This is a genomic window from Pseudomonas sp. NFR02 (genome assembly GCF_900119375.1).
Lineage (GTDB): Bacteria > Pseudomonadota > Gammaproteobacteria > Pseudomonadales > Pseudomonadaceae > Aquipseudomonas > Aquipseudomonas paracarnis.
Window position 1 is genome coordinate 801,018 of record NZ_FPJJ01000001.1, and the last position, 55,392, is coordinate 856,409.

Here is a 55,392-nt window from a genome sequence, read left to right on the forward strand (position 1 = left end):
AAGTCGCCGTTTGCCAAGGCCGCTCTGGGCTACAACCACCAGTTCGATGACATGACCCTGCGCGTTGAAGCCGGCGCCCGTCACACCATCGACGGCCGCGCCAAGCTCAAGGTGGACGGCGTTGGCAGCGACAGCGTGGACCTCAAGGACCGCACCAACCCTTATGCCGAAGTCAGCCTGCTGATGAACCAGAAGGGCGACCTGCCAGTGATGGCGGGCTTGTACTACACGCGTACCGAGTACAAGCTCGACGACGACTCCTATGTGGCCGATAACACCAAGCTCAAGCGTGATGAGTATGGTTTCAAGGTGGGTATCGCGTTCTGACGCTGTTGCACTGAAAAAACGCCCCGAACTGCCGGGGCGTTTTTTTTCGGCTTGCAGGTCAGCCCAGTGCGGCCAGTTGCGCCACGGTTTCCGGAAAGCGCGCCACCAGGCGGATCAGGGTGACGGCCTGGGCGTTGGGTTTGGCCCGGCCTTGTTCCCAGTTCTCCAGGGTGCGGGTGTTGGTACGCAGATACATGGCGAATACCGACCGGGAGAGGTTGAGTTGCTGGCGCACAGCGATCACCTCGTCTGCGGTAAGCGGCGCCAGCTTGTTGAGGTGCACTTTGTGGTTGCGCAGGGTGATTTTACCCTGGCGTTCATCGGCCAAGGCGTCGAAGCCTTCGACCAGTTCGGAAAAGATGTCACGTTTCATCGTGCATTCTCGCTTTGATTTCCCTGTCCAGCATGTGTTTAAGGGCTTTCTTGTGTTGCGGTGCCAGGTCGTTTTGTTCGTGTTTGCCGTACAAGGTGAATAACCAGAATTGCGTACCGCCTGACCACCAGTAATAAATGACCCGCAGGCCACCGCGCTTGCCTTTGTTTCGTCGTTCATCGATGAAGCGAACCTTCCTCAACCCGCCCGTCCCTTCGATCACGTCTCCTGCTTCGGGGTTTTTCATTAACTCCTGTTGAAAACCCTGGAAAAGCTCGTCACTCAGATAGTCTTTGCGATACCGCTCGAATGCCGGCAGTTCGATAAATAGAGCATCCATGTTCTGTACGTTGCCTGCGTAGAGTTTGGTGGCCCACCCGCGTTGGGTCAAGTGACCTTGCTGTGGGAACTTTCTTAAAACGCAGACACCATACGGCCGGCTTCAGCGGGTAGATGCCAGATGAAGAGGTAGATCGAGAAGGAAAAATCAGCGAGCCGAGGAGGGGAAAAGCAAGTTCTGGGAAATGCAAAACGGCGCCCAAAGGCGCCGTTCTGTTTACTGCATCAATCTAAGCGATCAAACGCCCAGCACCGCGTGCTGCACCAGGGTGAGCAACGGTTGTGGGTACACGCCCAGGAAGAACGCGAGCAGGGCGATAGCCAGCAGCATGACGCCACCCGCCTTCTGTTCCCAATGCAGCTCGGCATCTACACGGCGCAGGTTTGGCTCGATCAGGTACAGGGTGACCATCACGCGCAGGTAGTAGAACACGCCGATGGCGCTACCCAGTACCAGCGAGGCAACCAGCCACCATTCGTGGGCTTCGACACCGGTCGCGACGATGTAGAACTTGCCGATAAAGCCCGCCGTCAGCGGAATACCGGCCAACGACAGCATCATCACGGTGAGCACGGCGGTCAGGTACGGACGGCGCCAGAACAGGCCGCGGTATTCGTACAGGGCGTCGGCGTCACGGCCTTTGTACGGCGACGACATCAAGGTGATGACGCCGAACGCACCCAGGCTGGTGATCACGTAGGTGACCAGGTACACGCCAATGGCTTCCACGGCCAGGCCTTTGCTCGCCACCAGGGCGATCAGCAGGTAGCCGAAGTGGGCGATGGACGAATAACCCAGCAGACGCTTGAGGTTGTTCTGGGTCAGCGCCAGCAGGTTACCGAACAGGATCGACGCAATGGCGATCACCGTCAGCACGTTGCTCAGCACGCCGGTGTTGGCGGCAGGGGAGATCTGGAACAGACGCACCATCACTGCAAACACGGCCACTTTCGACGCGGTCGCCAGGAACGCGGCCACCGGCGCCGGGGCGCCTTCGTACACGTCTGGGGTCCACAGGTGGAATGGCACCAGCGACAGCTTGAACGCCAGGCCGATCAGCATCATCGCCAGGCCCAGCTGGGCAATCGGCGCCGGGCTGTTGGTAGCGGCCAGGGCGTGGCCGATACCGGTGAAGCTCAGGCTGCCGGCTTCGGCGTAGAGCAGGGCCATACCGAACAACAGGAACGCGGAACCGGCTGCCGACAGCACCATGTACTTGATGCCGGCTTCCAGGGAGCGTTTGTTGAAGAAGGCGTAGGCCACCAGGCCGTAGGTCGGGATCGACAGCAGTTCCAGGCCGATGAACAGGCCCGCCAGGTGCTGCGCGCTGACCAGCACGATACCGCCGGCCGCAGCCAGCAGGATCAGCAGGTACAGCTCTTCGCGGTTGCCCGGGTAGCCGGTGCCGCCTTCGCCGAGGTAGGCGTGGGCGAGGGTGACGCAGGCCAGGGTCGCCACCAGGATCAGGGCGATGTACAGCAGCGCGAAGTCATCGACCATCATCAATGGCGTGACTGCCAGTGGCGCGACCTTGAGGGCCGGGATGATCGACAGCAGGGCCAGGTTCAACCCGGCGCAGGACAGCAGGAACGTTTGCGAGTGATTGCGGCGCCAGGCGATTGCCAGCATCACCACCACGATGGTGAGGCTGGTAATCAGCAGCGGCGCAAGCGCGATAAAGTGTTGGATCGTGAATTCCATAGCGCTCTTACCGGGCCGAAGCGAGTTGGGAGAAGGCGGTGCCGAACCACTGCTGCACGCCATGCATCGTTGCGGCAGAAGTGTCCAGGAACGGTTGCGGGTACACGCCGATGAAGATCAGCAGTACCGCAAGGCCGAGCACCATGATCAGTTCGCGCGCGTCCATGCCTTGCAGGACGGTGTCGGACTTGGCCGGGCCGAAGTAGGCGCGGTGGATCATGATCAGCGAGTAGACCGAACCGAACACCAGGCCGGAGGTAGCAATGGCACTGATCCACGGCGTTTGCACAAAGGCACCCATCAGGATCAGGAACTCGCCGATGAAGTTACCGGTACCCGGCAAGCCCAGGGATGCGGCGGCGAAGAACAGGCTGATCGCCGGCAGGTATGCGATGCGCGACCACACGCCACCCATCTCACGCATGTCACGGGTGTGCAGGCGTTCGTACAGCTGGCCACTGAGGATAAAGAGGGCAGCGGCCGAAACACCGTGGGCCAACATCTGGATCACTGCGCCTTGCAACGCCAGCTGGCTGCCGGAGTAGATGCCGATCAGTACGAAACCCATGTGGGAAACGGACGAGAAGGCAATCAGACGCTTGATGTCGGTTTGGGCGAAGGCCAGGAACGCACCGTAGAAGATCCCGATCAGACCCAGGGTCATGGCAATCGGCGCGAACTCGGCCGAGGCATTCGGGAACAGCGGCAGGGCGAAACGCAGCAGGCCGTAGGCAGCGGTCTTCAACAGGATACCGGCCAGGTCCACGGAACCGGCAGTCGGCGCCTGGGCGTGGGCGTCAGGCAACCAGGAGTGGAACGGCACCACCGGCAGCTTCACCGCGAAGGCGATGAAGAAGCCCAGCATCAGCACGTACTCGGTGGTCAGCGACATCTTGGTTTTCAACAGGTCGGCGTAGTTGAAGGTAATCACGCCGGTGTTGTTGAAGTTGACCAGGACCAGACCCAGGATCGCCACCAACATGATCAGGCCGGAAGCCTGGGTGAAGATGAAGAACTTGGTCGCTGCGTAGATCCGGGTTTTCTTGCCGTCCGAAGAACTGTGACCCCAGAGCGCGATGAGGAAGTACATCGGCACCAGCATCATTTCCCAGAAGAAGAAGAACATGAACAGGTCCAGCGCCAGGAACACGCCGACAACGCCGCCCAGGATCCACATCAGGTTCAGGTGGAAGAAGCCCACGTGACGCTGGATCTCTTTCCAGGAGCAGAGTACCGAGAGGATACCCAGCAGGCCGGTCAGCAGGATCATCAACAGCGACAGGCCGTCGAGGGCCAGGTGCACATTGATGCCGAAGCGCTGGATCCACACGTGCTTGAATTCAAGCGCGAAGGTGGGATCGACACCCGGTGCCGGAGCGAATGAATAGTCACCGTGGGCCCACAGCCAGAGGCCGAGCGCGAGTTCCAGGGACATGGTCAGCAACGCAATCCAGCGGGGGAGGGTGGCGCCGAAGCGTTCACCCATCCAGCAGAGCAGGCCGCCGATAAAGGGGATCAGGATTAGCCAGGGCAGAATCATGACGGGCTCGTTTCCTTTCGCAAGTTTGCAAAGTACGCAGTGCACTTAAACATAGTCAGACCGCTACCACGACGATGGCGCCGATCACCAGCACGGCACCGGCCGCCATGGACGCTGCATACCAACGCAATTGGCCGGTCTCGCTGCGGCTCAGGGCGGTGTGACCGGCCTTGGCGGCACGCGGGATCAAACCGATGGTCTGGTCGAGCGGGTCTTTGCGCAGCACGTGGCTGATCGCAAGGTAAGGTTTGACGAACAGTTTGTCGTAGATCCAGTCGAAGCCCCAGGCAGCGAACCACCAGGCCGACAGGAAGCGACCAATGCCACTGTTGGCCACGGCAGTCACGAAGCGACGCTTGCCGAGGAACAGCAGGGCCGCCAGCAGGATACCGGCGATGGCGATGGCGCCCGAGGCGATTTCCAGGCTGTGCTGGGCTTCGCCGCCGGCATGGCCCACGCTTTGTGGCAATACACCGTGCAGTGGCGGGGTGATCATCGCACCGACGAAGGTCGACAGGATGATCAGCACCGACAGTGGCAACCAATGGGAGATGCCGTGGCCTGCGTGCGCTTCGGTCTTGGCTTCACCGTGGAAGGTGATGAAGATCAGGCGGAAGGTGTACAGCGAGGTCATGAACGCACCCACCAGGCCTGCGTACAGCAGGTTCTGGTTACCGCTGGCAAAGGCTTCCCAGAGGATCTCGTCCTTGGAGTAGAAACCGGCGGTCACCAACGGCAGGGCGGCCAGGGCGGCACCACCGACGATGAAGCTGGCGTAGGCCAGTGGCAGTTTCTTCCACAGGCCGCCCATCTTGAAGATGTTCTGCTCGTGGTGGCAGGCGACGATCACCGCACCGGAGGCGAGGAACAGCAACGCCTTGAAGAACGCGTGGGTCATCAGGTGGAAGATCGCCGCGTCCCAGGCGCCAACGCCCAGGGCCAGGAACATGTAGCCGATCTGGCTCATGGTCGAGTAAGCGAGGATACGTTTGATGTCGGTCTGCACCAGCGCGGCGAAGCCGGCCAGTACCAAGGTCACGCCGCCGACGATGCCCACCAGGTGCAGGATGTCCGGCGCCAGGGTGAACAGGCCGTGGGTACGGGCGATCAGGTAGACACCGGCGGTCACCATGGTGGCGGCGTGGATCAGTGCCGACACCGGGGTAGGGCCGGCCATCGCATCCGCCAGCCAGGTTTGCAGTGGCAGTTGCGCAGATTTACCCACGGCGCCGCCCAGCAGCATCAGGGTGGCCAGGGTGATCCAGAAGTCGCCGACCTGGAATTTCTGCGGTGCCAGCACCAGCAGTTCCTGGATGTTCAGCGTGCCCACCTGTTGGAACAGGATGAACAGGCCGATGGCCATGAACACGTCGCCGATGCGGGTGACGATAAACGCCTTGAGTGCTGCGTTACCGTTGTTGCGGTTGCTGTAGTAGAAACCGATCAACAGGTACGAGCACAGGCCCACGCCTTCCCAGCCGAAGTACAGGAACAACAGGTTATCGCCCAGCACCAGGAACAGCATGCTGGCGATAAACAGGTTGGTGTACGAGAAGAAGCGCGAGTAACCCGCTTCACCGCGCATGTACCAGGATGCGAACAGGTGGATCAGGAAGCCCACACCCACCACCACGCCGAGCATGGTGATCGACAGGCCATCGATGTAGAGGGCGAAGTTGGGCTTGAAGCCCTCGACCGCCATCCACTGCCACAGCACCAGGGTGTAGTGACCGCCTTCAGGCGGTGCCACGTTGAATTGCCAGATGACGTAGGCGGCCACGATGGCCGACAGGCCGATGGAGCCCACGCCGATCAGGGCCGAGAGGTTTTCCGACCAGCGCCCGCGAGAGAACGACAGCAGCAGGAAACCGATCAGGGGGAATACGAAAGTCAGAAAGATCATGTTCATCCGCGCATCTCACTGGCAGCGTCGATATCAAGCGTGTGGAAGCGACGATACAGCTGCAGCAGGATCGCCAAGCCAATACTGGCTTCGGCGGCTGCCAGACTGATCACCAGGATGAACATCACTTGCCCATCCGGCTGGCCCCAACGTGCGCCTGCCACAATGAACGCCAGTGCCGCGGCGTTCATCATGATTTCCAGGCTCATCAACACGAACAGAATGTTACGGCGAACCATCAGGCCGACCAGGCCAAGGCAGAACAGGATGCCGGCGACCGCCAGACCATGCTCCAAAGGGATAGCAGGCATCGTCATTGCTCCTTGGCTTCGTTGCGGCCCAAGTGGAAGGCAGTGATGGCTGCGGCGAGCAGCAGCATCGAAGCCAGTTCGACCACCAGCAGGTACGGGCCGAACAGGCTGATGCCCACGGCTTTCGCGTCTACGGTGGTGTGGCCGATGGCCTGGCCGCTCTGGTGAGCGAACAGCACATACAGCAGTTCACCCAGCAGCAGCGCTGCGAGGACAACCGGGCCGAGCCAGATGCCGGGCTTGAGCCAGACGCGCTCCTGGGCGACCGAAGCCGGCCCCAGGTTGAGCATCATCACCACAAACACGAACAGCACCATGATGGCGCCGGCGTAGGCGATCACTTCCAGCACACCGGCGAACGGTGCGCCGAGGCTGAAAAAGGTCATGGCCACGGCGATCAGTGAAATGATCAGGTAGAGCAGGGCGTGCACGGGGTTAGTGTTGGTGATCACGCGAAGCGTGGACACCACTGCAATACCCGATGCGAAATAGAAAGCGAATTCCATCTTTCTTCCTTAAGGCAGCAAGCTCTTCACGTTGATCGGCTCGGCTTCGTTTTGTGCGGCGCCTTTTGGCTTACCGGCAACGGCCATACCTGCAACACGATAGAAGTTGTAATCAGGGTTTTTACCGGTACCTGCGATCAAAAGATCTTCTTTCTCGTACACCAGGTCCTGACGTTTGAACTCGGCCATCTCGAAATCCGGGGTGAGCTGGATCGCGGTGGTCGGGCAAGCTTCCTCGCAGAGGCCGCAGAAAATGCAGCGCGAGAAGTTGATGCGGAAGAAGTCCGGGTACCAGCGACCGTCTTCGGTTTCAGCTTTTTGCAGGGAGATGCAACCCACCGGGCACGCCACGGCGCACAGGTTGCAGGCTACGCAACGCTCTTCGCCGTCGGGGTCGCGGGTCAGTACGATGCGGCCGCGATAGCGCGGCGGCAGGTACACCGCTTCTTCGGGGTATTGCAGGGTGTCGCGTTTGCGAAAGCCGTGACCGAACACCATCACCAGGCTTCGCAACTGGGTACCGGTACCCTTAACGATGTCGCCAATATATTTGAACATGGGTCAAATCCTCACTGAACCGCGGCAGCTGGCGTGTTCAACAACACGACGGCAGCCGTCACCAGCAAATTGATCAGGGTCAGCGGCAGGCAGAATCTCCAGCTGAAATCCATCACCTGGTCATAACGCGGGCGCGGAATCGAGGCGCGCAGCAGGATGAACAGCATGATGAAGAACGCGGTCTTCAGGAAGAACCAGAAGAAGGCCAACTGCGGCAGGATGCCAAACGGACCGTGCCAGCCGCCGAAGAACAGCGTGACCAGCAGGGCCGAGATCAAGATGATGCCGATGTACTCACCGACGAAGAACATGCCCCACTTCATGCCGGCATATTCAATGTGGTAACCGTCGGCCAGTTCCTGTTCCGCTTCCGGCTGGTCGAACGGGTGACGGTGAGTCACGGCCACGCCAGCGATGAAGAAGGTGCAGAAGCCAAAGAACTGCGGAATGATGAACCACAGGTTCTGCGCCTGGTACTCGACGATGTCGCGCATGTTGAACGAGCCAACCTGCACCACGATGCCCATCAGTGCCAACCCCATGAACACTTCATAGGATACGGTTTGCGCCGAGGCACGCAAGCTGCCCAGCAGGGCGAACTTGTTGTTGCTCGACCAACCGGCGAACAGCACCGCGTATACCGACAAACCGGCCATGGCGAAGAAGAACAGCAAGCCGATGTTCAGGTCCGCCACGCCCCAGGTCGGGGTGATCGGGATGATCGCAAACGCAATCAGCAAGGCGCTCATGGCGACCACCGGTGCCAGGGTGAAGATCACCTTGTCGGCAAACGGCGGGGTCCAGTCTTCCTTGAAGAACATTTTCAGCATGTCGGCAGCGATCTGGAACATGCCGAACGGGCCAACGCGGTTCGGACCGTAACGGTCCTGCCACCAGCCCAGCAGGCGACGTTCGACGAAGCTGAGCAGGGCGCCAGCGACGACCACGGCCAACAGGATCACGATGGCCTTGACCACCGAGATGATCACGTCAATTACTTCCGGCGTGAACCAAGTCATTGCGCTGCCTCCTGCAGACCGTCAACGGTTTTGCCGAAAATGGCAGGCGGAATACCGGCGATGCCTTTAGGCAGTGCAACCAGGCCGGCACCCAGCTCGTCATTGATACGCAGCGGCAGACGCAAGGTCTGGCCGGCGACGTTGAGGCTGAGTAGCGCGCCGTCGTTGACACCCAGGCGGTCGGCTTCGGACTTGGCCACGGACACATAGGCGGCAGGAATGCGCTCTTGAACCGGCGCGGCCTTGGAAGAGGTCTCTTCGCTGCCGAACAGGTGGAAGAACGGCACGACCTGCCAGGTGCCCGGCGCCGGGTTGAACGGACGCGGTACCGCAGCGAACCAGTTCAGCGAGTCACCGCTGCTTTCGATCAGGCGAGTGCCTGGGTCGCCAGCGCGGATATGACCACCGACTTCGTCCTGGAACTTGTTCCAGGCCTGCGGCGAGTTCCAGCCCGGCGACCAGGCAAATGGCACCTGCTGACGCGGTTCGGCCGAACCCGAGTAACCTTCCATGGAGAAGGCAAACGCGGTGTCGTTGTCTTGCGGGGTACGCGGCTCGTGCACGCTGATGTCAGCACGCATGGCGGTGCGGCCGGAGTAGCGCAGCGGCTCACGTGCCAGTTTCAGGCCCTTGATGCGGAACGCGGCGGACGGCGCGGCATCGACGATACGAGCAAGCTGCGGCGCGCTGGCGGCGGTGGCAGCGGTCACGTGGTCGAGCTGGGTCCAGTCGATCGGCTGGTTCAGCAGGGTGGCGCGCAGGGCATGCAGCCAGCGCCAGCCTTCGTGCACCAGGATGCTGGCGTCCATGTACTTCGGATCGAACACCTGGAAGAAGCGCTGGGCGCGGCCTTCCTGGCTGACCAGGGTACCGTCGCCTTCGGCGAAGGTGGCGGCTGGCAGCACCAGGTCGGCACGCTCGCTGGTCGCGGTCTTCTGGTGGTCGGCGACGATCAGCACTTTGGCAGCATCCAGTGCAGCGTCAACCTTGGCGGCAGCGGTGCGGGTGTACAGGTCGTTTTCCAGCACCACGATGGCGTCGGCGTTGCCGTCGATAACCGCTTGCAGCGCCGCGTCCACGGACTCGCCACCGAGCATGGCCAGGCCAAGGCTGTTGGCTTCCGGCACCACCAGGCTGATGGAACCATTCTTGTCGCGCAGCTTCAGGGCCTTGGCGATGTTGGCGGCGGCTTCGATCAGCGCTTTGGAACCCAACGAGGTACCGGCAATGATCAGCGGGCGCTTGGCCGCCAGCAGGGCGTCGGCAATGCGCTGAGCCAACTCGGCAGCTTCAGCGTCCAGGCCTTCAACGGCGGGTGCGCTGGCGTCGAGGGCGTGGGCCACGGCGAAACCGAGGCGCGCCAGGTCGTCCGGCGCGGCGTGTACGCATTCTTCAGCGATGTCGTCGAGCTTGGTTTCAGCCAGGGAAGCGATAAACAGCGGGTTCAGCGCGTGCTGGCCGATGTTCTTCACGGCGGCGTCGAGCCAAGGCTGTACGCGCATGGCGTCGGCCATTTCTTCGGCCTTGCCTTTCACCGATTGACGCAGCGACAGCGCGATGCGTGCAGCGGTCTGGGTCAGGTCTTCACCAAGTACGAAGATCGCATCGTGGTCTTCGATGTCGCGCATGTTCGGTACCGGCAGCGGGCTGTCGTTCAGCACTTGCAGGACCAGGCGGATGCGCTCCAGCTCGTCGGCTTCGATACCGCAGTAGAAGTGTTCGGCACCTACCAGCTCGCGCAACGCGAAGTTGCTTTCGAGGCTGGCGCGTGGCGAACCGATACCCACGATATTGCGCCCGCGCAACAGGTCGGCAGCCTTATCCAGCGCTGCGTCCAGGCTCAGCTTGGCGCCATCGGCCAGCAGGGGCTGGCGTGGGCGGTCTTCGCGGTTGACGTAGCCGTAGCCGAAACGGCCACGGTCGCACAGGAAGTACTGGTTGACCGAACCGTTGAAGCGGTTTTCGATACGACGCAGCTCACCGTAGCGCTCGCCCGGGGAGATGTTGCAACCGCTGGAGCAGCCATGGCAGATGCTCGGCGCAAATTGCATGTCCCACTTACGGTTGTAGCGCTCGGAGTGGGTCTTGTCGGTGAACACACCGGTCGGGCAGACCTCGGTGAGGTTGCCGGAGAACTCGCTCTCCAGCACGCCGTCTTCAACGCGACCGAAGTACACGTTGTCGTGGGCGCCGAACACGCCGAGGTCGGTGCCGCCGGCGTAGTCCTTATAGAAGCGCACGCAGCGGTAGCAGGCGATGCAGCGGTTCATTTCGTGGGAAATGAACGGGCCGAGGTCCTGGTTCTGGTGGGTACGCTTGGTGAAGCGATAACGGCGCTCGTTGTGGCCGGTCATCACCGTCATGTCTTGCAGGTGGCAGTGACCGCCTTCCTCACAGACCGGGCAGTCGTGGGGGTGGTTGGTCATCAGCCATTCGACAACGCTGGCGCGAAACGCCTTGGATTCTTCATCGTCGATGGAGATCCAGGTGTTGTCGGTGGCTGGGGTCATGCAGGACATGACGATACGACCACGGGTGTCGTTCTCGTCGGTGTATTGCTTGACCGCACACTGGCGACAGGCACCGACGCTACCAAGCGCGGGGTGCCAGCAGAAATACGGGATGTCGAGGCCGAGTGACAGACACGCCTGTAACAGGTTGTCCGCCCCATCGACTTCGAGCGCTTTGCCGTCTACGTGGATAGTGGCCATGGTTCAAAGTTCTTCGTTGGCCCGTTGTCAGCGGGCGTGGCTAATGGAATCTTGTTATTCATGTGCATCTACACAGCCTTTACGGCGTCAGCACATGAGCAGGCGAAGGGCACGGACCCTTCGCCTGTTTAAGCGTTACGCGCCGACTACGATCGGCTTCGCCAGAGGCGGGACGGCGGCGCTGGTGGGCGCGATGCCGGCTTCGAACTCCGAGCGGAAGTATTTGATTGCGCTGCCCAATGGCTCCACGGCGCCCGGTGCGTGAGCACAGAAGGTCTTGCCTGGGCCGAGGAAACCGACCAGGCCGAGCAGGGTTTCGATATCACCCTCGCGGCCTTCGCCATTTTCCAGGGCCATCAGCAGCTTCACGCTCCACGGCAGACCGTCGCGGCATGGGGTGCAGAAGCCGCACGATTCACGGGCAAAGAACTGCTCCATGTTGCGCAGCAACGAGACCATGTTCACGGTGTTGTCGACCGCCATCGCCAGGCCGGTACCCATCCGGGTGCCCACCTTGCCGATACCGCCGGCATACATTTGTGCATCCAGGTGCTCGGGCAGCAGGAAACCGGTGCCGGCGCCGCCTGGCTGCCAGGCTTTCAAGGTGTAGCCGTCGCGCATACCGCCGGCGTAGTCCTCGAACAGCTCGCGTGCGGTCACGCCGAATGGCAGTTCCCACAGGCCAGGGTTCTTGACCTTGCCGGAGAAGCCCATGAGCTTGGTGCCCATGTCTTCGCTGCCTTCGCGGGCCAGGGATTTGTACCAGTCCACGCCGTCGGCGATGATCGCCGGCACGTTGCACAGGGTCTCGACGTTGTTCACACACGTCGGCTTGCCCCACACGCCCACGGCGGCGGGGAAGGGCGGCTTGGAACGCGGGTTGGCGCGGCGGCCTTCGAGGGAGTTGATCAGTGCGGTCTCTTCACCGCAGATATAACGCCCGGCGCCGGTGTGCACGAACAGTTCGAAGTCAAAACCGGAACCGAGGATATTCTTGCCCAACAGGCCAGCGGCCTTGGCTTCTGCCACTGCACGGTTGAGGTGCTTGGCGGCGGTGGTGTACTCGCCACGCAGGAAGATATAGCCACGGTAGGTCTTGAGCGCACGGGCACTGATCAACATGCCTTCGATCAGCAGATGGGGCAGTTGCTCCATCAGCATGCGGTCTTTCCAGGTGTTGGGCTCCATTTCATCCGCGTTGCACAGCAGGTAGCGGATGTTGATGGATTCGTCCTTGGGCATCAGGCCCCACTTCACGCCAGTGGGGAAGCCTGCGCCGCCGCGGCCCTTGAGACCGGCGTCTTTCACGGTCTGGACGATATCGTCCTGGGCCATGTCGGCGAAAGCTTTGCGCGCAGCGGCGTAGCCGTTCTTGGCCTGGTATTCGTCGAGCCATACCGGCTCGCCGTCGTCACGCAAGCGCCAGGTCAGCGGGTGGGTCTCGGCCGAACGCTTGATCAGGTTGGCCGGGCCGAAAGAGGTCAGGGTCATGGGTAGCCCTCGAGCAATTGGGTCACGCCAGCAGGCTGTACGTCACCGAATGTGTCGTCGTCGATCATCAACGCCGGCGCCTTGTCGCAGTTGCCCAGGCAGCACACCGGCAGCAGCGTGAAGCGGCCGTCGGCGGTGGTCTGGCCGAGGCCGATGCCCAGCTTGGCCTGGATTTCGCTGACCACGGACTCATGGCCACCGATGTAGCAGACCATGCTGTCGCACACACGAATGATGTGGCGGCCCACCGGTTGGCGGAAGATCTGGCTGTAGAACGTCGCCACGCCTTCAACGTCGCTGGCGGGGATGCCGAGGATCTCGCCGATGGCGTAGAGGGCGCCGTCGGGCACCCAGCCACGTTCCTTCTGGACGATCTTCAGGGCTTCGATCGACGCCGCGCGCGGGTCTTCGTAGTGATGCAGCTCGTGCTCGATGGCCGAGCGCTCGGTTTCACTCAAGGTGAAACGGTCTGTCTGGATAAGCGTGCTGTTCATGCTTAGCGGTCCACGTCGGCCATAACGAAATCGATACTACCCAGGTACGCAATCAAGTCCGCGACCATCTCGCCTTTGATCACCGAAGGGATCTGCTGCAAGTGGGCAAAACTTGGGGTACGAATCCGGGTGCGGTAGCTCATGGTGCCGCCATCGCTCGTCAGGTAATAACTGTTGATACCCTTGGTCGCTTCGATCATCTGGAAGGATTCGTTGGCCGGCATCACCGGGCCCCACGAAACCTGCAGGAAGTGCGTGATCAGGGTTTCGATGTGCTGCAGCGTGCGCTCTTTGGGCGGCGGCGTGGTCAGCGGGTGATCCGCCTTGTACGGGCCGGCCGGCATGTTGCGCATGCACTGCTCGATGATCTTCAGGCTCTGGCGCATTTCTTCGACGCGCACGATGCAACGGTCGTAGGCATCGCCATTGGCCGCCAGCGGTACTTCGAACTCGAAGTTCTCGTAGCCGGAGTACGGGCGTGCTTTACGCAGGTCGAAGTCGCAACCGGTGGAACGCAGGCCGGCACCAGTGACGCCCCATTCCAGGGCCTCTTTAGTGTTGTACTGCGCGACGCCGATGGTGCGGCCCTTGAGGATGCTGTTGTCCAGCGCGGCTTTCTGGTACTCGTCCAGGCGCTTGGGCATCCAGTCGATGAATTCCTTGACCAGGCGTTCCCAGCCGTTCGGCAGGTCGTGGGCCACGCCGCCGATGCGGTACCAGGCCGGGTGCAGACGGAAACCGGTGATGGCTTCGATGACCTTGTAGGCACGCTGACGGTCGGTGAAGGTGAAGAACACCGGCGTCATGGCGCCGACGTCCTGGATATAGGTACCCAGGAACAGCAGGTGGCTGGTGATGCGGAAGAACTCGGCCATCATGATGCGGATGGTGTCGACGCGGTCCGGTACCTTGATACCGGCCAGCTTCTCGACCGAGAGCACGTACGGCAGGTTGTTCATCACGCCGCCGAGGTAGTCGATACGGTCGGTGTACGGGATGAAGCTGTGCCAGGACTGACGCTCGGCCATCTTCTCGGCGCCACGGTGGTGGTAGCCGATGTCCGGGACGCAGTCGACGATTTCTTCGCCGTCCAGTTGCAGGATGATACGGAAGGCACCGTGGGCCGAAGGGTGGTTCGGGCCCAGGTTGAGGAACATGTAGTCCTCGTTGGTGCCGGAGCGCTTCATGCCCCAGTCTTCGGGGCGGAAGCGCGCCGCCTCTTCTTCAAGCTGTTGCTTGGCGAGGTTGAGGCTGTACGGGTCGAATTCGGTGGCGCGGGCAGGGAAGTCCTTGCGCAGCGGGTGACCTTCCCAGGTCGGCGGCATCATGATGCGCGTCAGGTGCGGGTGGCCAGGGAAGTCGATGCCGAACATGTCCCAGACTTCACGCTCGTACCAGCTGGCGTTCGGCCAGATACCGGTCACGGTCGGGATGCTCAGGTCGCTCTCGCTCAGGGCGACCTTGATCATCACGTCGCTGTTACGTTCCAGCGACATCAGGTGGTAGAACACGGTGAAATCGGCGCCGCTCGGCAGGCCCTGGCGCTTGGTGCGCAGACGCTCGTCCACGCCATGCAGGTCATAGAGCATGACGTACGGCTTGGGCAGGTTGCGCAGGAAGGTCAGGACTTCGACGAGCCTGGCACGCGCCACCCACAGCACCGGCATACCGGTGCGTGTGGCCTGGGCGGTGAAGGCGTCAGGGCCGAAACGGTTATTGAGTTCGACAACCACATCCTGGTCGTCTGCCTTATAAGGCGGGATGTACAGAGCACTGCCTGTAGTCATGGTTTTTTATCGCTTTCGGTCAACGTAAAGAATGAAGCCAGGTTTTCGTTCTATAAAAGAAGCGGGCTGGATCAGACTTCGTCGGGGCTGCGCAGGTTGGTGACTGCGATTCGCTGTTCGCGGCGCTGTTCCTTTTGAGACGGCATCTCGGCGCGATAAACGCCTTGATCACCGACCACCCAGGACAGTGGGCGACGCTCCTTGCCAATCGATTCCTGCAACAGCATCAAGCCTTGCAGGAACGCTTCGGGACGGGGCGGGCAGCCAGGCACGTAGACGTCCACGGGCAGGAACTTGTCCACCCCTTGAACGACCGAGTAGATGTCGTACATGCCACCGGAGTTGGCGCACGAACCCATGGAGATAACCCACTTTGGTTCGAGCATTTGCTCATAGAGGCGCTGGATGATCGGCGCCATCTTGATGAAGCAGGTACCGGCGATAACCATGAAATCCGCCTGGCGCGGCGAGGCCCGGATCACTTCGGCGCCAAAGCGCGCGATGTCGTGGGGCGCCGTGAAGGCGGTGGTCATTTCCACGTAGCAGCACGAAAGACCGAAGTTGTACGGCCACAGGGAGTTTTTACGCCCCCAGTTGACCGCGCCACTCAGCACGTCTTCCAGCTTGCCCATGTAGATGTTTTTGTGGACTTGGTCTTCTAACGGGTCGGAGACGGTTTCCCGTTCGCCGATGGGGTACTGCTCGTTAGGAGCATCCGGGTCGATCCTGGTGAGATTGTATTGCATTGCCAAAGCCTCATTGTTTCAGCTTCGCTTGCCGCTTGCGACGAGCTTCCGGAGCCCAGTCAAGGGCGCCCACTCGGAACAGGTAGACAAGACCTGCCAACAGAATTGCTATGAAAACGAGAGCTTCGACGAATCCGGTCCAGCCGCTTTCGCGGACGGACACAGACCATGCAAAGAGAAAGAGGGCTTCGATATCGAAGATCACGAAGAGCATCGCGACCAGATAGAATTTGGCTGAGAGCCGCAAGCGGGCGCCACCTGTAGGTAGCATGCCGGATTCGAACGGTTCGTTTTTGCTGCGGCCCCAGGCTTTTGACCCGAGGAGGCTGGAGACGCCAAGCATGAAGGCGCAGAGGCCTACAACACCGAGAAGGAAAATGGCAAAGCCCCAGTTGTGGGCCATGAGTCCTGTCGCGTCGGTCATGCTGGAAATCCTTAACAGAGAGCAAAGGTCTCTGAGCTCGAAAAAGTAACGATGCAGTGACGATATGTCGCACTGCAATCAATCGCGGTGATTTTATGGCTAAACACCGGGCAAGTAAAATTCCCAGGGCGAAATTATTCGGTGGAATAAGCACATAGTGCACCTTCTTGGGGCTGTAGCCCTTGTGGCGTGGGCATTAGCGGGCTTTTCATCAATTATGTTTTGTTTAAGCGGTAACGAAGTTTTCAGGCGCTAAATGATAATGAATATTGTTTGCGTGGGGTGTAAGCGAGTGTTTCTCATGTGGCGCGGGAAGTTACCGTTACTTGCTTGAGTGTCGCTTAGTTGTCGCAACGGTTCTTTTAACCGATCGGATGTGCGCGGATACCGCTCTGGATCAATGTTTTTAGCAAAAAACTATGGATAGGGGGCGGTCAATGTAGGAGCTGGCTTGCCTGCGATGGCGGCTGATCAGCTGAAACACCTGCCTCTGACCCACCGCCATCGCAGGCAAGCCAGCTCCCACCCTTGATTTTCGGTGATTCCTAGGCAAAAAAAACGCCCCGAACCAGTCGGGGCGTGATTGTTGCGCGGCACTGCGGTTAGGTCTTCCGTGGGGCCGCCGTGGCCGTGTACGCGGTACTTAGTGGAACTGCTCTTCTTCGGTCGAACCGGTCAGCGCGGTCACGGACGAGGTGCCGCCCTGGATCACGGTGGTCATGTCGTCGAAGTAGCCGGTGCCCACTTCCTGCTGGTGCGCCACGAAGGTGTAGCCTTTGGCGGCGTCTGCGAATTCCTGCTCCTGCAGCTTCACGTAGGCGGTCATGTCGTTGCGGGCGTAGTCGTGCGCCAGGTTGAACATGCTGTGCCACATGTTGTGGATACCGGCCAGGGTGATGAACTGGTGCTTGTAGCCCATGGCCGACAGCTCACGCTGGAACTTGGCGATGGTCGCGTCGTCCAGGTTCTTCTTCCAGTTGAAGGAAGGCGAGCAGTTGTAGGACAGCAGTTGGTCCGGGTATTCCTTCTTGATCGCTTCGGCAAAGCGGCGTGCTTCGTCCAGGTCTGGCTTGGCGGTTTCGCACCAGATCAGATCGGCGTACGGCGCGTAGGCCAGGCCACGGGCGATTGCCTGGTCGAGGCCGGCGCGCACTTTATAGAAGCCTTCCTGGGTGCGCTCGCCGGTAACGAATGGTTGGTCGTACGGGTCGCAGTCCGAGGTCAGCAAGTCTGCCGCGTTGGCGTCGGTACGGGCCAGGATGATGGTCGGTGTACCGGCAACGTCAGCGGCCAGGCGAGCGGCGGTCAGCTTCTGTACAGCTTCCTGGGTCGGTACCAGTACCTTGCCACCCATGTGGCCGCATTTTTTCACCGAAGCCAGCTGGTCTTCGAAGTGCACGCCGGCAGCGCCTGCCTCGATCATGCTCTTCATCAGCTCGTAGGCATTGAGTACGCCACCGAAACCGGCTTCGGCGTCTGCCACGATTGGCGCGAAGTAGTCGATGTAGCCTTCATCGCCTGGGTTCTTGCCGGCTTTCCACTGGATCTGGTCGGCACGACGGAACGAGTTGTTGATGCGCTTGACCACGGTTGGCACCGAGTCCACCGGGTACAGCGATTGGTCGGGGTACATGGATTCAGCGGAGTTGTTGTCCGCTGCCACTTGCCAACCGGACAGGTAGATCGCCTGGATACCGGCTTTTACCTGCTGGACTGCCTGGCCGCCAGTGAGGGCGCCCATGCAGTTGACGAAATCTTTGTCGGGACGGAAAGAAGGCTTGGCACCCTGAGTGACCAGGTTCCACAGCTTCTCGGCGCCGAGTTTTGCGAAGGTGTGCTCAGGTTGGACCGAGCCACGCAGGCGGACGACGTCAGCAGCGGAATAAGCGCGGGTCACGCCTTTCCAGCGTGGGTTTTCAGCCCAGTCTTTTTCAAGGGCTGCAATTTGCTGTTCGCGTGTCAGTGCCATGGGGAAAAACCTCGTCGCGTCTTGTTTGAAGTATCCGTTTGCCAGCCCGGCATTCGTTGCCTGGGTAGGATTGCTCGCTGACCAGAAGCTTTGGTGTTCAAGTCAAATCTGACGGAGGTAGGCGACGGGATGAACGATGGGGCTCAAGGGGGAGTTGAGCAGGTAAGGGCAAACTGCGAACGGTCTTCGGGCGTCGTGGGCCTTTGTACGATCCATCAGTGTGTAGCCGGGTTACCTGGTTAGCTTCCGTCCCTCGGGACAACTTCGTTCCAGTCGCAACCAACGTCAAACACACCTTGTGGGCGGTACAGACACGAATCGGCTCAGGTGGGTAGCTTAGAGCGGCGATCCGAAGGCCCTTGCCAGGGCCCCTGATTAGCGGGAGCGAGGCCATCATGCCCATGCTTTTTTGGCTCGTCAAATGTTTTGTAGTGCTTTTTTTCCGGCACTACATCTTTAGTCTAATGCGACTTGCCAGTCAGTTTTCGGTGCTTCAGTTCAGGGTGTCGACCTTGACCCGTAAAGTCAGGTCATCGCGGCCCTGAGTAGAGTAGCTGCGGGTTCTAGAGGACTTGTCCGCCTGGGTTTCACGATTGATGCCGGCCAGGGGAATCCATTCGCCCAGGCGGCCGCTGACAGTTGTGTCGGTGCTTTGCACGTTCACTACATCGGGACGTTCCTGGCTCATGCGGTCACGGTTGGTACTGATGGCCAGGTGTACGGTCTCGCCGGTGACGCTGGCGGTCACGTAAAAGCCCTGGGTGACGTTGCGATACTGGGTCTGGTTTTGCAGACGGCCGTAGCTGTCCTGTTGCGTGGTGGTCAGCGGTACGCTCTGGCCGACCTGGATCAGCGCAGGCACGCCTTCGCTGGCCTGGATCTGCTGCACGCCACCGTCGCGGCTGGCAGTGCCGTAGCTGATGATGCGGGTCTGGCTGTCACCGCTGTTCTGTTGGTTGTTCTCGTTGGTATCGACGGTGATCAGCAGGCGTTTGGCCGGTGTATCCAATTGGCCGAGCAGTGCGCGCAAGCCCTCGATCCTGGCGGGCTCAGCGTTAACGATAAGCTGGTTGCCGTAGGCGCTGACGGTGCCGTCCTTGCCAATGAAGTTCTGCGCCACGGGCAGCAGGTCGGCGCTGGTGCGGTTGTTCAGATTGACAACTTCAGTGGCGGCCATGGCGCAAGCGCTGACGGTCATCACGAGGGCGGTGAGCAGGGTGCGTAGGGACATGTCCGTTATCTCTGCGAGTCATTTGCTTGATAGTGCCAGTTTGTCGGCCTGGCAGGGCGCAAGTTGAATCGTAGACGGCAAAATGCCCTGGGAGGCAGGGCATTTGTGGTGTTGCTGAAATCGCTATCGCAGGCAAGCCAGCTCCCACACTTGACCGAGTACAACCTTTGGAATGCGGTCAGTGTGGGAGCTGGCTTGCCTGCGATGCAGGCGACGCGGACTCGGGTCAGTCCCCGCGCACCATATCCACATGCGGAATCCCGACCTCAAGAAACTCATCGCTGACGATCTTGAAACCCAGCCGTTCATAAAACGGCGCCGCATACACCTGCGCACTCAGGAATTGCCGGGTCTGGCCGCGTTTCACCGCCTCGCCGATCACCGCTTCCATCAGCTTGTCGCCGACTTTCAGCCCACGCCAGTCCTTGAGCACTGATACCCGACCGATCTCGCCGCTGGGCAGCAATCGAGCGGTGCCAATCGGGAAATCACCTTCGTATGCAAGAAAATGCATGGCGCCGGCATCGTCCGCGTCCCACTCCAATTCAGGCGGGACCGATTGTTCAGCGATGAATACCGCTTCACGAATGCGCCGAATCTCGTCGATATCCTTTCGCCAGTCCGCGACACTTACGTGAATTCTATTCATCCGCGAACCCCAGGCTGCCTTGCTTGACCAGTTCGCACAGCAGGTCGCGACCGTCTTCGTCGGCCAGCCACTCGCCCAGGTTTTCGCTGTGCAGTGCATCGGCCGAGCACACCAGCTTCAACAGTTCACGCAGTTTGCCCGGCAGGTAACGGCTCTGGCCGCTGGCGAACAGCAGTACATCGTCGTCGACTTCGGACCAGGCCAGGCGTGCGCTCGGGTTGCGTACCAGGATCGCGCCGTCTTGCAGGCTGTTGATGAAATCTTCTTCGCCCAACTCTTCGCCGGCCACCAGTTCCGGGTAGCGTGGCTCGGTCATGAACTGGCCGAACCAGGTCAGCAGCATGCGCTCATCGCTCATGTGCTCGGCGAGCAAGCCCTTGAGGCGGTCCAGTGCGTCGCCCTGGATCTGGTGCGGGTCGCTGACCGGCTGGGCGTCTGCGTCGGTGTAGCGCTCTTCGTCGGTCAGGTACTGGCTGAGGAAGTCGGTGAAGTGGGTCAGCACTTCAGCGGCGCTCGGTGCACGGAAACCCACGGAATAGGTCATGCAGTCGTCTTCAGCAATACCGAAATGGGCCAGGCGCGGCGGCAGGTAGAGCATGTCGCCCGGTTCCAGCACCCATTCGGCGCTTTCTTCGAATTCGGCGAGGATGCGCAGGTCGGCGTGTTGCAGCAACGGGCTTTCGGAATTGCACATCTGGCCGATCTTCCAGTTGCGCTTGCCCTGGGCTTGCAGCAGGAACACATCGTAGTTATCGAAATGCGGACCGACGCTGCCACCCGGCGCGGCGAAGCTGATCATCACATCATCGATACGCCAGCTCGGCAGGAAGCGGAAGTGCTCCAGCAGCTCAGCCACTTCCGGAACGAACTGGTCGACTGCCTGCACCAGCAGGGTCCATTCGCGCTCGGGCAGGGTGCTGAAAGCGTCTTCGGCGAACGGGCCGCGACGCAGTTCCCACGGGCGCTCGCCGTGTTCGATCACCAGGCGCGACTCGACTTCTTCTTCCAGGGCCAGGCCTGCCAGTTCGTCGGCGTCGATCGGGCTTTCGAAGTCAGGGATGGCCTGGCGGATCAGCAGCGGTTTTTTCTGCCAGTAGTCGCGCAGGAATTCCCGTGCCGTGATGCCGCCCAGAAGTTGAAGAGGGATATCAGGATTCATGTGTAACCTATTGAAAAAAAGCACTTTTAAGACAGGAATAAAAACGCCCGGCGCGGCCGGGCGTCTCAAAGGAGCTTGCTTGGATCAGATGCGCTTGGCTTGTTCTACAGCGTTGCCGATGTAGTTGGCCGGGGTGAGCAGTTTCAGCTCGGCCTTGGCTGCGGCTGGCATGTCCAGGCCGTCGATGAAAGTTTGCAGCGCTTCGGGGCTGATGCCCTTGCCGCGCGTCAATTCTTTCAGCTTCTCGTAGGGGTTTTCGATGTTGTAGCGGCGCATCACGGTCTGGATCGGCTCGGCCAATACTTCCCAGCACGCGTCCAGGTCAGCGGCAATCTTCTGCTCGTTGAGCTCCAGCTTGCTGATGCCTTTGAGGCTGGCTTCGTACGCGATCACGCTGTGGGCAAAGCCGACACCGAGGTTGCGCAATACGGTGGAGTCGGTCAGGTCGCGCTGCCAGCGAGAGATCGGCAACTTGCTGGCCAGGTGCTGGAACAGGGCGTTGGCGATACCCAGGTTGCCTTCGGAGTTTTCGAAGTCGATCGGGTTGACCTTGTGCGGCATGGTCGATGAACCGATTTCGCCTGCAATAGTGCGCTGCTTGAAGTAGCCCAGGGAGATGTAGCCCCAGATATCGCGATCGAAATCGATCAGGATGGTGTTGAAGCGTGCAATCGCGTCGAACAGCTCGGCGATGTAGTCGTGGGGTTCGATCTGCGTGGTGTAGGGGTTGAAGCCCAGGCCCAGCTCGTCTTCGATGAAGGCGCGGGCGTTGGCTTCCCAGTCGATCTCAGGATAGGCCGACAGGTGGGCGTTGTAGTTGCCTACGGCGCCGTTGATCTTGCCCAGCAATGGCACGGCGGCGACTTGGGCGATCTGGCGCTCCAGGCGGTACACCACGTTGGCCAGTTCTTTGCCCAGGGTGGTCGGCGAGGCCGGCTGGCCGTGGGTGCGCGACAGCATCGGCACGGCAGCGAAACGGATCGCCAGCTCGCGAATGGCTTCGGCGGTCTGGCGCATCAGCGGCAGCATCACGTCATCACGGCCTTCGCGCAGCATCAGGGCGTGGGACAGGTTGTTGATGTCCTCGCTGGTGCAGGCAAAGTGGATGAACTCGCTGACCTGGGCCAGTTCCGGCAGTTGGGCCGCTTGCTCTTTGAGCAGGTATTCGATGGCTTTGACGTCGTGGTTGGTGGTGCGCTCGATCTCTTTGACACGCTCGGCGTGCTCCAGGGAGAAGTTTTCCGCCAGGGTGTTCAATACAGCGTTGGCTTCGGCGGAAAACGCCGGCACTTCGCTGATGGCGGGGTGAGCGGCCAGGCGCTGGAGCCAGCGCACTTCAACCAGGACACGGGCACGGATCAGGCCGTACTCGCTGAAAATAGGGCGCAGGGCCTGGGTTTTGCCGGCGTAGCGGCCGTCAACAGGGGAAACCGCAGTGAGCGAAGAGAGCTGCATGGGGTGTTCTCGGACAGTCGGGCAACGAAATGGGGCGCGTATCATACATGAAAAAATCCGCCGGTCCGTCGCCAACTGACCGGCGTATTACGCGTAATGGCTTGAAAACAGCCTGCTGGTGCGACTTATTCGTTGCGCATCAACGGGTAAAGCTCTTTGAGCAATTTGCGTCGGCTGATCACCAACTGCCAGCGATGACCGCCCAGTTGGCGCCACAAGCGTGCCGAACGAATACCGGCCAGGAGCAGGGCGCGGATTTTCGACGCGTTGTTGGGTTGCTGCAGGTTGCGCATGTCGCCGTGCACCTGGATGCGCTGGCGCAGGGTGCTCAAGGTGTCCTGGTACAGCGCACCTACGGCTGCGATCACGTTTTCATGGGCCGGGCCGAAGTGTTCTACCTGGGACTGGATCTGCGGCAGGCGCTTGCCGATGGTGTCCAGCAGGTCGTCACGCTTGGCCAGTTGGCGCTCAAGGCCAAGCATCGACAGGGCATAGCGCAACGGCTCGCGCTGCAAGGTGCTGGGGTCGCGCTCCAGGGCGCCGATCAGGGCGCGATAGCCTTCACGCAGGGCCAGGTCGTCACCGCCGTAAACCTCAAGGGTGTCCTTGGGATCGCGGATCAGCAGGCTGCCGAGCATGCAGGTCAGGCCGGCCTCAGTGACCTGGCCGGTCTTGGCGATCTTGTCCACCAGTACCGCAGCGAGAAAGACACCGCCAAGGGCCGTCAATTGCTCCTGGGTCGGGCTCATGCCGGGTTGCTCCAGGCTTGCGCGACTTCAATCACGCCGCCGCCCAGGCAGATTTCGCCGTCATAGAACACCACGGACTGGCCAGGGGTGACCGCGCGCTGCGGGTCATCGAAGGTGGCACGGTAGCCGGTGGCGGTCTTTTCCAGGGTGCAGGGCTGGTCACTCTGGCGATAACGCACTTTGGCGGTCAGGCGGCGCGGGGTGCTCAAGTCGATCGGGTTGACCCAATAGATCTCGGAAGCGAGCAGGGCGCCGGAGAACAGCAGCGGGTGCTCGTTGCCTTGGCCGACCACCAGCACGTTGTTTTCCAGGTCTTTGACCAGCACGTACCACGGCTCTTCACCGGCGTCCTTCAAACCGCCAATACCCAGGCCCTGGCGCTGGCCGATGGTGTGGTACATCAGGCCGTGGTGGCGGCCGATCACTTCACCCTCGGTGGTCTTGATCTCGCCCGGTTGCGCCGGCAGGTATTGCTTGAGGAAATCACTGAAGCGCCGCTCGCCTATAAAGCAGATACCGGTGGAATCTTTCTTCTTGGCGGTGGCCAGGCCGTGTTTCTCGGCAATTTTGCGCACTTCGGGCTTTTCCAGCTCGCCGACCGGAAACAGGGTCTTGGCGATCTGCTCACCACCGACGGCGTGCAGGAAGTAGCTCTGGTCTTTGTTCGGGTCCAGGCCCTTGAGCAATTCGGTGCGGCCATCGATATCGCGACGGCGCACGTAGTGGCCGGTAGCTATCAGGTCGGCGCCGAGCATCATGGCGTAGTCGAGGAAGGCCTTGAACTTGATTTCGCGGTTACACAGGATGTCCGGGTTCGGCGTGCGGCCGGCCTTGTATTCGGCCAGGAAGTGCTCGAACACGTTGTCCCAGTACTCGGCGGCGAAGTTGGCGGTGTGCAGCTTGATGCCGATCTTGTCGCACACGGCCTGGGCGTCCGCGAGGTCGTCCATGGCGGTGCAGTATTCGGTTCCATCGTCTTCTTCCCAGTTCTTCATGAACAGGCCTTCCACCTCATAACCCTGCTCCATGAGCAGAACGGCGGAAACGGAAGAGTCCACGCCGCCGGACATGCCGACGATGACGCGCTTCTTTTGTGTGTCAGAAGGGGCTGAATCACGCATAGGGTTTCAACGGGTGTCTTGAAAAAGGACGCGATTCTAGCAGGCCTGGGCCCGCAAGGCTAAAGAGAAGGGCGGATCAATTCGAGACTGTGGCATTGGCCGGCCAGATAATCATCGATGCAGCGGATAATCAGCTCGCTGCGCCAGTCGTTGCGCACGGCCATCAGCTCGTCACGGGTCAGCCAGCGGGCGCGCAGGATGCCTTCGTCGAGTTGATAGTCCGGGTGGTGTCTCAGGGCCTTGGCGATAAAGCAGACCCGTTGATAGGTGACGCCATTGCTGGGTGCGGTGTACAGGTAGATGCCGACGATGCCGGTAGCTTCCACGTCCCAGCCGGTTTCTTCCAGCGTTTCGCGCACGGCAGCTTCGGTCAGGGTTTCGTTCGGGTCCAGATGGCCGGCGGGCTGGTTGAGCACGGCGCGGCCGCCCTTGAGTTCTTCGACCATCAGGAAGCGGCCGTTGTCTTCGACGATGGTGGCGACGGTGATGTGAGGTTGCCAGGTCATGGGAAGTCTCTTGGGATGCCCCGCGGTCTTCGGGCAGGATTGCGGTCAATGTGGGAGCTGGCTTGCCTGCGATAGCGGTGGGTCAGCTACTGAATAGCTTGCTGGTAGACCGTCATCGCAGGCAAGCCAGCTCCCACATTCTATTGGGTTTCTTCAGTTAAATCGGTGGCAGTCCGAAACAGAAACCCCGGCACTGGGCCGGGGCTTCTTTGCATCCTTACAACCTTACTTCAACTTGGCAATCGCCGCATTGAGGGTGTTGCTCGGGCGCATGGCTTTGCTGGTCAGCTCTGGGTTCGGCGCGTAGTAGCCGCCGATGTCCACTGGCTTGCCCTGTACGGCGTTGAGTTCGGCAACGATGGTTGCTTCGTTCTCGGCCAGGGTTTTGGCCAATTCGCCAAACTGCGCTTGCAGTGCAGTGTCTTCGGTCTGGGCGGCCAGGGCTTGTGCCCAGTACAGCGCCAGGTAGAAGTGGCTGCCGCGGTTGTCGATGTTGCCGACCTTGCGCGATGGCGATTTGTTGTTGTCCAGGAACTGGCCGGTGGCCTGGTCCAGGGTCTTGGACAGTACCAGGGCTTTGGGGTTGTTGTACGTCACACCCAAATGCTCAAGGGACGCGGCCAGGGCCAGGAACTCGCCCAGGGAATCCCAGCGCAGGAAGTTTTCTTCCAGCAGTTGCTGCACGTGCTTTGGAGCCGAACCGCCAGCACCGGTTTCGAACAGGCCACCGCCATTCATCAGCGGCACGATCGACAGCATCTTGGCGCTGGTGCCCAGTTCCATGATCGGGAACAGGTCGGTCAGGTAGTCGCGCAGTACGTTGCCGGTCACCGAAATGGTGTCCAGGCCCTTGCGGGTGCGCTCCAGGGTAAACTTCATCGCATCGACCGGGGCCATGATGCGGATGTCCAGGCCTTCGGTGTTGTGGTCTTTCAGGTAAGCCTGAACTTTCTCGACCACTACGCCATCGTGGGCGCGCTGGGGGTCCAGCCAAAAGATGGCCGGGGTGTTGCTGGCGCGGGCACGGTTGACGGCGAGCTTGACCCAGTCCTGGATCGGCGCGTCTTTGGTCTGGCACATGCGGAAGATGTCGCCAGCTTCGACGTTCTGTTCCATCAGCAGGTTGCCCTGGCTGTCGGTGACGCGGACAACGCCGTCAGCCTTGATCTGGAAGGTCTTGTCGTGGGAGCCGTACTCTTCGGCTTTCTTCGCCATCAGGCCAACGTTTGGCACGCTGCCCATGGTGGTGGGGTCGAAGGCGCCATGGGCCTTGCAGTCTTCGATGACCGCCTGGTAGATGGTGGCGTAGCAGCGATCCGGGATCACAGCCTTGGTGTCGTGCAGTTGGCCGTCGGTGCCCCACATTTTGCCGGAGTCACGGATCATCGCTGGCATCGAGGCGTCGACGATGACGTCGCTCGGCACGTGCAGGTTGGTGATGCCTTTGTCGGAGTTGACCATCGCCAGGGCAGGGCGAACGGCGTAGACCGCCTGGATATCGGCTTCGATCTGCGCCTGCTGGTCGGCCGGCAGGGCTTTGATGCGGGCGTACAGGTCGCCGATGCCGTTGTTCAGGTTGAAGCCGATCTGTTCCAGCACGGTCGCGTGCTTGGCCAGGGCGTCTTTATAGAACTCGGCAACGATCTGGCCGAACATGATCGGGTCGGAGACCTTCATCATGGTGGCTTTCAAGTGAACCGACAGCAGCACGCCTTGCTTCTTGGCGTCTTCGATTTCAGCGGCGATGAAGCTGCGCAGGGCTTTCTTGCTCAGCACGGCGGTGTCGATGATTTCGCCGGCCTGAACGCTGGTCTTTTCCTTCAGGACGGTGGTGGTGCCGTCCTTTGCAACCAGCGCAATTTTGACCGCATCAGCGGTTTCGATCTGCACGGCTTTTTCGCTGCCGTAGAAGTCGCCGTTGTTCATGTGGGCAATGTGCGACTTGGAGTCGGCAGCCCAGGCGCCCATCTTGTGCGGGTGCTTGCGTGCGTAGTTCTTGACCGACAGCGGTGCGCGACGGTCGGAGTTGCCTTCGCGCAGTACCGGGTTCACGGCGCTGCCCTTGACCTTGTCGTAACGTGCACGGGTTTCTTTTTCCGCGTCGGTGGTTACGGTTTCAGGGTAGTCCGGCAGGGCGTAGCCCTGGGCCTGCAGTTCCTTGATCGCGGCTTGCAGCTGCGGGGTCGAGGCGCTGATGTTGGGAAGCTTGATGATGTTGGCTTCAGGCGTAACGGCCAGGTCGCCCAGTTCGGCGAGGTGGTCCGGGATGGCCTTGGTGCCCAGTTGCTCAGGGAAGCTTGCGAGGATGCGCCCGGCGAGGGAAATGTCGCGGGTTTCCACGGCAATATCAGCGGAAGCGGTGAAGGCCTCTACGATAGGCAGCAGTGAATAGGTGGCGAGGGCTGGGGCTTCGTCGGTGAAGGTGTAGATGATCTTCGAGCGGGTGGGCATATTCGGATTAACTCTCTTCTTTGCTGAAAGCGTGCGCAGAAACTCGAGATGCGCCGGGTAGAGCGCGTTCGTTCAAAGTCATCCATGAGCGAAATGTCGAGGTTTCTTCGCGGTGATGTTGGTTTGCATCAGTCGAGCGTCAAGCGGGTGGGCTATGGTAATAGTCCGGCTTTCTGGCGAAAGGCTACGTTCTAGAGCGGTCCGCCGTCGTGACTCTTTGGTCAGCGGCGGCATTATACATAGGTCGCTATGCTTACGCTGAGCCTTCATACAAAAGGGGGCTCGTCCATTGGTCTAAAGGTCGCAGGTGCGTGGGGTAGTGGGATGTGCTCAAGATTGGCGCTTTTCCCTTTGCTTTCAGGCTTGTAGGCCACCAAATATGCTGTTTTCGATGCAAATGAGCATGGCGTGAGGTTTCAGTCGCCATTTATCTGGAGTAGGCTCGAACGCAGCCAGATGTTCAATCCATAGATGGAGTTCAGCATGGGATACAAGAAGATTCAGGTTCCGGCAGTCGGCGACAAAATCACCGTCAATGCAGACCATTCTCTCAATGTTCCTGACCAACCGATCATCCCCTACATCGAAGGTGACGGTATTGGCGTCGACATCAGCCCGGTGATGATCAAGGTGGTCGACGCCGCTGTTGAAAAGGCTTACGGCGGCAAGCGCAAAATCTCCTGGATGGAGGTGTACGCTGGCGAAAAGGCCACTCAAGTCTACGACCAGGACACCTGGCTGCCCCAGGAAACCCTGGACGCGGTCAAGGATTACGTAGTGTCCATCAAGGGCCCGCTGACAACGCCGGTGGGTGGCGGTATCCGCTCGCTGAACGTAGCGCTGCGCCAGCAACTTGACCTGTACGTGTGCCTGCGCCCGGTGCGCTGGTTCGAAGGCGTGCCCAGTCCGGTGAAAAAGCCTGGCGACGTGGACATGACTATTTTCCGTGAGAACTCCGAGGATATTTACGCGGGCATCGAGTGGAAGGCTGGTTCGCCGGAAGCGATCAAAGTGATCAAGTTCCTCAAGGAAGAAATGGGTGTTACCAAGATCCGTTTCGACCAGGATTGCGGGATTGGCGTCAAGCCGGTCTCCAAAGAGGGTACCAAGCGCCTGGCGCGCAAGGCCTTGCAGTATGTGGTGGATAACGACCGCGACTCGCTGACCATCGTGCACAAAGGCAACATCATGAAGTTCACCGAAGGGGCCTTCAAGGAGTGGGCCTACGAGGTGGCGGCTGAAGAGTTCGGCGCGACTCTGCTCGACGGCGGGCCGTGGATGCAGTTCAAGAATCCCAAGACCGGTAAGAATGTAGTGGTCAAGGATGCCATTGCCGACGCCATGCTCCAGCAGATCCTGCTGCGCCCGGCCGAATATGACGTGATCGCGACCCTCAACCTCAATGGTGATTACCTGTCCGACGCCCTGGCGGCGGAAGTGGGCGGCATTGGTATTGCGCCGGGGGCCAACCTGTCGGACACCGTGGCAATGTTTGAAGCCACCCACGGTACTGCGCCTAAATATGCGGGCAAGGATCAGGTCAACCCTGGTTCATTGATCCTGTCGGCGGAAATGATGCTGCGGCATATGGGCTGGGTCGAGGCGGCGGATCTGATCATCAAGGGCACCAACGGCGCGATTTCGGCCAAGACTGTGACTTATGACTTCGAGCGTCTGATGGATGGCGCTACGCTGGTGTCGTCGTCGGGGTTTGGTGATGCGTTGATCAAGCATATGTAAACAGGCAGAGAAAACCGGCCGCCCTGATGAGTCGGGGCGGCCGGTTTGCTTTGAGTGCTTGATTTCAGTGGCTGGTCAGGCCCGCTGCTTCTCTGATTTTTCTACCTTTGTTTCTTTCACGCCTGCAGTGGCAGGCGCATCAACAATATTTACGGCATGCATGCCTTTTGGCCCTTGAATGATTTCAAAGTTGACACGCTGACCCGCTTTCAGCGTTTTGTAACCTTCCATCTGGATCGCTGAGAAATGCGCAAAAAGGTCCTCGGTCTTGCCGTCTTCAATGACGAAGCCGTAACCCTTGACATTGTTGAACCACTTGACCTTACCACTAGCCATTCCCTTATCCCTCTGCACCAGACTCCATCACTGGAGTATCATCCTGTCTATCCGTCCTAACCCGAATAAATAAGGTTGACTGCGCGGACCTTTTTTACCCACTGTGGGCTCTATTCGTTGTAACACCGTTTCGCCGATAGTCAAGGTGACCAAAGGGTCAGAGTTGAAATTCTGACAGGCCGCCCCCACCACTGTAATTGAACCACTGACGAACCTTTCTTTCCCATGCATGCAAACAGCCAGATTCGACTAACATTCAATCAGGATCGCCCGGATCAGGAACATGACGACGACGGTTCTGCAGGCATTGCTGTTCAGGAGGCCAAGCCTGCTTTACAGGCGCCGCCGATGTACAAGGTGGTTTTGTTTAATGATGACTACACACCGATGGATTTCGTCGTCGAAGTGCTCGAGGTGTTTTTCAACCTGAACCGCGAGTTGGCGACCAAGGTAATGCTGGCCGTTCACACAGAAGGACGGGCAGTATGTGGAGTGTTTACCCGCGACATCGCCGAGACAAAGGCCATGCAGGTCAACCAGTACGCCAGGGAAAGCCAGCATCCGCTACTCTGTGAAATCGAGAAGGACGGTTAACGCCGACCACTTGGGTATGAGGTGAAGCTATGTTAAACCGCGAGCTCGAAGTCACCCTCAATCTTGCCTTCAAAGAGGCTCGTTCGAAGCGTCATGAATTCATGACCGTCGAACACCTTTTGCTGGCACTTTTGGATAACGAAGCTGCCGCCACCGTTCTACGTGCGTGCGGCGCCAACCTCGACAAGCTCAAGCATGACCTGCAGGAGTTTATCGACTCCACCACGCCACTGATCCCCGTGCATGACGAGGACCGCGAAACCCAGCCAACCCTGGGGTTCCAGCGGGTATTGCAGCGTGCTGTGTTCCACGTACAGAGCTCCGGTAAGCGTGAAGTCACGGGCGCGAATGTGCTGGTGGCAATTTTCAGCGAACAGGAAAGCCAGGCCGTGTTCCTGCTCAAGCAGCAGAGCGTTGCCCGTATTGATGTAGTCAATTACATCGCCCACGGTATCTCCAAGGTGCCTGGGCACGGCGATCATTCCGAGGGCGAGCAGGATATGCAGGACGAGGAGGGCGGTGAGTCTTCTTCTTCCAGCAACCCGCTGGATGCCTATGCCAGCAACCTCAATGAAATGGCGCGCCAGGGGCGGATCGATCCGCTGGTGGGGCGTGAGCACGAGGTAGAGCGTGTAGCGCAGATACTTGCGCGTCGTCGCAAGAACAACCCGTTGCTGGTGGGCGAGGCGGGCGTGGGTAAAACCGCGATTGCCGAAGGCCTGGCCAAGCGCATTGTCGACAACCAGGTGCCAGACCTGCTGGCCAGCAGTGTCGTCTATTCCCTTGACCTGGGCGCGTTGCTCGCCGGGACCAAGTACCGTGGCGATTTCGAGAAACGCTTCAAGGCGTTGCTCGGCGAGCTGAAAAAACGCCCGCAGGCCATCCTGTTCATCGACGAGATCCATACCATCATTGGCGCCGGTGCGGCTTCCGGTGGGGTGATGGACGCTTCCAACCTGCTCAAGCCGCTGCTGTCCTCCGGTGATATCCGCTGCATTGGTTCGACCACGTTCCAGGAATTTCGCGGCATCTTCGAAAAAGACCGTGCCCTGGCGCGTCGCTTCCAGAAAGTCGACGTGTCCGAGCCGTCGGTTGAAGATACCATCGGCATCCTGCGTGGGCTCAAGGGGCGTTTTGAAGCGCACCATGGCATCGAGTACACCGATGAGGCCTTGCGTGCGGCGGCTGAGCTGGCGTCGCGCTACATCAATGACCGGCATATGCCTGACAAGGCCATCGATGTGATCGACGAAGCGGGTGCCTACCAGCGCCTGCAACCGGTCGAGAAGCGCGTGAAGCGCATCGACGTGCCTCAGGTCGAGGACATCGTGGCCAAGATCGCGCGGATTCCGCCAAAACACGTCACCAGTTCCGACAAGGAGCTGCTGCGTAACCTGGAGCGCGACCTCAAGCTCACCGTGTTTGGCCAGGATGCGGCCATCGACTCGCTGTCCACGGCGATCAAGTTGTCCCGTGCGGGCCTCAAGTCGCCGGACAAGCCAGTCGGTTCGTTCCTGTTCGCAGGCCCGACCGGTGTCGGCAAGACCGAGGCGGCTCGCCAGTTGGCCAAGGCCATGGGCATCGAGCTGGTCCGTTTCGACATGTCCGAGTACATGGAGCGCCACACTGTGTCGCGCTTGATCGGTGCGCCTCCGGGCTATGTCGGCTTCGACCAGGGCGGCCTGTTGACCGAGGCGATCACCAAGCAGCCACATTGCGTATTGCTGCTCGATGAAATCGAAAAGGCTCACCCGGAAGTCTTCAACCTGTTGTTGCAGGTCATGGACCACGGGACCCTGACCGATAACAACGGGCGCAAGGCGGACTTCCGCAATGTGATCGTGATCATGACCACCAACGCCGGTGCCGAAACCGCGGCGCGGGCTTCGATCGGCTTTACGCATCAGGATCACTCCTCCGATGCCATGGAAGTGATCAAGAAGAGCTTCACGCCGGAGTTCCGCAACCGCCTGGACACCATTATCCAGTTTGGTCGCCTCAGCCATGAGGTCATCAAAAGCGTGGTGGACAAGTTCCTCACCGAGCTTCAAGCGCAGTTGGAAGACAAGCGCGTGCAGCTGGATGTGACGGAAGCGGCCCGCAGTTGGATCGCAGAGGGCGGCTACGATGCGGCAATGGGCGCACGCCCGATGGCGCGTCTGATCCAGGACAAGATCAAGCGGCCACTGGCCGAAGAGATCCTGTTCGGCGAACTCTCCGACCATGGTGGCGTGGTGCACATCGACCTGAAGGACGGCGAGCTGACCTTCGAGTTCGAGACCACGGCTGAAATGGCCTGATAGCGGTAAACCTGTAGGAGCGAGCTTGCTCGCGAAGATCGTCAACGATAACGCATGCTGTCTGATTCACTGCGTTGTCCTTGAGTTCTTCGCGAGCAAGCTCGCTCCTACAGTAGTTTTGCAGCCTCTATAAATCCTGCGCACACAAAAACGCCCGGCATAACCGGGCGTTTTGTATTGACTTGCTTAGCGAGCGCGGTAAGTGATGCGCCCTTTGCTCAAGTCATAGGGCGTCAGCTCGACGCGCACTTTGTCACCGGTAAGAATACGAATGTAGTTCTTGCGCATCTTGCCGGAGATATGCGCGGTTACGACGTGCCCATTTTCCAACTCCACACGAAACATGGTGTTGGGCAGGGTGTCGACGACAGTGCCTTCCATTTCGAAGCTGTCTTCTTTCGACATGCAGTAAAGCCCTCGGTATCCAGTGAATGGCCCGGTGCAACTGCGCCAGGCAAAAGCGGCGTGCATTGTGCCCGAAAAAGGGTGTTCAAGCCAAGGGGTTCTAGTTAAGCGTGACCCATCTTTGATTAATCAGCAGCTCAATGGGCCGATATTGGGTCTTGTAGTTCATCTTTTTGCAGTTCTTGATCCAGTATCCGAGGTACACCGCTTCCAGTTCCAGGCGCAGCGCTTCGCCTATCTGCCACAGGATGGCGAAGCGCCCGAGGCTGCGGCGTTCTTCGGTCGGTTCATAGAAGGTGTACACCGCCGAGAGGCCGTTGGGCAGTAGGTCGGTGACCGCCACGGCCAGCAGGCGGCCATCGAGGCGGAATTCGTAGAACCGCGAAAAGGGCAGGTCACGCACCAGGAACGTGGAAAACTGGTCGCGGCTGGGCGGATACATATCGCCGTCGGCATGACGCTGCTCGATATAGCGTTGGTAGAGATCGAAATATTCTTCGCTGTATTGGGGTTTGGTGGCGTGTACGGTCAGGTCGGCGTTGCGCTTGAGAATGCGTTTCTGGTTACGGTCGGGCGAAAACTGTGCAACCGGGATGCGTGCGGGCACGCAGGCATTACAGTTCTGGCAATGGGGGCGATACAGGTGATCGCCGCTGCGCCGGAAGCCCATCTCGGACAGGTCGGCATACACATGCACGTCCATGGGCTGGCTGGGATCGAGGAACAGCGTGGTGGCCTGCTCGTCGGGCAGATAGCTGCATGAGTGGGCTTGAGTGGCATAGAACTTCAAGCGCGCCAGCTCGGTCATGATCAACCCTCGGGATAAGCTTTGAAATAAGTGTAAGCCACGTGCGCGAAAGTCGCCTAGGAAACCCACGGCCCGGCGTTGGGTTGGTCCAGATGTTTGTCCAGGAAGTCAGCGAAGACGCTGCGCGGTATGCCGCGGGCACCCAGGCTGTGCAGGTGATCATTGGGCATCTGGCAATCGATCAGTACAAATCCCCAGGCTTGCAGTTGCCGGGTCAATGTGGCGAAGCCGAATTTGGAGGCGTTGTCGGCGCGGCTGAACATGGACTCGCCAAAAAACAACTGGCCCATCGCCAGGCCATACAGGCCACCTACCAGTTCGCCCTGGTCCCAGACCTCGACGGAATGCGCGTAGCCACGCTGGTGCAGCTCCAGATAGGCCTGCTGGATGCTTTCGGTGATCCAGGTGCCATCGGCATAGGCACGGGGCGCGGCGCAGGCGTGTATGACGGCGGCGAAATCCTGGTCGAAGGTCACGGTATAGCGCTGCTGGCGCAATAATTTGCCCAGGCTGCGGGAAACATGCAGCTCGTCGGGGAATATCACTGTGCGAGGGTCGGGCGACCACCAGAGGATAGGCTGGCCTTCGGAGAACCAGGGAAAACAGCCATGACGGTAGGCCTGGATCAGTCGTTCGGCCGACAGGTCGCCACCGGCGGCGAGCAGGCCGTTGGGTTCGCGCATGGCCTTGGCCAAAGGTGGGAACGTCAGGGTGTCGCGTTGTAACCAGGTCAGCATGGCATCCAGGCTTACGGAAGGGGAGGGGAGTGGCAGGTCATGCACCTGCACCGCAAGTGTTGATTATTGACGACCCGGCGCCACGGGGCCAGCCCGAATAGGCTATTAACGAGGATTAGCATGAGCGGGTGTTTCTGCAACTCTGCACACAGGGTGTGGTCGTAATCGGGTCTGGCGCATGCCGGCCATTTGCCAAGCTTGCCTGGATTGCTAAATACAGCTCATAAGCCTTTGTCAGCAAAGGCAATGCATGCTCAAATTGTCAGTGCAGTCAGGTGAAGGGCAAGTGCGTGGCATCGCGCACGCAAACCCGTACAATGCGGCCATTGTGGCGTTATCGCCATTTCACCTATCCGTCACCGGATGTTAAAAGTAGATTCAGCAACATTCGTTCATTTTTCAGCTGCTCCGGATAGAGCAGTCGTGTAGTCATTTAACAGATGGACGCGCTAAAGGCGCAGGAATAGACCCGTTTTGAAGAAATCCGCCGCAGCACCTAAAGCAGCAGTCGTACCGGCCTGGCGCCAGCACCTGCATTACCGACTCAAGGAAGGCGCACTGATTGCCATCGGTGCGCTGTGTCTGTTCCTGATGATGGCCTTGCTCACCTATGGCAAGGACGATCCGGGCTGGAGTCATAACAGCAAGATCGATGACGTGCAGAATTTCGGCGGCCCTGTAGGTTCTTACAGCGCCGATATCCTCTTCATGATCCTGGGTTACTTCGCCTACATTTTCCCGCTGTTGCTGGCGATCAAGACCTGGCAGATCTTCCGCCAGCGTCACGAACCGTGGCAGTGGAGCGGCTGGCTGTTCTCCTGGCGCCTGATCGGCCTGGTGTTCCTGGTGCTGTCGGGCGCTGCGCTGGCGCATATCCACTTCCATGCACCGACCGGCTTGCCGGCGGGCGCGGGCGGGGCTCTGGGCGAGAGCCTTGGCGACCTGGCACGCCGTACCCTGAATATCCAGGGCAGCACCCTGATGTTCATCGCGCTGTTCCTGTTCGGCCTGACGGTATTCACCGACCTGTCATGGTTCAAGGTGATGGACGTGACCGGCAAAATTACCCTCGACCTGTTCGAATTGTTCCAAGGCGCCGCCAACCGCTGGTGGGCCGCCCGTGTCGAGCGCAAGCAAATGGTGGCGCAGCTGCGTGAGGTTGACACCCGTGTCAACGAGGTGGTGGCTCCAAGCACGCCGGATCGACGCGAGCAAGCCAAGGTCAAGGAGCGCTTGATCGAGCGCGAGCAGGCCCTGAGCAAGCACATGTCGGACCGTGAAAAGCAGGTGCCGCCCGTGATCGCCCCGGCACCGCCCAAGGCGCCGGAGCCCAGCCATCGCGTGCAAAAAGAGAAGCAGGCACCGTTGTTTATCGACAGCGCTGTCGAAGGCACCTTGCCGCCGATCTCGATTCTGGACCCGGCCGAAAAGAAACAACTCAACTATTCCCCCGAATCCCTGGCGGCCGTCGGCCACCTGCTGGAAATCAAGCTCAAGGAATTCGGCGTCGAAGTGTCGGTGGACTCGATCCATCCGGGCCCGGTGATCACCCGTTACGAAATCCAACCGGCCGCCGGGGTAAAAGTCAGCCGTATTTCCAACCTGGCCAAAGATTTGGCACGTTCCCTGGCCGTCACCAGCGTGCGCGTGGTGGAAGTGATCCCGGGCAAGACCACCGTGGGTATCGAGATCCCCAACGAAGACCGGCAGATCGTGCGCTTCTCCGAAGTGCTGTCGACCCCGGAATACGACAACTTCAAATCGCCGGTCACCCTGGCGCTCGGCCATGACATCGGCGGTAAGCCGGTGATTACCGACCTGGCGAAAATGCCGCACCTGCTGGTAGCCGGTACCACCGGTTCCGGTAAGTCGGTGGGTGTGAACGCCATGATCCTGTCGATCCTGTTCAAGTCCGGGCCGGATGACGCCAAGCTGATCATGATCGACCCGAAGATGCTGGAACTGTCGATCTACGAAGGCATCCCGCACCTGCTGTGCCCGGTGGTTACCGACATGAAGGACGCCGCCAACGCCCTGCGTTGGAGCGTTGCCGAGATGGAGCGCCGCTACAAGCTGATGGCGAAGATGGGCGTGCGTAACCTGTCGGGCTTCAATGCCAAGGTCAAAGAAGCCCAGGACGCCGGCACACCGCTGACCGACCCGCTGTACAAGCGCGAAAGCATTCACGATGAAGCACCACTGCTGACCAAGTTGCCGACCATCGTGGTGGTGGTCGATGAATTTGCCGACATGATGATGATCGTCGGCAAGAAGGTTGAAGAGCTGATCGCCCGTATCGCCCAGAAGGCGCGGGCGGCGGGCATCCACTTGATTCTCGCGACCCAGCGGCCGTCGGTGGACGTGATCACCGGCCTGATCAAGGCCAACATTCCGACGCGCATGGCGTTCCAGGTCTCCAGCAAGATCGACTCGCGTACCATCATCGACCAGGGTGGCGCCGAGCAACTGCTGGGCCACGGTGACATGCTGTACATGCCGCCCGGGACCAGCCTGCCGATTCGCGTTCACGGCGCCTTTGTTTCCGATGACGAAGTCCACCGTGTGGTCGAAGCCTGGAAACTGCGCGGCGCGCCGGAATATAACGACGACATTCTCGCTGGCGTGGAAGAGGCCGGCAGCGGCTTCGACGGTGGCAGCAGCGGTGGCGACGATGATGCTGAAACCGACGCGCTCTACGACGAGGCCGTGGCCTTCGTACTGGAAAGCCGCCGTGCCTCGATTTCGGCGGTGCAGCGCAAGCTTAAAATCGGCTACAACCGCGCCGCCCGCATGATCGAAGCCATGGAAATGGCCGGCGTCGTGACCGCAATGAACACCAATGGCTCGCGTGAAGTCATCGCCCCTGGGCAGATGCGCGACTGATTCCGCGCCGCGTGGCAACACGCGGCGTGCCCTGACTACTCAATGAGGACTCCCATGCGCTTTATCCGCATGCTGTTGTTGCCGGCCCTGGCCTTGACCGCTGTTTCGGCTCACGCTGACCCGGCTTCCGTCGCCAGCCTGAAGAACCTGTTGGACAAATCCCAGACCCTCACCGCGCGCTTCTCCCAGCTCACCCTGGATGCCGGCGGCACCCAGTTGCAGGAAACAGCCGGTGAAATGGCCGTGCAGCGCCCAGGGCTGTTCTACTGGCATACCGAAGGCAAGGCTGAGCAGACCATCGTTTCCGACGGCCAGAAAGTCACGCTGTGGGACCCGGACCTGGAACAAGCCACCATCAAGAAGCTCGATCCACGCCTGAACCAGACCCCGGCACTGCTGCTGTCGGGTGATGTGTCGAAAATCAACGACAGCTTCGACATCACCTCCAAGCAGACCAGCAACGTCATCGAATTCACCCTCAAGCCAAAATCCAAGGACACGCTGTTTGACACGCTGTCCTTGTCGTTCGGCAACGGCGTGATCAACAACATGCGCCTGGTCGACAGCGTCGGCCAGCGCACCGATATCCTGTTCTCCGGAGTCAAGGCCAACCAGCCGGTGCCCGCGTCCAAGTTCAAGTTCGACATCCCCAAGGGTGCCGACGTGATCCAGGAATAATCTAGAGGTTTCAAACGCTGCCCATGGATCTGTTTCGAAGTGACCCGATTGCCCAGCCACTGGCCGCGCGCTTGCGTTCGACCAACCTGGATGAGTACGTCGGTCAGGAACACCTGCTCGCTCGCGGCAAACCCTTGCGCGAAGCCTTGGAGCAGGGTGCGCTGCATTCGATGATTTTCTGGGGGCCGCCGGGCGTGGGCAAGACCACCCTGGCGCGGCTGCTGGCGAAAGTCTCGGACGCGCACTTTGAAACGGTCTCGGCGGTGCTCGCCGGGGTGAAGGAGATCCGCCAGGCGGTGGAAGTGGCCAAGCAGCAGGCCGGGCAATACGGCAAGCGCACTATCCTGTTCGTCGACGAAGTGCATCGCTTCAACAAGTCGCAGCAGGATGCGTTCCTGCCTTATGTCGAGGACGGTACGCTGATCTTTATCGGCGCCACCACCGAAAACCCTTCCTTTGAATTGAACAACGCCTTGTTGTCACGGGCGCGGGTCTATGTGCTCAAGAGCCTGGATGAAGCGGCGATGCAAAAGCTGCTGCACCGTGCCTTGAGCGAAGACAAGGGCCTGGGCAAGCGCCAGCTGAGCCTCAGCGATGAAGGCTTCAAGATTTTGCTGACCGCCGCCGATGGTGACGGGCGTCGCTTTCTCAACCTGCTGGAGAACGCTTCCGACCTGGCCGAAGACGGCGGCGAGATTGGCGTTGATCTGTTGCAAAGCCTGCTGGGTGACACGCGCCGACGTTTCGACAAGGGCGGCGAAGCCTTCTACGACCAGATTTCCGCGCTGCACAAATCCGTACGCGGTTCCAACCCTGACGGCGCGCTGTATTGGTTTGCGCGCATGATCGATGGCGGTTGCGACCCGCTGTACCTGGCGCGCCGCGTAGTGCGCATGGCCAGCGAAGACATCGGCAACGCCGACCCGCGGGCCCTGAGCCTGTGCCTGGCCGCCTGGGAGGTGCAGGAGCGCCTCGGCAGCCCGGAAGGCGAGCTGGCGGTGGCCCAGGCCATCACCTACCTGGCCTGCGCGCCGAAAAGCAACGCGGTGTATATGGGCTTCAAGTCGGCCCTGCGTGCGGCCGCCGAGCACGGCTCCCTCGAAGTGCCGCTGCACCTGCGCAACGCACCGACCAAGCTGATGAAGCAACTGGGGTATGGCGACGAATACCGTTATGCCCACGATGAGCCGGACGCCTATGCGGCCGGCGAAGACTACTTCCCCGATGAGCTGGAGCCGCAGCCGTTCTACCAGCCCGTGCCCCGTGGCCTGGAGCTGAAGATCGGTGAGAAGCTCAATCACCTGGCCACCCTCGACCGTCTGAGCCCCCGGCAGCGGAGAAAATCATGATTCCTTTGGTGGTCGCCGTCTCGGTGGGGGGGATTGCCGGGACGCTGTTGCGCTTCGCCACCGGCAATTGGATCAACGCCAATTGGCCGAAACACTTCTATACGGCGACGCTCGCCGTTAATATCGTGGGCTGCCTGTTGATCGGCGTGTTATACGGCCTGTTTTTGTTACGCCCGGAAGTGCCTGTCGAGGTACGTGCCGGCCTGATGGTTGGCTTTCTTGGCGGCCTGACGACTTTTTCATCCTTTTCACTGGATACCGTGCGCCTGCTGGAAAGCGGGCAAGTGCCGCTGGCGATTGGCTATGCGGCCATCAGCGTATTCGGCGGGCTGCTCGCCACCTGGGCTGGCCTGTCCTTGACCAAACTTTGATAACGAGAGACCGACATGCTCGATTCCAAACTGTTACGTAGCAACCTTCAGGACGTAGCGGACCGCCTGGCATCCCGTGGCTTTGCCTTGGATGTTGCGCGCATCGAAGCGCTGGAAGAACAGCGCAAGACCGTCCAGACCCGCACCGAAGCACTGCAGGCTGAACGTAATGCGCGCTCCAAGTCCATCGGCCAGGCCAAGCAGCGCGGCGAAGATATCGCGCCGTTGATGGCGGATGTCGAGCGCATGGGCACTGAGCTGTCCGACGGCAAAATCGAGCTGGAAGGCATTCAGACCCAGTTGGATTCGATCCTGCTGGGCATTCCGAACCTGCCCCACGAATCCGTACCGGTCGGCGAAGATGAAGACGGCAACGTCGAAGTGCGCCGCTGGGGCACGCCGAAAGCCTTCGATTTCGAGATCAAGGACCACGTCGCCCTGGGCGAATTGACCGGTGGCCTGGATTTTGAAACCGCGGCAAAAATGTCCGGCGCACGCTTTGCCTTGCTGCGCGGCCCGATTGCGCGCATGCACCGTGCACTGGCGCAGTTCATGATCAACCTGCACACCGGCGAACACGGTTACGAAGAGGCCTACACCCCGTACCTGGTTCAGGCGCCGGCGTTGATGGGCACCAGCCAACTGCCGAAATTCGAAGAAGACCTGTTCAAGATCAGCCGCGACGGCGAAGCCGACCTGTACCTGATCCCGACGGCCGAAGTGTCGCTGACCAATATCGTCGCCGGCGAAATCCTCGACGCCAAGCAACTGCCGTTGAAGCTGGTTGCCCACAGCCCGTGCTTCCGTAGCGAAGCCGGCGCATCGGGTCGCGATACCCGCGGCATGATCCGCCAGCATCAGTTCGACAAGGTTGAAATGGTCCAGGTAGTAGAACCGTCGACCTCCATGCAAGCCCTGGAAGGCCTGACTGCCAACGCCGAGCGCGTGTTGCAGCTGCTGGAGCTGCCGTACCGCGTACTGGCCCTGTGCACGGGCGACATGGGCTTCAGCGCCGTGAAAACCTACGACCTGGAAGTGTGGGTGCCGAGCCAGGACAAATACCGCGAGATTTCGTCGTGCTCCAACTGCGGTGACTTCCAGGCCCGTCGCATGCAGGCGCGTTTCCGCAACCCGGAAACCGGCAAGCCGGAACTGGTGCATACCCTCAACGGTTCGGGCCTGGCCGTAGGCCGTACCCTGGTGGCCGTGCTGGAAAACTACCAGCAGGCGGACGGTTCGATCCGTGTACCTGAGGTGCTCAAGCCTTACATGGCGGGCGTTGAGGTCATCCGCTAAATGGAATTTCTGCCGCTGTTTCATAACCTGCGCGGCAGTCGTGTGTTGGTCGTCGGTGGTGGGGAGATTGCCTTGCGCAAATCCCGGCTGCTGGCCGATGCCGGCGCGGTGTTGCGGGTGGTTGCTCCCCAGATCGAAAGCCAGCTGCGTGAGCTGGTGCTGGGCAGTGGCGGGGAACTGATGTTGCGCGGTTATCAGGAGGCCGACCTGGACGGTTGCACCCTGATTATCGCGGCTACCGACGATGAGCCATTGAATGCGCAAGTGTCCAGTGATGCCAAGCGTCGCTGCGTGCCGGTCAATGTGGTGGACGCGCCAGCGTTGTGCAGCGTGATCTTCCCGGCGATTGTCGACCGTTCACCCCTGGTGATTGCCGTCTCCAGCGGCGGTGACGCGCCGGTACTGGCACGGCTGATCCGCGCCAAGCTGGAAACCTGGATTCCCTCCACCTACGGGCAACTGGCTGGGCTGGCCGCGCGTTTTCGGGCTCAGGTCAAAGGTTTGTACCCGGATGTGCAGCAGCGCCGGGCGTTCTGGGAAGAAGTGTTCCAGGGCCCGATTGCCGACCGCCAGTTGGCCGGGCAGGGCGAGGAGGCCGAGCGCCTGTTGATCGAAAAGGTCAATGGCGCGCCGCCTTACGCGCCCGGTGAGGTGTACCTGGTGGGTGCGGGCCCAGGTGACCCGGATTTGCTGACCTTCCGCGCATTGCGCCTGATGCAGCAAGCCGACGTGGTGCTGTACGACCGTTTGGTTGCGCCGGCGATTTTGGAACTGTGCCGTCGTGATGCCGAGCGCGTGTACGTCGGCAAACGTCGCGCCGATCACGCGGTGCCTCAGGACCAGATCAACCAGCAACTGGTCGACCTGGCCAAGCAAGGCAAGCGCGTGCTGCGCCTTAAAGGGGGTGACCCGTTCATCTTTGGTCGTGGTGGCGAAGAGATCGAGGAATTGGCGGCCCATGGCATCCCCTTCCAGGTGGTGCCGGGTATCACGGCAGCCAGTGGTTGTGCGGCTTATGCCGGGATTCCGCTGACTCACCGCGATTATGCCCAGTCGGTACGGTTTATTACCGGGCACTTGAAGAACGGTACCTCGGACTTGCCTTGGCAAGACCTGGTCGGCCCCTCACAGACCCTGGTGTTCTACATGGGCTTGATTGGCTTGCCGATCATTTGCGAGCAGTTGATCAAGCACGGGCGCTCCGCAGATACCCCAGCGGCGCTGATCCAGCAGGGCACCACGTCCAACCAGCGCGTGTTCACCGGCACCCTGGCCGACCTGCCGCGCATGGTGGCGGAGCATGAAGTGCATGCGCCGACACTGGTGATCGTGGGTGAGGTGGTGGTACTGCGTGAAAAGCTCAAGTGGTTCGAGGGCGCCCAGTCCCAAGTCTGACCTCAAAAGCATCGGGGGCAAGCCCCCTCCCACATTGGAATGCATTCCAAGTGTGGGAGGGGGCTTGCCCCCGATGAGGCCATCTCATTACAACCGATGATCCGGATCAGCCAAAGACACCTTTACCCGGCAGCCGCACCCGATCATGCTCCGTATCAAACCTCTGCAACGGCCCCTTCGGCACAATCCCCGTCGGGTTGATCGTGCGATGGCTGGCATAGTAATGCCCCTTGATATGCTCGAAATCCACCGTCTCGGCCACCCCCGGCCACTGATACATCTCCCGCAGCCAGTTCGACAAATTCCCATAGTCGGCAATTCGCCGCAGGTTGCATTTGAAGTGGCTGTAGTACACCGCATCAAAACGAATCAGCGTAGTGAACAGCCGTACATCGGCTTCGGTCAGGTACTCGCCGGCCAGATAACGATGGCTGCCCAGGTGCTGTTCCAAATGATCCAGCTCGGCAAACACATCATCAAACGCACTTTCATACGCCTGTTGTGAGGTGGCGAAACCTGCGCGGTACACGCCGTTGTTCACGGCGGGGTAGATGCGTTCGTTGAGGCTGTCGATGGTCGAATGCAGGGCTTGGGGGTAGAAATCCAGGGTATTGCCGGTCAGCGCATTGAACGCACTGTTGAACATGCGGATGATCTCCGCCGATTCATTGCTGACGATGCGCTTGAGCTTTTTGTCCCACAGCACCGGCACGGTCACGCGCCCGGTATAGTCGGCGGTATCGGCGGTGTAGCGTTGGTGCATGAAGTTGAAACCGTCGAGGTTGTCGCCGCTGGAGCCGTGGGCCTTGTCGAAGGTCCAGCCGTTTTCCAGCATCAGCCAACTGACCACCGAGACGTCGATCAGGCTTTCCAGGCCCTTGAGCTTGCGCAGAATCAAGGTGCGGTGCGCCCACGGGCAGGCGAGGGATACATAGAGGTGATAGCGACCGGCCTCGGCCTTGAAGCCGCCTTCACCACTCGGGCCTGGCGCGCCATCGGCGGTCACCCAGTTGCGGCGTTGTGCCTGCTCCCGTTGGAAAGCGCCATCGGCGCTACTTTCGTACCATTGGTCTTTCCACTGTCCGTCGATCAACAAACCCATGACTGGCTCCTTGGCTGATAAGCGTTGGAGCCCAGTCTAAAGGGATGAGTTCGAACTAAAAGCGCAAAGAACCGGCGTGAATGATCGATTAAATCGATTTATCCCGTGCGTCCCAGTACTGCTGGGCCAACTCGAACGCCTGTTGCCGTGGGTGGCCAAGGCCGCGCAGGGCCAACGCCATGGTGGCGATCAACGCCAGTTGCGGGTAGCTGTCTTCAACATCGCCGCGCCACAGCGCTTTGAGGTGCTCGGGCTCAAGCGTTGCGGGCTTGACGTGGCGCTGGTCTGAGAGGGCGGGCCACTCTTCGTCCCAGCTCTGGCCGCCGGTGGTGCCGTACAGGTGACTGAGGGTGTCGGGGTTGATCTCGATCTCGCCGCCGTCGCCCTTGACCACAATCACGTTGTCACCCAGCAAGCCACTGGCATCGCGATGCACGCCCTGGTAACCGGGGTGGAAAATGCTTTGCAGGCCACAACGCGCATTCAGCGGGTTGAGCAGGCGCGCCAGAGAGTGGATAGGCGAGCGCAGGCCCAGGGTGTTGCGCAGGTCGATCATGCGTTGCAGCTGTGGGGCCCAATCACCCAGCGGGATAAATGCCAGGTTGCCGTGGGCGAAGGTGCTCTGGACCTGTTGCCAGTCGCGGCACAGCGGGATCTGCAAGCCGTCCAGCAATTGCTCGGTGTACAAGCGCCCCGCAGTGTGGGCGCCGCCGCCGTGCATCAGGATGCGCACGCCGTTCTGCGCCAGGCATTTGGCTGCCAGCAGGAACCACGGCAGGTGGCGCTTTTTACCGGCGTAGGTCGGCCAGTCGATATCGACGTTCAGCGCTGGCGCGTGCAGGCGCTCACGTACGGCTTCGGTGAAACCGGCGAGTTCTTCCGGGCTTTCTTCCTTGTGGCGCAGCAGCATCAGGAAGGCGCCGAGCTGGGTGTCCTCGACCTTTTCGTCGAGCAGCATGCCCATGGCTTCCCGCGCTTCCTCGCGGGTGAGGTTGCGCGCGCCACGCTTGCCTTTGCCGAGGATGCGCACGAACTGCGCAAAGGGATGCTCTTGGGGCGTTACGAGAGTCAGGGGGGCAAAGTCGGTCATAAGCAATTCGTCGGCCTGGGCAGGCCCGCCAGCTTGGCGGCGAGTTTGGCGGGAGTGCCGTTGAACAGTTTGTTGAGGTGCAGGCTGTTGCCCTTTTCCGGGCCCAGCTTCAAGGCGGTGTACTTGATCAGCGGGCGCGTGGCGGGGGATAGCTGGAATTCGGTGTAGAACTGGCGCAGCAGGGTGAGGATTTCCCAGTGTGCCGGCGTCAGCTCCAAGGCTTCGGCAGCGGCCAGGGCATTCGCCACTTCATCGGACCAGTCGTTGAGGTCGACGAGGTAGCCGTCCTTATCCAGTTCCAGGGTGCGTGCGCCGACGGTCAGGGTGTTCATAGCCAGGTGTTGACCTTGTCGTAGTCGATCGACAGTTGCACGAAGCCTGGGTAATCGACGCTGTCGGCCCAGTCGGGCAGCGGCAGGTTGCGCGCCTGCATGTCTTCGGCCAGCACAAACACCTTTACGCCTTTGGTTTGCAGGGCGGGCGTGTGCAGGCCGTAGGCTCCGTCACCACATAGGAGGATAGCGTCCTCGGTGCCACAGATGCGCAGGCAGCTGTCGAGGCGGCTGTCGGTAAACGGGGAATGAGACACCACATGTAGAGTCGACATCAGAGGGTAATCACCTGGTCGTAACGGTCAATCAGCTGGGAAATGGCTTGGCTGTCGAGCGCCTGCGCGTGGGCAGGCGGCGGCAACCCGCGTGCGGTCAGGCTATGGCTGCACGCGAACACGTCATCAATGCCGAACAGGCCCAGGGCCTGCAGGTTGGCACTCAGGTCTTTCTGTTGCACGGCCTTGGCGGCTTGGTTCGGCGCCAGTTGGAACACACCGTCATCCAGGAACAGCAGGCCAATGGGCAGATCGAACGCGCCGCCGGCCAGCACGATATCCAGTGCTTCCCGCGCACTCGGCCCGGACCACGGGGCCTGGCGGCTGATCACCAATAAGGATCTGGACATGTCACGGCCCTCCAAAACAGATCAGGCGGTCGGCGTCCTGGATCGCGTCATGCAATTGCCCCAGGCCCGACAACGCCCAGGGTGCTTCCAGGTTGACCGCGCTGCGTTGGTAACGCGCAGCTTCCTCGGCATTAAGCACACCCCGGCGCAGGGCTGCGGCGATGCACACCACGCCGTCGAGTTGGTGCTGGCTGACAAACTCGCGCCATTGGCGCGCAATGTCTTGCTCATCCTGGGGCGCGACGATGTTATTGGACGCGCTGTACACGCCGTCCTGGTAGAAAAACAGCCGCACGATCTCATGCCCGCCGGCCAGCGCCGCCTGGGCGAACAACAGGGCGCGGCGCGAGGAGGGCGCGTGGGCGGCGCTATACAGTGCAATCGCGAACTTCATGGAAGACTCTGCCAACAAACGTCGGCCAATGATAAAGCCGCCGCCGCGAAAAAGCCCGCCGTGATCAAAACGGTCACTGTGCTTGATCGTTCTGACGATTGCCGGCAGCTGCCCGGCTGCCTAGTCTGTGAGTATTCGCAACCCAACTGGAGTCCCCATGTCAGGTCCCTTGGCGTCCCTTAAAGTGTTGGATTTTTCCACCTTGCTGCCCGGCCCGTTTGCCTCCCTGATGCTGGCGGACATGGGCGCCGAGGTGCTGCGTATCGAATCGCCCACACGGATGGACCTGTTGCGGGTATTGCCGCCCCATGATCGTGGTACCTCGGCCAGCCACGCCTACCTCAATCGCAACAAGCGCAGCCTGGCCCTGGACCTCAAGCAGGCCGAGGCGCTGGAGATTGTGCGTGAGTTGGTCAAGGGCCATGACATCCTGCTCGAGCAGTTCCGCCCCGGTGTCATGGAGCGCCTGGGCCTGGGATATGAGGCGCTGAAGGCGATCAACCCGCGGCTGATCTATGTGTCGATCACCGGTTACGGCCAGACCGGCCCCTATAAGGACCGCGCCGGGCACGATATCAACTACCTGGCGTTGGCCGGCGTGGCCAGCCATACCGGGCGCCAGGACACCGGCCCGTTGCCCCTGGGCGTACAGCTGGCGGATGTGGCGGGCGGTTCACTGCATGCCGTGGTGGGCTTGCTGGCGGCGGTGATTGCCAGGCAGCAAAGCGGGGTGGGGCAATACCTGGATGTGAGCATGACCGATTGCTCGTTCAGTCTGAATGCCATGGCGGGGGCCGGCTACCTGGCTTGTGGGGTCGAGCCTGGGTGGGAGAACCATGTGCTCAATGGCGGGAGTTTCTATGACTACTACCGTACACGCGATGGGCGCTGGATGTCGGTGGGCAGTTTGGAACCGGGGTTTATGCAGCAGCTGTGCGCGGCCTTGGGGCGCCCGGAACTGGCGGCACACAGCGTGACGCCCGAACGCCAGGCCGTGCTCAAACAGGCGTTGCAGGTGGAGTTCGAGAAGCGCAGTTTTGACCAGTTGTGTGAGTTGTTTGCCGGGGTGGATGCCTGTGTTGAGCCAGTGTTGAGTTTGAGCGAAGCGGCGGAGCATCCCCAGTTGAAGGCGCGGGAGCTAGTCAGCCAGGTGCCCCGGGGTGACGGCTCGACACAAGCGCAATTGGCCTGCCCGCTGAAATTTTCCGAGGGGTTGCCGGCGCCTAGGCATATTGGGGTGGCGGTGGGGGCGCACAGTGATGAGGTGCTGGCGGAGTTGGGGTTCGGCATTGAGCGGATAGAGCAATTGCGGCAGGCCAAGGTTGTAGGTTGACTGAGCGGGCGCTTTCGCAGGCAAGCCAGCTCCCACATTTTGATTGTGTTCACAGATCCAGATGTGGGAGCTGGCTTGCCTGCGAAGAGGCCCTCATTCCACCCGAGTTTCTCCAGTGAACACCAGAGTCTGCCGACACCGCCGACACAAATACCGCCGCCCCTGGTTCACCAGCCCATGGCGCTGCGGTGAAAACGGAAAATCACTGTCCGCACACGGGCAGCGGTAAATATAGCGAGTCACTTGCCGACGCTTGACCTCGTAGGTGTGGCAACGGTCGGGCGGCAGCTCGTAAACCCCGCGCATGATCAACTGCCATTCCTCGCCATGGGGCTGGATACGCTCGCCAAACAATTGGTGGGCAATCAGGTGCGCCACTTCATGGGCCACGGTTTGCTTGAGAAAGTGTTGGCTGTTTTCACGGTACAACTGAGGGTTGAAGCGCAGCAGGTTCTCGTGCAAATGCGCGACACCGGCCTTCTGGCCCCGCAGCTTGAGGCTGACCTGGGGGCGTTTGAAGCTTCGTTTGAAAAAGGATTCGGCTTGCAGGAAACAATCTTCGACGCGGGTATTGAGTTGCTCGGGCATGCTGTACATATCTCCAGAGACACCCAGTATGCCGCAAAGCTGGGTGTTTCCGAATCTGTCAGGCGCCGAATGGTCATGCATAACGCACAAAGCCACCTTGCGGTGGCCGTGCCTGCGGGGTTTTTCGTTCAACTGGTGTAGATCGGCCCGACGCCCAGGCCCCAGACGATCACGGTAAAGGCCATGATCGCCACCAGCACCACCAGGCCCACGGCCAATACCGAACTGGAAAACAGGAAGCCTTCATCCGGGTCGATACTCATGAAGGTCGGCAGCCCCACATACAGCAGGTAGACCGTGTAGCAAATCGCCGCCGTGCCCACGACCATGCCCAGCCACATATGCGGGTAGAGCGCCGCCAGCCCGCCGATAAACAAGGGTGTGGCGGTGTAAGTGGCAAACGCCACGCAACGGGCCATGCTTGGGCTGGCGTCGTAGGTGCGGGCCATCCAGTGAATGAATGCGCCCATCACCGCCACGCCGCACAGCATGGCCGCGTAGGACATGAGGGTCATCCACAGCGCGCTTTCCTGGGTCAGCATCACCGGGGCACGGTTGCCGATGACCCAGCCGACCTGAGTGGTGCCAATAAAGGCGGAAATGGCGGGGATCGCCGCGAGAATCAGGGTATGAGTGAGGTACATGTGGCTGATGCTTTCTTCTTTATCGCCACGGATTTCCCGCCATTCCTGGTCGGGATGGGTAAACAGCCCCACGACGTGATGGATCATGCCAGTCACTCCTGTCGTTATTACCATCGCCCCCCATCGGAGCGCCCACGGGCCAAATGGCCTGAAAGGTCTGGATAGATGTGCGACCTCAAGTCGCAGTATAGAAAGGGATGACCGGAATAACCGTAGGGCCTTTAGAGCAAATTGCGCTGTAAACACTCACGCTAATCGCGGTGCGGTCTGTCAGGATTCATGGGATCCAGTGTGGGAGCTGGCTTGCCTGCGATGGCGGCCTGTCCGGACCAGAGATGTTGACTGGCACACCGCTATCGCAGGCAAGCCAGCTCCCACATTGGAACTCGGCGAGTCTTACCGGTAAAATGCTGCGCTTTTCGTCACACACCTTTGCGGATCCAAGCGCCATGGGCACTCTTACAGTCAACCAGAACAAACTGCAAAAACGCCTGCGTCGCCTGGCCGGTGAAGCGGTGGCCGATTTCAACATGATCGAGGACGGCGACAAGGTCATGGTCTGCCTCTCCGGCGGCAAAGACAGCTACACCATGCTCGACGTGTTGCTGCACCTGCAAAAGGTCGCGCCGATCAAGTTCGAGATCGTGGCGGTCAACATGGACCAGAAACAACCCGGTTTCCCTGAGCATGTGCTGCCGGCCTATCTGAAAGAACTGGGCGTCGAGTACCACATCGTCGAGAAAGACACCTACTCGGTGGTCAAGGAATTGATCCCGGAAGGCAAGACCACCTGCTCGCTGTGCTCGCGCCTGCGCCGCGGCACGCTCTATACCTTTGCCGATGAGATCGGCGCGACCAAGATGGCCCTGGGGCATCACCGCGATGACATCGTCGAAACCTTCTTCCTCAATATGTTCTTCAACGGCTCGCTCAAGGCCATGCCGCCCAAGCTGCGTGCCGATGATGGGCGCAACGTGGTGATCCGCCCGCTGGCGTATTGCAACGAGAAGGACATCCAGGCTTACTCCGATTTCAAGCAATTCCCGATCATCCCGTGCAACCTGTGCGGCTCCCAGGAAAACCTGCAGCGCCAGGTGGTCAAGGAGATGCTGGTGGACTGGGAGCGCAAGACCCCGGGGCGTACCGAAAGTATCTTCCGCAGCCTGCAAAACGTGATCCCGTCGCAATTGGCCGACCGCAACCTGTTTGACTTCACCAGCTTGAAAATCGATGAGACCGCCGCATCGCGTTTCGTCAATGTAGTGAACCTCTGAGTCTTCCCGAGGCTCTAGTACACGGCGCTTGCGGGCGCCGTTTTCAATTCGACTGACAGGAGAGGGCATGCGCGATTACAAGTGGCTGCACGAATATTGTCTGAACCGCTTCGGTTCGGCGGCCAAGTTGGAAGCCCATCTGCCGGTGCCCAAGACCCCGGCGCAATTGCGCAAGATCACCGATGACCGTTACCTGTCGACCTTGGCGCTGCGGGTGTTCCGCGCCGGTTTGAAGCACAGCGTGGTTGATGCCAAATGGCCGGCGTTCGAGCAGGTGTTCTTCGGTTTCGACCCGGAAAAAGTCGTGCTGATGGGCGCCGAGCACTTGGAACGGTTGATGCAGGACGCCCGCATCATCCGCCACCTGGGCAAGCTCAAGAGTGTGCCGCGCAATGCGCAGATGATCCTGGATATCGAGCAGGAAAAAGGCAGCTTCGGTGCGTTTATCGCCGATTGGCCGGTGACTGACATCGTTGGGCTCTGGAAGTACCTGAGCAAGCATGGCCATCAACTGGGCGGGCTGTCGGCGCCGCGCTTTTTGCGCATGGTCGGCAAGGACACCTTTGTGCCAAGCGATGACGTGGTGGCGGCGCTGAATGCGCAGAAGATTGTCGACAAGGCCCCGACCAGCCTGCGCGACCTGGCGACGGTGCAGGGCGCCTTCAACCAGTGGCATGCCGAGAGTGGGCGGCCGATGTGTCAGTTGTCGATGATGTTGGCTTACACGGTGAATCATTGATCACCTGATCGTTCCCACGCTCCGCGTGGGAATGCATCCTGTGACGCTCCGCGTCACCCTTGCACTAGGCCCGGGACGCAGAGCGTCCTGGGCAGCATTCCCACGCAGAGCGTGGGAACGATCAGTCAATCGGCCAGTCGACGGTTCAACTGATGCCGCCAACGCACATACAGCAACGCCGTGCAAAACACCGCCAGGCTCGCCAGCATTTCCAGCACACCGAACCACTGGCGGTTCGGGTCATACGCCGCCAGCGCGCCCTTGATGAAATACAGGTTCACCACAAAGCACATCCACGAATGCCCGCGTGCGCTACCCATCAGCACGCCTGGCGCAAGTATCAGCAGCGGCACCAACTCGATCAGCAGGATGACCCACGGGCGCGCCCCATGCAGGTCGGCGACCAACAGGTAGTACGCGCACAACAAGCCCACCAGGCCTAAAAACGCCAGCAGGCTCAGCGTGCGTGCCACCTTGACCCGCGGCGCCAGCCATTCCCGCGTTGGCAGGACCTTAGGCTTCCTGGCCACGGCCGTTCTCCAACAGCGTGGCGGTCTTGGCCAGGCGCAGGCCCAAGGCCCGGCACAGGGTGATTTCATGTTGATCGAGCATGCGCTTACCGTCTGGCCCGGAATGGTGGCTGGCGCCATACGGCGTGCCGCCGCCCTGGGTGTCGAGCAGTGCCTGCTCGCTGTAGGGCAGGCCGGTGATCAACATGCCATGGTGCAGCAGCGGTAGCAGCATCGACATCAGCGTGGTCTCCTGTCCGCCATGCAGGCTGGCGGTGGAGGTGAACACGCCGGCCGGCTTGCCGACCAAAGCGCCGGTAAGCCACAGGTTGCTGGTGCCATCGAGGAAGTACTTGAGCGGCGCGGCCATGTTGCCGAACCGGGTCGGGCTGCCCAGGGCCAGGCCCGAGCAGTGCTTCAGGTCGTCCAGGCTGGCATACAGCGCGCCTTCGTCGGGAATGCTCGGCGCCACCGCTTCGCACTCGGTGGAAATCGCCGGCACGGTGCGCAACCGCGCTTCCATGCCGCCTTGCTCGATACCGCGGGCAATCTGCCGGGCCATCTCGCTCACCGAGCCGTTACGGCTGTAATACAACACCAGCACATAGGGCGTAGTCACGGCAGGATCTCCAGCACGTTCTCGGGCGGGCGGCCAATGATGGCTTTATCGGCGGTTGCCAGGATCGGGCGTTCCATCAGCTTGGGATGGGCTGCGATGGCGGCGATCAGTTGGGTGTCGCTGAGGCTGGCGTCTGCCAGGTTCAGGGTTTTGTATTCGTCTTCGCCGGTGCGCAGCAGTTGGCGTGCGCTGATCCCCAGTTTTTTCAGCAGGGCCTCGATTTGCGCGGCATCCAGTGGGGTATCCAGGTAGCGCACGACGGTCGGGGTGAGGCCGCGGGCTTCCAGCAGTTCCAGCGCACCGCGGGATTTCGAGCAGCGCGGGTTGTGATAAAGCGTCAGATCGGTCATGTGCGGGTCGCATCTTGCGTAAGGTGGCGGGTATTCTACCTGCGCTGGCGCCTGTCCTTAAACCGTAAGAGGCGATAGGCCGCAGCCAACGTTCATTTTTGCGAAGGAATACCCCATGACAAGGCGACTGATCGGTGCATTGGCGATCATCACAACCCTGCTGCTCAGCGGCTGCGGTAACGATTACGGCGTTGACCAATATGGCCAGAAAGTGGCGGCCGAACGCCTGGACAAACAGTGGCTGGTGGTCAACTACTGGGCCGAATGGTGTGGGCCGTGCCGCACGGAAATCCCCGAGCTCAATGCCTTGGCAGAACAGTTGAAAGGCCAGAATGTCGGGGTGTTCGGCGTCAACTTCGACAATGTGCAGGGTGAAGAACTGAAGGCCGCCAGCGACAAGCTGGGGATCAAGTTCACGGTACTGGCCCAGAACCCGGACGGGATCTTCGAGATTCCGCGCAGCGAGGCATTGCCGGTGACCTACATCATCGACGACAAGGGCAAGGTGCGTGAGCAGTTGATGGGTGAGCAGACAGCGGAAGGGGTGTTGGCCAAGCTCAAGGCGCTGAAAGGATAAAACTGTGGGGGCTGGCTTGCCTGCGATGGCATCGCTGCGGTGTACCTGATACACCGCGTCGTCCGCATCGCAGGCAAGCCAGCTCCCACAGAACCAGAGGACACCGCGTTAATACAGGAGAGTGCGCCTAGATCAGCCTTCTTCGAGCCACAAGCGGATCGGCTTGCCTTCGGCCGGCCAGAACCGTGTCTGCTCTATAGGCGAGATGTCCCAACGCTGCACGCCTTGCAGGGCCTGGAAGAAGCGATGTTCTTGCTCCATCAGGGCCTCGGCGCACATTTTTCGGGTGCTGCCGACTGGGCCGAAGCTGAGCTTGTCGCCTTCGACCGTGTACGGCGCAAACCAGTGGTTACAGCCGCCATTGCCATAGGCGCGGCCATCGGCGCCCAGGGTGACGGTGAGGTGCGCGTAGTCCATCAACGGCCGCTCACCGATCCATTCCACTACGTAGCTGTGGTCGCGCTCGAGCTTGGCGCCATCGGCAGCGCAGCCTGCCAGGCCCATGCCGATGGCGGCGAGCAGCAGCGGGCCTTTCATTGCGCGGCCTGCTGGCATTTCGGGCAGCGGTGCTTATCGCCTTCGCTGGCCCAGCTCAGTTCTTTGATACGCGCGTTGGCGGCCGGTTGCAGCGGTGCCTTGGTCAGCTTGGTTTCTACCGCGAATTCAAACTCCAGCACGGCGTCGCAGCTGTCGCAATTGACCTTCCAGGTGTGAATCTCCAGTTCGCCGAACTTCGGCCCTTGGGCCATGGCGACCCACTGGCCCGCCGGGCGGATGGAGTAGCGTGCGTCACCTTCGACGGTCAGTCGCATCGACAAGGTTTTACTGCCGCGCAGGCTGACGATCAGGACGTCGCCATGTTTGATCGAACCACCGTTGCCGGTGACCTGGTAACGGCCCGGCACCAGGGCACGGCATTCGATCAGGGTATGTTGCGGGCTCAGCAAGCTGAAGCGGAAATCGTGTTCGGCCATGGATCCTCCAAATAGGCGCGGCATCCTATCACGGGTGCCGGCCTATCATGAGCCTGGTATGTGACCGCTGATCATCCCTCGACCAGGTTCTGCGCCCGGCCATCGGCCCACGCGGCAATGTTGGCCAATGTGGTACCGGCAATCGCCGCCAGGGCCTCACGGGTGAGGAAGGCCTGGTGCGCGGTGATGATGACGTTGGGGAAGGTCAGCAGGCGGGCAAGCACGTCATCCTGCAGGGGCAGGTCCGAGCGGTCCTCGAAAAACAATTGGGCTTCTTCTTCGTAGACGTCCAGCCCCAGGTAGCCCAACTGGCCAAGCTTGAGCGCTTCGATCAGTGCTGGCGTGTCGACCAGGCCACCGCGCCCGGTGTTGATCAGCATCGCACCGGTTTGCATCTGCGCGAGTGAGCGGGCATTGATCAGGTGTTTGCTGTCGGCGGTCAGCGGGCAGTGCAGGCTGATGATTTGCGCCTTCGCCAACAGTTCAGGCAGGCTCACGTAGCGGGCCCCGAGGTCCTGCACCTGTGGGTTGGGGAAGGGATCGTAGGCCAGCAACTGGCAGCCGAAGCCGGCCATGATCTTGGCGAAGGTCGCGCCGATCTGACCGGTGCCGACCACGCCGACCGTTTTGCCGACCAGATCAAAACCGGTCAGCCCGTGCAGGCTGAAATCACCGTCGCGGGTACGGTTGTAGGCACGGTGCAGGCGACGGTTGAGGGCCAGGATCAGGGCGACGGCATGCTCGGCCACTGCGTGGGGCGAATAGGCGGGCACGCGCACGATGGTCAAGCCCAGGCGCTGGGCGGCGGGTAGGTCGACGTGGTTGTAGCCCGCCGAGCGCAGGGCAATCAGGCGTGTGCCGCCCTTGGCCAAGTGCTCCAGCACCGGGGCGCTGAGGTCGTCGTTGATAAAGGCACAGACCACCTCGTGGTGTTCGGCCAGGGCCACGGTATCGAGGTTGAGCCGGGCGGGTTGGAATTGCAGTTCCAGGCCAGCCGGCAGCGGTTCGCCGAGGAAACTCTCGCGGTCGTAGGTTTGGCTGCTGAAGAGAATGACGCGCATTAAGACGGCTCCCTGCAATGACAAAATAGATGCGTACCTGTAGGAGCGAGCTTGCTCGCGAAAAACGTCAACGAAAACGCGTTCATTCTGGTTTAACGCGGTGTCCTCTGGTTTTTCGCGAGCAAGCTCGCTCCTACAGTCGGACGGTCAGGCACTTACTCTGGCTTCACTGGCCAGCCGCGCAATCGCCATGTCCAGTTCGTCCAGCGCGGCCATGGCCTTGGCGTCATCCTGCTTGAGCAGGGTTTCGGCGCGTTGGCAGGCTGCTCGTAATTGCGGCACGCCACAGTAGCGGGTGGCGCCGTGCAAACGGTGCACGCGCTCGATCAAGGCATGGTTGTCATTGGCTTCGCGGGCGTGGGTAATTGCCAGGCGATCAGCCTCCAGGGAGGCCAGCAGCATGGCGAGCATATCGGCGGCCAGGTCGGCCTTGTTGGCGGCCAGGCGCAGGCCTTCTTCGTGGTCGAGTACCAAGAGCTGCACGCCCTGGGCCGCACCTTCATGGGTGCGCTCCGGGCCTTGGTTACGCAGCGCCAGGCCGGTCCATTTCAATACCACCTGGGCCAATTGCCGCTCGCTGATGGGTTTGGTCAGGTAGTCGTCCATACCGCTTTGCAGCAGGGCGCGTTTTTCGTTGGCCATGGCGTGAGCCGTGAGGGCTACCACCGGCAGCGGCGTGCCGTGGCGTTCGCTTTCCCACTGGCGGATCGCCTCGGTGCTCTGGCGGCCATCCATGCCGGGCATTTGCACGTCCATCAGCACCAAATC

Annotated in this window: 57 protein-coding genes (2 of these 57 running past the window's edge); 14 read left to right on the forward strand and 43 right to left on the reverse strand. The window is 60.6% G+C overall.

What is annotated here, in order from left to right; genetic code table 11:
- Window positions 1-327: the final stretch of an outer membrane beta-barrel protein gene (locus BT199_RS03785; protein WP_072433923.1), read on the forward strand. The gene continues 426 nt to the left of window position 1, outside the view; only the last 327 of its 753 coding nucleotides appear in the window; the start codon falls outside the window, past its left edge; its stop codon occupies window positions 325-327.
- A gap of 58 nt (window positions 328-385) precedes the next feature.
- On the opposite strand, the gene BT199_RS03790 is transcribed toward BT199_RS03785, so the two are convergent.
- The 24 genes from BT199_RS03790 to BT199_RS03905 all read right to left on the reverse strand — a co-directional run bounded on the left by BT199_RS03790 (window position 386) and on the right by BT199_RS03905 (window position 27,521).
- Window positions 386-700 carry a helix-turn-helix domain-containing protein gene (locus tag BT199_RS03790; RefSeq protein WP_014718915.1) on the reverse strand — a complete coding sequence of 105 codons (315 nt, stop codon included), beginning with the start codon at window positions 698-700 and terminating at the stop codon, window positions 386-388.
- On the reverse strand, window positions 690-1,040 hold the full coding sequence (locus tag BT199_RS03795) for a type II toxin-antitoxin system RelE/ParE family toxin (RefSeq protein ID WP_072433924.1): 351 nt from the start codon (window positions 1,038-1,040) through the stop codon (window positions 690-692). Before BT199_RS03795 ends, BT199_RS03790 begins: the two co-directional genes overlap by 11 nt.
- Window positions 1,041-1,277: 237 nt before the next feature.
- Window positions 1,278-2,741, reverse strand: coding sequence for an NADH-quinone oxidoreductase subunit NuoN (gene nuoN, locus BT199_RS03800; protein ID WP_003174731.1), 1,464 nt, complete (start codon window positions 2,739-2,741; stop codon window positions 1,278-1,280).
- 7 nt (window positions 2,742-2,748) lie between these two features.
- Complete coding sequence (gene nuoM / locus BT199_RS03805) at window positions 2,749-4,281, reverse strand: NADH-quinone oxidoreductase subunit M (RefSeq protein ID WP_014718913.1); 1,533 nt, start codon at window positions 4,279-4,281, stop codon at window positions 2,749-2,751.
- 55 nt (window positions 4,282-4,336) lie between these two features.
- Window positions 4,337-6,190 carry an NADH-quinone oxidoreductase subunit L gene (gene nuoL, locus BT199_RS03810; RefSeq protein ID WP_014718912.1) on the reverse strand — a complete coding sequence of 618 codons (1,854 nt, stop codon included), beginning with the start codon at window positions 6,188-6,190 and terminating at the stop codon, window positions 4,337-4,339.
- Entirely contained in the window at window positions 6,187-6,495 is a 309-nt protein-coding gene (gene nuoK / locus BT199_RS03815) for an NADH-quinone oxidoreductase subunit NuoK (protein ID WP_003174727.1), read from the reverse strand. Before nuoK ends, nuoL begins: the two co-directional genes overlap by 4 nt.
- Before the next feature lie 2 nt (window positions 6,496-6,497).
- Window positions 6,498-7,001: an NADH-quinone oxidoreductase subunit J gene (gene nuoJ / locus BT199_RS03820; RefSeq protein WP_003174726.1), complete on the reverse strand. Its 504-nt coding sequence runs from the start codon at window positions 6,999-7,001 to the stop codon at window positions 6,498-6,500.
- A 9-nt stretch (window positions 7,002-7,010) separates the two neighbouring features.
- The gene (nuoI, locus tag BT199_RS03825; protein ID WP_014718911.1) at window positions 7,011-7,559 is read right to left on the reverse strand and encodes an NADH-quinone oxidoreductase subunit NuoI; all 549 of its coding nucleotides are present in this window, start codon (window positions 7,557-7,559) and stop codon (window positions 7,011-7,013) included.
- 11 nt (window positions 7,560-7,570) lie between these two features.
- Window positions 7,571-8,578 carry an NADH-quinone oxidoreductase subunit NuoH gene (gene nuoH / locus BT199_RS03830; RefSeq protein WP_003174724.1) on the reverse strand — a complete coding sequence of 336 codons (1,008 nt, stop codon included), beginning with the start codon at window positions 8,576-8,578 and terminating at the stop codon, window positions 7,571-7,573.
- The gene (gene nuoG, locus BT199_RS03835; RefSeq protein ID WP_072433926.1) at window positions 8,575-11,289 is read right to left on the reverse strand and encodes an NADH-quinone oxidoreductase subunit NuoG; all 2,715 of its coding nucleotides are present in this window, start codon (window positions 11,287-11,289) and stop codon (window positions 8,575-8,577) included. The genes nuoH and nuoG overlap by 4 nt, the downstream gene beginning before the upstream one ends.
- A gap of 135 nt (window positions 11,290-11,424) precedes the next feature.
- On the reverse strand, window positions 11,425-12,780 hold the full coding sequence (gene nuoF / locus BT199_RS03840) for an NADH-quinone oxidoreductase subunit NuoF (protein ID WP_005789119.1): 1,356 nt from the start codon (window positions 12,778-12,780) through the stop codon (window positions 11,425-11,427).
- On the reverse strand, window positions 12,777-13,274 hold the full coding sequence (nuoE, locus tag BT199_RS03845) for an NADH-quinone oxidoreductase subunit NuoE (RefSeq protein WP_003232080.1): 498 nt from the start codon (window positions 13,272-13,274) through the stop codon (window positions 12,777-12,779). The genes nuoF and nuoE overlap by 4 nt, the downstream gene beginning before the upstream one ends.
- 2 nt (window positions 13,275-13,276) lie before the next feature.
- Complete coding sequence (nuoC, locus tag BT199_RS03850; protein WP_005789116.1) at window positions 13,277-15,061, reverse strand: NADH-quinone oxidoreductase subunit C/D; 1,785 nt, start codon at window positions 15,059-15,061, stop codon at window positions 13,277-13,279.
- Window positions 15,062-15,132: 71 nt separating this feature from the next.
- Window positions 15,133-15,807, reverse strand: a complete 675-nt coding sequence (locus BT199_RS03855; protein WP_003174719.1) for a NuoB/complex I 20 kDa subunit family protein — start codon at window positions 15,805-15,807, stop codon at window positions 15,133-15,135.
- Window positions 15,808-15,817: 10 nt separating this feature from the next.
- Window positions 15,818-16,231, reverse strand: coding sequence for an NADH-quinone oxidoreductase subunit A (locus BT199_RS03860; RefSeq protein ID WP_003192109.1), 414 nt, complete (start codon window positions 16,229-16,231; stop codon window positions 15,818-15,820).
- Between the two features lie 643 nt (window positions 16,232-16,874).
- Window positions 16,875-18,200: an isocitrate lyase gene (gene aceA / locus BT199_RS03865; protein ID WP_003174717.1), complete on the reverse strand. Its 1,326-nt coding sequence runs from the start codon at window positions 18,198-18,200 to the stop codon at window positions 16,875-16,877.
- 493 nt (window positions 18,201-18,693) lie between these two features.
- Window positions 18,694-19,431, reverse strand: a complete 738-nt coding sequence (locus BT199_RS03870) for a secretin N-terminal domain-containing protein (RefSeq protein WP_072433928.1) — start codon at window positions 19,429-19,431, stop codon at window positions 18,694-18,696.
- A gap of 226 nt (window positions 19,432-19,657) precedes the next feature.
- A complete protein-coding gene (locus BT199_RS03875) occupies window positions 19,658-20,080 on the reverse strand; it encodes a GNAT family N-acetyltransferase (protein WP_014718908.1) in 423 nt (140 codons plus the stop codon).
- Entirely contained in the window at window positions 20,073-21,239 is a 1,167-nt protein-coding gene (locus tag BT199_RS03880) for a ribosomal protein uL16 3-hydroxylase (RefSeq protein ID WP_014718907.1), read from the reverse strand. The genes BT199_RS03875 and BT199_RS03880 overlap by 8 nt, the downstream gene beginning before the upstream one ends.
- An 84-nt stretch (window positions 21,240-21,323) precedes the next feature.
- Window positions 21,324-22,694 (reverse strand): adenylosuccinate lyase, encoded by a 1,371-nt coding sequence (gene purB / locus BT199_RS03885; protein WP_014718906.1) that lies wholly within the window; start codon window positions 22,692-22,694, stop codon window positions 21,324-21,326.
- Window positions 22,695-22,819: 125 nt separating this feature from the next.
- Complete coding sequence (gene hflD, locus BT199_RS03890; protein WP_019816713.1) at window positions 22,820-23,443, reverse strand: high frequency lysogenization protein HflD; 624 nt, start codon at window positions 23,441-23,443, stop codon at window positions 22,820-22,822.
- On the reverse strand, window positions 23,440-24,564 hold the full coding sequence (gene mnmA, locus BT199_RS03895) for a tRNA 2-thiouridine(34) synthase MnmA (protein ID WP_014718905.1): 1,125 nt from the start codon (window positions 24,562-24,564) through the stop codon (window positions 23,440-23,442). Before mnmA ends, hflD begins: the two co-directional genes overlap by 4 nt.
- Before the next feature lie 59 nt (window positions 24,565-24,623).
- Window positions 24,624-25,070, reverse strand: coding sequence for an NUDIX hydrolase (locus tag BT199_RS03900; protein WP_072433930.1), 447 nt, complete (start codon window positions 25,068-25,070; stop codon window positions 24,624-24,626).
- Between the two features lie 225 nt (window positions 25,071-25,295).
- On the reverse strand, window positions 25,296-27,521 hold the full coding sequence (locus tag BT199_RS03905) for an NADP-dependent isocitrate dehydrogenase (protein ID WP_072433931.1): 2,226 nt from the start codon (window positions 27,519-27,521) through the stop codon (window positions 25,296-25,298).
- 483 nt (window positions 27,522-28,004) lie between these two features.
- On the opposite strand from BT199_RS03905, the gene icd reads away from it, so the two are divergent.
- Window positions 28,005-29,261 (forward strand): NADP-dependent isocitrate dehydrogenase, encoded by a 1,257-nt coding sequence (gene icd / locus BT199_RS03910; protein ID WP_005789095.1) that lies wholly within the window; start codon window positions 28,005-28,007, stop codon window positions 29,259-29,261.
- Between the two features lie 75 nt (window positions 29,262-29,336).
- Here icd and cspD read toward each other — a convergent pair whose 3' ends face one another.
- The gene (cspD, locus tag BT199_RS03915; RefSeq protein ID WP_014718902.1) at window positions 29,337-29,597 is read right to left on the reverse strand and encodes a cold shock domain-containing protein CspD; all 261 of its coding nucleotides are present in this window, start codon (window positions 29,595-29,597) and stop codon (window positions 29,337-29,339) included.
- A gap of 225 nt (window positions 29,598-29,822) precedes the next feature.
- On the opposite strand from cspD, the gene clpS reads away from it, so the two are divergent.
- Together clpS and clpA are read left to right on the forward strand one after the other, a co-directional pair.
- Complete coding sequence (gene clpS, locus BT199_RS03920) at window positions 29,823-30,191, forward strand: ATP-dependent Clp protease adapter ClpS (protein ID WP_005789091.1); 369 nt, start codon at window positions 29,823-29,825, stop codon at window positions 30,189-30,191.
- 29 nt (window positions 30,192-30,220) lie between these two features.
- A complete protein-coding gene (gene clpA / locus BT199_RS03925; RefSeq protein ID WP_003192090.1) occupies window positions 30,221-32,491 on the forward strand; it encodes an ATP-dependent Clp protease ATP-binding subunit ClpA in 2,271 nt (756 codons plus the stop codon).
- 186 nt (window positions 32,492-32,677) lie between these two features.
- Here the strand turns inward: clpA and infA are convergent, their stop codons facing one another.
- From infA to aat, 3 genes are all read right to left on the reverse strand, one after another.
- Window positions 32,678-32,896 carry a translation initiation factor IF-1 gene (gene infA / locus BT199_RS03930; protein WP_002553999.1) on the reverse strand — a complete coding sequence of 73 codons (219 nt, stop codon included), beginning with the start codon at window positions 32,894-32,896 and terminating at the stop codon, window positions 32,678-32,680.
- Between the two features lie 100 nt (window positions 32,897-32,996).
- Window positions 32,997-33,704, reverse strand: a complete 708-nt coding sequence (locus tag BT199_RS03935) for an arginyltransferase (protein WP_003192088.1) — start codon at window positions 33,702-33,704, stop codon at window positions 32,997-32,999.
- Between the two features lie 56 nt (window positions 33,705-33,760).
- Window positions 33,761-34,441 carry a leucyl/phenylalanyl-tRNA--protein transferase gene (aat, locus tag BT199_RS03940; RefSeq protein WP_014718900.1) on the reverse strand — a complete coding sequence of 227 codons (681 nt, stop codon included), beginning with the start codon at window positions 34,439-34,441 and terminating at the stop codon, window positions 33,761-33,763.
- A 474-nt stretch (window positions 34,442-34,915) separates the two neighbouring features.
- On the opposite strand from aat, the gene ftsK reads away from it, so the two are divergent.
- Genes ftsK through cysG form a run of 6 tightly spaced genes read left to right on the forward strand, consistent with a single transcriptional unit; the run spans window position 34,916 to window position 42,413 of the window.
- Window positions 34,916-37,324, forward strand: coding sequence for a DNA translocase FtsK (ftsK, locus tag BT199_RS03945; RefSeq protein ID WP_003192084.1), 2,409 nt, complete (start codon window positions 34,916-34,918; stop codon window positions 37,322-37,324).
- A 54-nt stretch (window positions 37,325-37,378) separates the two neighbouring features.
- Window positions 37,379-38,002 (forward strand): outer membrane lipoprotein periplasmic chaperone LolA, encoded by a 624-nt coding sequence (gene lolA, locus BT199_RS03950; protein ID WP_003174700.1) that lies wholly within the window; start codon window positions 37,379-37,381, stop codon window positions 38,000-38,002.
- A gap of 23 nt (window positions 38,003-38,025) precedes the next feature.
- Window positions 38,026-39,351, forward strand: a complete 1,326-nt coding sequence (locus BT199_RS03955; RefSeq protein ID WP_014718899.1) for a replication-associated recombination protein A — start codon at window positions 38,026-38,028, stop codon at window positions 39,349-39,351.
- A complete protein-coding gene (gene crcB, locus BT199_RS03960) occupies window positions 39,348-39,722 on the forward strand; it encodes a fluoride efflux transporter CrcB (protein WP_014718898.1) in 375 nt (124 codons plus the stop codon). Before BT199_RS03955 ends, crcB begins: the two co-directional genes overlap by 4 nt.
- Before the next feature lie 15 nt (window positions 39,723-39,737).
- Window positions 39,738-41,018 carry a serine--tRNA ligase gene (gene serS / locus BT199_RS03965; protein ID WP_019816715.1) on the forward strand — a complete coding sequence of 427 codons (1,281 nt, stop codon included), beginning with the start codon at window positions 39,738-39,740 and terminating at the stop codon, window positions 41,016-41,018.
- On the forward strand, window positions 41,019-42,413 hold the full coding sequence (cysG, locus tag BT199_RS03970) for a siroheme synthase CysG (RefSeq protein WP_014718896.1): 1,395 nt from the start codon (window positions 41,019-41,021) through the stop codon (window positions 42,411-42,413).
- 106 nt (window positions 42,414-42,519) lie between these two features.
- On the opposite strand, the gene BT199_RS03975 is transcribed toward cysG, so the two are convergent.
- The 6 genes from BT199_RS03975 to tusD all read right to left on the reverse strand — a co-directional run bounded on the left by BT199_RS03975 (window position 42,520) and on the right by tusD (window position 45,956).
- The gene (locus tag BT199_RS03975; protein ID WP_060767000.1) at window positions 42,520-43,515 is read right to left on the reverse strand and encodes a glutathione S-transferase family protein; all 996 of its coding nucleotides are present in this window, start codon (window positions 43,513-43,515) and stop codon (window positions 42,520-42,522) included.
- Window positions 43,516-43,603: 88 nt separating this feature from the next.
- The gene (locus BT199_RS03980) at window positions 43,604-44,605 is read right to left on the reverse strand and encodes a glycosyl transferase family protein (RefSeq protein WP_014718894.1); all 1,002 of its coding nucleotides are present in this window, start codon (window positions 44,603-44,605) and stop codon (window positions 43,604-43,606) included.
- Window positions 44,602-44,937, reverse strand: coding sequence for a TusE/DsrC/DsvC family sulfur relay protein (locus BT199_RS03985; protein WP_014718893.1), 336 nt, complete (start codon window positions 44,935-44,937; stop codon window positions 44,602-44,604). Before BT199_RS03985 ends, BT199_RS03980 begins: the two co-directional genes overlap by 4 nt.
- Complete coding sequence (tusB, locus tag BT199_RS03990) at window positions 44,934-45,212, reverse strand: sulfurtransferase complex subunit TusB (RefSeq protein WP_014718892.1); 279 nt, start codon at window positions 45,210-45,212, stop codon at window positions 44,934-44,936. The genes BT199_RS03985 and tusB overlap by 4 nt, the downstream gene beginning before the upstream one ends.
- Complete coding sequence (tusC, locus tag BT199_RS03995; RefSeq protein WP_014718891.1) at window positions 45,212-45,562, reverse strand: sulfurtransferase complex subunit TusC; 351 nt, start codon at window positions 45,560-45,562, stop codon at window positions 45,212-45,214. The genes tusB and tusC overlap by 1 nt, the downstream gene beginning before the upstream one ends.
- A 1-nt stretch (window position 45,563) precedes the next feature.
- The gene (gene tusD, locus BT199_RS04000; protein WP_003192069.1) at window positions 45,564-45,956 is read right to left on the reverse strand and encodes a sulfurtransferase complex subunit TusD; all 393 of its coding nucleotides are present in this window, start codon (window positions 45,954-45,956) and stop codon (window positions 45,564-45,566) included.
- Between the two features lie 157 nt (window positions 45,957-46,113).
- Between tusD and BT199_RS04005 the strand changes: the two genes are divergently transcribed.
- Window positions 46,114-47,289: a CaiB/BaiF CoA transferase family protein gene (locus BT199_RS04005; protein ID WP_032902852.1), complete on the forward strand. Its 1,176-nt coding sequence runs from the start codon at window positions 46,114-46,116 to the stop codon at window positions 47,287-47,289.
- 93 nt (window positions 47,290-47,382) lie between these two features.
- Here the strand turns inward: BT199_RS04005 and BT199_RS04010 are convergent, their stop codons facing one another.
- Window positions 47,383-47,877, reverse strand: a complete 495-nt coding sequence (locus BT199_RS04010; RefSeq protein WP_003192067.1) for a SprT family zinc-dependent metalloprotease — start codon at window positions 47,875-47,877, stop codon at window positions 47,383-47,385.
- A gap of 128 nt (window positions 47,878-48,005) precedes the next feature.
- Window positions 48,006-48,608 (reverse strand): Yip1 family protein, encoded by a 603-nt coding sequence (locus BT199_RS04015; protein ID WP_014718889.1) that lies wholly within the window; start codon window positions 48,606-48,608, stop codon window positions 48,006-48,008.
- Between the two features lie 362 nt (window positions 48,609-48,970).
- On the opposite strand from BT199_RS04015, the gene ttcA reads away from it, so the two are divergent.
- Window positions 48,971-49,795 (forward strand): tRNA 2-thiocytidine(32) synthetase TtcA, encoded by an 825-nt coding sequence (ttcA, locus tag BT199_RS04020; RefSeq protein ID WP_014718888.1) that lies wholly within the window; start codon window positions 48,971-48,973, stop codon window positions 49,793-49,795.
- Window positions 49,796-49,862: 67 nt separating this feature from the next.
- Window positions 49,863-50,534, forward strand: coding sequence for a DNA-3-methyladenine glycosylase I (locus tag BT199_RS04025; RefSeq protein WP_014718887.1), 672 nt, complete (start codon window positions 49,863-49,865; stop codon window positions 50,532-50,534).
- Between the two features lie 125 nt (window positions 50,535-50,659).
- Here BT199_RS04025 and BT199_RS04030 read toward each other — a convergent pair whose 3' ends face one another.
- From BT199_RS04030 to arsC, 3 genes are read right to left on the reverse strand one after another with little or no spacing between them, the layout of a single operon-like run.
- A complete protein-coding gene (locus BT199_RS04030; protein WP_058410586.1) occupies window positions 50,660-51,064 on the reverse strand; it encodes a DUF2069 domain-containing protein in 405 nt (134 codons plus the stop codon).
- Complete coding sequence (gene wrbA, locus BT199_RS04035) at window positions 51,048-51,662, reverse strand: NAD(P)H:quinone oxidoreductase (protein ID WP_014718885.1); 615 nt, start codon at window positions 51,660-51,662, stop codon at window positions 51,048-51,050. The genes BT199_RS04030 and wrbA overlap by 17 nt, the downstream gene beginning before the upstream one ends.
- A complete protein-coding gene (arsC, locus tag BT199_RS04040) occupies window positions 51,659-52,012 on the reverse strand; it encodes an arsenate reductase (glutaredoxin) (protein ID WP_014718884.1) in 354 nt (117 codons plus the stop codon). The genes wrbA and arsC overlap by 4 nt, the downstream gene beginning before the upstream one ends.
- A 115-nt stretch (window positions 52,013-52,127) precedes the next feature.
- Between arsC and BT199_RS04045 the strand changes: the two genes are divergently transcribed.
- Window positions 52,128-52,589, forward strand: coding sequence for a TlpA disulfide reductase family protein (locus BT199_RS04045; protein ID WP_003192057.1), 462 nt, complete (start codon window positions 52,128-52,130; stop codon window positions 52,587-52,589).
- A 132-nt stretch (window positions 52,590-52,721) separates the two neighbouring features.
- Here the strand turns inward: BT199_RS04045 and BT199_RS04050 are convergent, their stop codons facing one another.
- From BT199_RS04050 to BT199_RS04065, 4 genes are all read right to left on the reverse strand, one after another.
- Complete coding sequence (locus BT199_RS04050; protein ID WP_014718883.1) at window positions 52,722-53,126, reverse strand: META domain-containing protein; 405 nt, start codon at window positions 53,124-53,126, stop codon at window positions 52,722-52,724.
- Window positions 53,123-53,563 (reverse strand): hypothetical protein, encoded by a 441-nt coding sequence (locus tag BT199_RS04055; protein WP_072433933.1) that lies wholly within the window; start codon window positions 53,561-53,563, stop codon window positions 53,123-53,125. The genes BT199_RS04050 and BT199_RS04055 overlap by 4 nt, the downstream gene beginning before the upstream one ends.
- 71 nt (window positions 53,564-53,634) lie before the next feature.
- The gene (locus BT199_RS04060) at window positions 53,635-54,624 is read right to left on the reverse strand and encodes a 2-hydroxyacid dehydrogenase (RefSeq protein ID WP_072433934.1); all 990 of its coding nucleotides are present in this window, start codon (window positions 54,622-54,624) and stop codon (window positions 53,635-53,637) included.
- Between the two features lie 147 nt (window positions 54,625-54,771).
- On the reverse strand, window positions 54,772-55,392 hold the end of the coding sequence (locus BT199_RS04065; RefSeq protein WP_019816717.1) for a response regulator. The gene runs 2,133 nt beyond the window's last position; the window shows 621 of its 2,754 coding nt (coding positions 2,134-2,754); its start codon lies off the right edge, out of view; the stop codon is at window positions 54,772-54,774.

Coding starts and splice junctions, on each gene's coding strand:
- BT199_RS03790 (WP_014718915.1), bottom strand. CDS start 700: ATGAAACGTGACATCTTTTCCGAACTGGTCGAAGGCTTCGACGCCTTG.
- BT199_RS03795 (WP_072433924.1), bottom strand. CDS start 1,040: ATGGATGCTCTATTTATCGAACTGCCGGCATTCGAGCGGTATCGCAAA.
- nuoN (WP_003174731.1), bottom strand. CDS start 2,741: ATGGAATTCACGATCCAACACTTTATCGCGCTTGCGCCGCTGCTGATT.
- nuoM (WP_014718913.1), bottom strand. CDS start 4,281: ATGATTCTGCCCTGGCTAATCCTGATCCCCTTTATCGGCGGCCTGCTC.
- nuoL (WP_014718912.1), bottom strand. CDS start 6,190: ATGAACATGATCTTTCTGACTTTCGTATTCCCCCTGATCGGTTTCCTG.
- nuoK (WP_003174727.1), bottom strand. CDS start 6,495: ATGCCTGCTATCCCTTTGGAGCATGGTCTGGCGGTCGCCGGCATCCTG.
- nuoJ (WP_003174726.1), bottom strand. CDS start 7,001: ATGGAATTCGCTTTCTATTTCGCATCGGGTATTGCAGTGGTGTCCACG.
- nuoI (WP_014718911.1), bottom strand. CDS start 7,559: ATGTTCAAATATATTGGCGACATCGTTAAGGGTACCGGTACCCAGTTG.
- nuoH (WP_003174724.1), bottom strand. CDS start 8,578: ATGACTTGGTTCACGCCGGAAGTAATTGACGTGATCATCTCGGTGGTC.
- nuoG (WP_072433926.1), bottom strand. CDS start 11,289: ATGGCCACTATCCACGTAGACGGCAAAGCGCTCGAAGTCGATGGGGCG.
- nuoF (WP_005789119.1), bottom strand. CDS start 12,780: ATGACCCTGACCTCTTTCGGCCCGGCCAACCTGATCAAGCGTTCGGCC.
- nuoE (WP_003232080.1), bottom strand. CDS start 13,274: ATGAACAGCACGCTTATCCAGACAGACCGTTTCACCTTGAGTGAAACC.
- nuoC (WP_005789116.1), bottom strand. CDS start 15,061: ATGACTACAGGCAGTGCTCTGTACATCCCGCCTTATAAGGCAGACGAC.
- BT199_RS03855 (WP_003174719.1), bottom strand. CDS start 15,807: ATGCAATACAATCTCACCAGGATCGACCCGGATGCTCCTAACGAGCAG.
- BT199_RS03860 (WP_003192109.1), bottom strand. CDS start 16,231: ATGACCGACGCGACAGGACTCATGGCCCACAACTGGGGCTTTGCCATT.
- aceA (WP_003174717.1), bottom strand. CDS start 18,200: ATGGCACTGACACGCGAACAGCAAATTGCAGCCCTTGAAAAAGACTGG.
- BT199_RS03870 (WP_072433928.1), bottom strand. CDS start 19,431: ATGTCCCTACGCACCCTGCTCACCGCCCTCGTGATGACCGTCAGCGCT.
- BT199_RS03875 (WP_014718908.1), bottom strand. CDS start 20,080: ATGAATAGAATTCACGTAAGTGTCGCGGACTGGCGAAAGGATATCGAC.
- BT199_RS03880 (WP_014718907.1), bottom strand. CDS start 21,239: ATGAATCCTGATATCCCTCTTCAACTTCTGGGCGGCATCACGGCACGG.
- purB (WP_014718906.1), bottom strand. CDS start 22,694: ATGCAGCTCTCTTCGCTCACTGCGGTTTCCCCTGTTGACGGCCGCTAC.
- hflD (WP_019816713.1), bottom strand. CDS start 23,443: ATGAGCCCGACCCAGGAGCAATTGACGGCCCTTGGCGGTGTCTTTCTC.
- mnmA (WP_014718905.1), bottom strand. CDS start 24,564: ATGCGTGATTCAGCCCCTTCTGACACACAAAAGAAGCGCGTCATCGTC.
- BT199_RS03900 (WP_072433930.1), bottom strand. CDS start 25,070: ATGACCTGGCAACCTCACATCACCGTCGCCACCATCGTCGAAGACAAC.
- BT199_RS03905 (WP_072433931.1), bottom strand. CDS start 27,521: ATGCCCACCCGCTCGAAGATCATCTACACCTTCACCGACGAAGCCCCA.
- icd (WP_005789095.1), top strand. CDS start 28,005: ATGGGATACAAGAAGATTCAGGTTCCGGCAGTCGGCGACAAAATCACC.
- cspD (WP_014718902.1), bottom strand. CDS start 29,597: ATGGCTAGTGGTAAGGTCAAGTGGTTCAACAATGTCAAGGGTTACGGC.
- clpS (WP_005789091.1), top strand. CDS start 29,823: ATGCATGCAAACAGCCAGATTCGACTAACATTCAATCAGGATCGCCCG.
- clpA (WP_003192090.1), top strand. CDS start 30,221: ATGTTAAACCGCGAGCTCGAAGTCACCCTCAATCTTGCCTTCAAAGAG.
- infA (WP_002553999.1), bottom strand. CDS start 32,896: ATGTCGAAAGAAGACAGCTTCGAAATGGAAGGCACTGTCGTCGACACC.
- BT199_RS03935 (WP_003192088.1), bottom strand. CDS start 33,704: ATGACCGAGCTGGCGCGCTTGAAGTTCTATGCCACTCAAGCCCACTCA.
- aat (WP_014718900.1), bottom strand. CDS start 34,441: ATGCTGACCTGGTTACAACGCGACACCCTGACGTTCCCACCTTTGGCC.
- lolA (WP_003174700.1), top strand. CDS start 37,379: ATGCGCTTTATCCGCATGCTGTTGTTGCCGGCCCTGGCCTTGACCGCT.
- BT199_RS03955 (WP_014718899.1), top strand. CDS start 38,026: ATGGATCTGTTTCGAAGTGACCCGATTGCCCAGCCACTGGCCGCGCGC.
- crcB (WP_014718898.1), top strand. CDS start 39,348: ATGATTCCTTTGGTGGTCGCCGTCTCGGTGGGGGGGATTGCCGGGACG.
- serS (WP_019816715.1), top strand. CDS start 39,738: ATGCTCGATTCCAAACTGTTACGTAGCAACCTTCAGGACGTAGCGGAC.
- cysG (WP_014718896.1), top strand. CDS start 41,019: ATGGAATTTCTGCCGCTGTTTCATAACCTGCGCGGCAGTCGTGTGTTG.
- BT199_RS03975 (WP_060767000.1), bottom strand. CDS start 43,515: ATGGGTTTGTTGATCGACGGACAGTGGAAAGACCAATGGTACGAAAGT.
- BT199_RS03980 (WP_014718894.1), bottom strand. CDS start 44,605: ATGACCGACTTTGCCCCCCTGACTCTCGTAACGCCCCAAGAGCATCCC.
- BT199_RS03985 (WP_014718893.1), bottom strand. CDS start 44,937: ATGAACACCCTGACCGTCGGCGCACGCACCCTGGAACTGGATAAGGAC.
- tusB (WP_014718892.1), bottom strand. CDS start 45,212: ATGTCGACTCTACATGTGGTGTCTCATTCCCCGTTTACCGACAGCCGC.
- tusC (WP_014718891.1), bottom strand. CDS start 45,562: ATGTCCAGATCCTTATTGGTGATCAGCCGCCAGGCCCCGTGGTCCGGG.
- tusD (WP_003192069.1), bottom strand. CDS start 45,956: ATGAAGTTCGCGATTGCACTGTATAGCGCCGCCCACGCGCCCTCCTCG.
- BT199_RS04005 (WP_032902852.1), top strand. CDS start 46,114: ATGTCAGGTCCCTTGGCGTCCCTTAAAGTGTTGGATTTTTCCACCTTG.
- BT199_RS04010 (WP_003192067.1), bottom strand. CDS start 47,877: ATGCCCGAGCAACTCAATACCCGCGTCGAAGATTGTTTCCTGCAAGCC.
- BT199_RS04015 (WP_014718889.1), bottom strand. CDS start 48,608: ATGATCCATCACGTCGTGGGGCTGTTTACCCATCCCGACCAGGAATGG.
- ttcA (WP_014718888.1), top strand. CDS start 48,971: ATGGGCACTCTTACAGTCAACCAGAACAAACTGCAAAAACGCCTGCGT.
- BT199_RS04025 (WP_014718887.1), top strand. CDS start 49,863: ATGCGCGATTACAAGTGGCTGCACGAATATTGTCTGAACCGCTTCGGT.
- arsC (WP_014718884.1), bottom strand. CDS start 52,012: ATGACCGATCTGACGCTTTATCACAACCCGCGCTGCTCGAAATCCCGC.
- BT199_RS04045 (WP_003192057.1), top strand. CDS start 52,128: ATGACAAGGCGACTGATCGGTGCATTGGCGATCATCACAACCCTGCTG.
- BT199_RS04050 (WP_014718883.1), bottom strand. CDS start 53,126: ATGAAAGGCCCGCTGCTGCTCGCCGCCATCGGCATGGGCCTGGCAGGC.
- BT199_RS04055 (WP_072433933.1), bottom strand. CDS start 53,563: ATGGCCGAACACGATTTCCGCTTCAGCTTGCTGAGCCCGCAACATACC.
- BT199_RS04060 (WP_072433934.1), bottom strand. CDS start 54,624: ATGCGCGTCATTCTCTTCAGCAGCCAAACCTACGACCGCGAGAGTTTC.